The organism is Streptomyces sp. NPDC029466 (assembly GCF_055574515.1).
The window spans coordinates 56,375-110,967 of the sequence record NZ_JBVHZH010000003.1 but is presented as its reverse complement, the minus strand read 5'-3'; the positions used below and the strand labels follow the sequence as shown (position 1 = coordinate 110,967).

Sequence of the window (54,593 nt, the reverse complement as noted above, 5' to 3'; positions counted from 1 at the left end):
GCGGCCGCGTGGAACCGCAGACAGCGCACCCCGGACGCGGTGCGCGGCCCGGTGAGCCGCCCTTCCGGCACGGCGGTGATCTCGTCGCGGTGCGGCCCCCAGGCCATGTTGCGGAAGAGCCCCTGGCCCGGCCCGTCCAGGCGTACGGTCCCGGGGGTCACCTTCGGGCCCCCGGACTGTGTGCGGTCCTTCCGGTCGGCGCGCCCGGCGGCGGCCAGGGTCGCGCCGACGGCGACCGCGCCGAGGACGACGACGGTGGCGAGCAGGATGAGCAGGCGCGCGGTGCGGCTCAGCGGGATGCGGTTCACGAGGTCTGCTCCGAGGGGGAGTTCGGGCCCGCCGCCGGTCCGGCCGGGCGCAGCAGCCGGGCGCTGAGAGCCGCGGCCAGGGCCAGTCCGACGGCCGCGGCGAGGACGGCGGTGTGGGCGCCCCAGGCGGTCCAGGCGGCACCGAAGGCGAGGGAGCAGACGAAGCGCGCGGCCGTCTGGCCGGTCTGCACCACGGCCAGGCCGCTGCCACGGGCGTCCTCGGGCACCGCGTCGGCGGTCGCGGCGGCCAGCACTCCGTCGGTCGCCGCGTAGAACGCGCCGTGCAGGACGAGCACGGCACAGACCAGCGCCGCGCCGCCGCCGAGGGGCGACAGGAGCAGCCCGTAGGCGCCCAGCAGCACCAGATGCCCGGCCAGGAACAGCCGCCGCCGGCCGATGCGGTCGGCGATCGCCCCCATCGGCACCGCCAGCGACAGAAACGCCGCGGCGGTGCCCAGCGGGAGCAGCGGGAACCATCCCGCCGGGAGGTCCAGCCGCCGCTGGAGGGTCAGATACAGGAAGGAGTCACTGACGGTGGTCAGCCCGAGCAGCACGGCGCACCCGGTCAGCCGGCGTATCTCCGGCCGGCCCAGCAGCGCGCGCACCGGCGTCCGTGGAGCGGCCGGCGTCCGTGGCCCGGCAGGTGTCGGTCCGGCGGTGTCCTCCGCGGCGGGCAGCGCGCGGCCCGGGACGAACAACAGCAGTACGACGACGCCCAGTACGGCGATACAGAAGCTGACCGTGAACACCGCGTCATAGCCTTCGGCCGCCGCCCGCAGCAGCAGGAACGCCACCAGCGGGCCGCACAGGGCGCCCGCGGTGTCCATCGCCCGGTGCACCCCGAACGCCCGGCCACGGGCGGCCGGTTCGGCGGCCAGCGAGATCATCGCGTCCCGCGGCGCGGTCCGCAGCCCCTTACCGGTGCGGTCCACCGCCAGCACCGCCCCGATCAGCGGCAACGAGTGCACCAGCAGCAACAGCGGCTTGCAGAGGGCGGAGAGCCCGTACCCCACCGCGGCCACCGCCTTGTGCCCGGCGCCCCCGCCGCGGTCCGACAGCCGGCCGCCCACCAGCCGGACCAGCGCGCTCACCCCGTTGTAGACCCCGTCCAGCACCCCGAACCCCAGCGGGGACAGCCCGAGTTCGGCGACGAGGTACAGCGGGAGCACGGCCGTGACCATCTCCGAGGAGATGTCGGTGATGAGGCTGACGGTGCCCAGGACCAGCACCGTGGAGGGGACGGCGGCGCGGACGCGGCGGACGCGGCCGGTGCGCCGGCCGCCCGGCGATACGGAGGTGGCGGGAGCCGGGCGGCCGTCTGCGAGATACACGGGTCAGCCGGCCCAGATACCGCTGATGTCCTTGGCGTCGGCGGCCCGGCCCGCGTGCGAGGTGCCGTACATGTCCTCCAGGGTGCGTAGCACGTCGTAGTGGTTGTAGGTGGTGGCCGAGGTGGAGCCGGCCTGTACGGGCTGGCCGTACAGCACGGTCGGGATGCGGTTGCCGCTGAGCCGGTTGTCCTCGTCGAAGGTGACCAGCAGCAGACTGTTGTGGGTCTTGGCCCAGTCGGCGTAGCTCTTGAGGTGGTTCTTCAGCCAGGTGTCACCCGTGGACACCGAGCAGTCGTGCATGTCGCTGCACAGGTTCGGCACCACGAACGAGACGGTGGGCAGCTGCGAGAAGTCGGTCGGGAAGGCGTCGAAGGTGTGGGCCGAGCCGGTGGAGACATTGCTGAAACCGAACCACGGGTTGTGCTTCTGCGCGTAGTTGCCGCTCTTGCAGGTGGTCGAGCCCTCGGACGGCAGCGATTCGTTGTAGCTCGCCCAGGACTTGCCGGCCGCCGTCAGCTCGGAGGCGAGGTTGGGGGCGTCGCTGAAGCCCGGGTCGACGCAGCTGTCGTCGGTGACGCCCTGGGTGTCGCCGGAGAAGAGGGCGTAGTAGTTGGGCTGGCTGGGGTGGGTCTCGGCGTAGGACGCGGTCAGGTCGGCGCCGCCGGAGGCCAGGGAGTTGAGGTACGGGGCGCTGGAGCTGCCCATCACCTGGCCGTAGGCGTGGTTCTCGAAGACGACCACGACCACATGGTCGGGGGTGGGCACTGCGGCCGTGGTGGCCTCGGCGCCGAAGCCGTTGCCGGCCCAGATGCCGAGACCGGCGGCGGCCAGGGCGAACGCCCCGGCGAGCGCGGTGACTTCGCGGCGTCGTGAGCGGCGGATGCGGTGGGAGGAGGGGGCCTCGGCGGCGGAGGGCGACGCGGACGTGGCAGGCACAGGAGTCTCCGTATGGGAGTGGGGGCTGCGCGGGCGGCGTCAGAGTAGAGCTGTCAGGTAGGCATGTACATGCCTTCAAGATGACGGCCGGCCGAACGGTGCACGGCCTTATGCGCCGTCGCCCTCCGCGAACGCCGCGGCGCGCAGCCGTCCGTACTCCTCCGCCATGGCCGCCACCGTCCAATGGGCGTTCAGCCCGCTGGGGTTGGGCAGGGCCCAGATGCGGGTGTCGCCCAGTGTGCGCTGCTGGGGCCCGATCGCGGCCTTCTTGTCGTCGAAGGCGACGCGGTACGCGGTGACACCGGCGACGGCCAGCCAGCGGGGGCGCAGCCGCGCCACCTTCTCGGCCAGCAGCCGGCCGCCCTCGCGGTACTCCTGTGCGGTCAGCTCGTCGGCCTTGGCCGTCGCCCGTGCCACGACATTGGTGATGCCGAGGCCATGGGCGAGCAACTCCTCCTGCTCGGCGGGCCGGAACTGGCGCGGGGTGAAGCCGGCGGCGTGCAGCACCGGCCAGAAACGGTTGCCGGGCCGGGCGAAGTGATGACCGGTGGCGGCCGTCATCAGCCCGGGGTTGATACCGCAGAAGAGCACCCGAAGGCCGCTCGCGGCCACGTCCGGAACGACGCGGTCGCGAGCGGCTGCCAGCTCTTCGGGGGTGAAGCCCATGGCTCCTCGCGTCAGAGGATCGAGCCGGGGGTGTACGCCGCGGCCTCCGGGTGCTGCTTGGCGATTTCCCCGATCCGGGTGACGACGGCCGTCACCTGGTCGGCCGCCGCGCCGGTGAAGGAGAGCTTGTCCGCCATCAGGGCGTCCAACTGCGCCTTGTCCAGCGGGATCCGCGCATCGGCGGCGAGCTTGTCCAGCAGCTCGTTGCGCTCCGCGCCCTGCTCCCGCATGGCCAGCGCCGAGGCGACCGCGTTCTCCTTGATCGCCTCATGCGCCTCTTCGCGGCCCACACCGGCGCGCACCGCACCCATCAGCACCTTCGTCGTGGCGAGGAAGGGCAGATAGCGGTCCAGCTCGCGGCCGATGACGGCGGGGAAGGCGCCGAACTCGTCGAGCACGGTCAGGAACGTCTCCAGCAGGCCGTCCAGTGCGAAGAACGAGTCCGGCAGGGCCACCCGGCGCACCACGGAGCAGGACACATCGCCCTCGTTCCACTGGTCGCCGGAGAGCTCACCGGCCATCGAGGCATAGCCGCGCAGGATCACCATCAGGCCGTTGACGCGCTCGCAGGAGCGGGTGTTCATCTTGTGCGGCATCGCCGAGGAACCGACCTGGCCGGGCTTGAAGCCCTCGGTGACCAGCTCGTGGCCGGCCATCAGCCGGATGGTCTTGGCCAGCGAGGAGGGCGCGGCGGCCAGCTGCACCAGCGAGGTCACCACGTCGTAGTCCAGCGACCGCGGGTAGACCTGGCCGACGGAGGTGAAGGCCTGGCCGAAACCGAGGTGCGCGGCGATCCGCTGCTCCAGGTCGGCGAGCTTGGTGGCGTCGCCGCCGAGCAGGTCGAGCATGTCCTGGGCGGTGCCGACCGGGCCCTTGATGCCGCGCAGCGGGTAGCGGGAGAGCAGCTCCTCCAGCCGGGCGAACGCCACCAGCAGCTCGTCAGCGGCGGTCGCGAAACGCTTGCCGAGGGTCGTGGTCTGGGCGGCGACATTGTGCGAGCGGCCCGCCATGACCAGCTCGGCGTGCTGGGCGGCCAGCGAGCCCAGGCGCGCCAGCACGGCGACCGTACGGTCGCGCATCAGCTCCAGCGAGAGCCGCACCTGCAACTGCTCGACGTTCTCGGTCAGGTCGCGGGAGGTCATGCCCTTGTGGACCTGCTCATGGCCGGCGAGGGCGTTGAACTCCTCGATACGGGCCTTGACGTCGTGCCGGGTGACCTTCTCGCGCTCGGCGATGGAGGCCAGGTCGACGTCGTCCAGGACCCGCTCGTAGTCGGCCAGCGCCTGCTCGGGGACCTCCACCCCCAGGTCCTTCTGCGCGCGCAGTACGGCAAGCCACAGCTTCCGCTCCAGCTTGACCTTGTATTCGGGGGACCACAGCACGGCCAGCTCCGCGGAGGCGTAGCGGCCGGCCAGGACATTGGGGATGCGAGGCTTCGCAGACACAGCAGTCACGTGGTCAGAGTCTACTGGCGGTTTGCGCAGGCCAGCGCCCCGGTCCCGGCTGTATGTTCCTCCAAGCCGGGTGCGGGGGTCCGGAGCCCGGCGCCGCCCGGTGTCAGTCCCCGTACGGCAGCAGCTCGGGGCGCTTGGCCGGACGGCCGTCACCGGAGGAACGGCCGGTGAGCCGCCGGCCTATCCACGGCCCCAGATGTTCGCGCGCGAACCGCAGATCCGCGGCGCGCCGCGCACCCCAGCCCGGCGGTGCGGCGGCCGGCAGCGGCGCGTCCCACTCCGACTCGGCGGCCAGCCCGAGCGCCTGCCAGACCGCCTCCGCCACCCGGCGGTGCCCCTCGGCGTTCAGATGCAGCCGGTCGTCGGCCCACAGCCGCGGGTCGGACAGCGCCTTGGAGGCGTACAGATCCACCACGACAGCACCGTGCCGCGCGGCCACCGCGTCGATCCGCGCGAACAGCTGCTCCATGCGCGGCCGGAAACGCTCCAGTACGGGCCCCTGCCGCCCCGGGCTGCGCATCAGCACCAGCTGACCGCCGCCCCCGGCCAGCCGCCCGGCGGCGTCCTCGAACCGGGCGCACACCTGGTCCACGTCGCACCGGGGCCGCAGAACGTCATTGAGCCCGCCGACCAGCGTCACCAGATCGGCGCCCATCGCAGCCGCCGGCCCGCACTGCTCGTCGGCGATCTGCCCGATGAGCTTGCCGCGCACCGCGAGATTGGCGTAGCGGAATCCCGGTGCGGCGGCGGGTCCCCCGGCCGGCCCCCGGGCCGCGGCCGCCAGCCGGGCGGCGAGCAGATCGGCCCAGCCGCGGTACGAGCCGTCCGGCAGGGCGTCCGACATTCCCTCGGTGAAGCTGTCGCCGACCGCGACGAAACTGGTGTAGCGGGCATTCATCTCCATGGCGCGGTGATCCTACCGCCCGCCGTACCGCGCGGTATGCCCGGTCCCCGGGGGGATCCCCGCGGTATACGGTCTGGTGTCGTCCGGACGGCGAGGAAAGAGACAGGTGGCCGCGCGACGATGCAACACGTGGTGCGGTCCATGCTCGTGCCCCCTCCTCGCGTACGCATGCGATGGCGACCGGCGAGGCAGCGCCCTGACCGATCGGTCAGCAATCTGACCGATCGGTCAGGCGCGTGGTGGTTCAACCGCCCCCTTCATCAGGCCGCGGGGCGTTGCAGCACCAGCTCCCGGAGCACGTCCTCCATCGTCACCAGCCCGGCCAGCCGCCCGTCGTCGCCGATCACCGCGGCCAGATGCGTACTCGATCCGCGCATCGCCGTCAGTACGTCGTCCAGCAGCGTCGAGGCCCTCACCCGGGCGATCGGGCGCAGCGCGGAGACCGGGAAGGGCAGAGTGCGGGGGCTGGCGTCCAGGGCGTCCTTGACGTGCAGATAGCCGAGGATGCGCCGGGTGTCGTCGACCACGGGGAAGCGGGAGAAGCCGGACTCGGCGGCCAGTCGCTCCAGCCCCTCGGCGGTGATCCCCATCTGTGCGGAGACCACCTTCTCGACCGGCAGCACCACGTCCCGGACCGGCCGGCGGCCCAGCTCCAGTGCGTCACGCAGCCGCTCCTGCGCCCGCTCGTCGAGCAGACCGGCCGCCCGGGAGTCCTCGACCATCTTCGCCAGCTGATCGTCCGAGAACGTCGCGGCCACCTCGTCCTTGGTCTCCACCCGCATGAGCTTGAGCAGCCCGTTGGCGAGGGCGTTGATCGCGAAGATCGCCGGACGCAGGGCCCGGGTCAGGGCGACCAGGGGCGGCCCGAGCATCAGGGCGGTGCGCACCGGCTCGGCCAGGGCGACGTTCTTGGGCACCATCTCGCCGAAGAGCATGTGCAGATAGGTGGCCAGCGACAGCGCGATCACGAACGAGATCGGGTGGATCAGCGCGGTCGAGATGCCCACGGCATGGAACACCGGCTCCAGGAGGTGGGCGATGGCGGGCTCGGCGACGGCGCCCAGTACCAGGGTGCACAGGGTGATGCCCAACTGGGCCGCCGCCAGCAGGGCCGAGACATGCTGGAGCCCCCACAGCACGCTGGTCGCCCGGCGGTCACCGCGCTCCGCGTACGGCTCGATCTGGCTGCGGCGTACCGAGATCAGGGCGAACTCGGCGCCCACGAAGAAGGCGTTGACGACCAGCGTCAGCAGACCCACGAACAGCTGGACCGCGGTCATCGGGGGGCCTCCTGCTCCTGGTAGCCGGTGCTGCCCGGCAGCGGGGCGTGCAGCAGCACCCGCGCCGCGCGGTGGCCGGTGGCGTCCAGGACATCCATCGTCCAGCCGGCCACCTCCAGGGTGTCGCCGGCTTGCGGTATCCGGCCGAGTTCGGTGGCGATCAGACCGGCGAGGGTCTCGTACGGGCCTTCCGGGAGCCGCAGGCCGATCCGCTCCAGCTGGTCGGTGCGCGCGGCGCCGTCGGCCTGGTAGGCCTTGCGGCCCGCCGCGTCGGTTCCGGCGGGCGCCAGGTCGGGGGTCTCCAGCGGGTCGTGTTCGTCGCGGACCTCGCCGACCACTTCCTCGACGATGTCCTCCAGCGTCACCACTCCGGCCGTACCGCCGTATTCGTCGATGACCACGGCCATCGTGCGCTTGCCGGAGAGCCGGTCGAGCAGCCGGTCCACGGTCAGCGTCGTGGGGACCAGCAGCGGCTCGCGGACCAGCTCGGAGACCGGGTGGCGGGGGCGGCGCTCGGCCGGGATGGCCAGCACGTCCTTGATGTGCGCCACACCGACGACGCTGTCCAGGCTGCCGCGGTAGACGGGGAAGCGGGACAGCCCGGTCGCCCGGGTCGCATTGGCCACGTCCTCGGCGGTGGACTGCACCTCCAGCGCGATCGCCTGCACCCGCGGTGTCATCACGTTCTCCGCGGTCAGATCGGCGAGGTTGAGGGTGCGGACGAAGAGCTCGGCGGTGTCCGGCGCCAGCGCGCCCTCCCTGGCGGAGTGCCGGGCCAGCGCCACCAGCTCCTGCGGACCACGGGCCGAGGCCAGCTCCTCGGCGGGCTCCAGGCCCATCCGGTGGACCGTGCGGTTGGCGGTGTTGTTGAGATGCCGGATCAGCGGCCGGAAGGCGGCACTGAAACCGCGCTGGGCGGTGGCGACCTTCTTCGCGATGGGCAGCGGGTGGGAGATGGCCCAGTTCTTCGGGACCAGCTCGCCGACGACCATCAGGACGACGGTGGAGATCGCCGTACCGAGGACCACCGCCAACGAATCAGCCACCGAGCGCGACAGGCCCATCGCGTCCAGCGGTCCCGCCAGCAGAGTGGCGATGGCCGGTTTGGACAGCATGCCGATGACCAGGCCGGTGACGGTGATGCCCAGCTGGGCCCCGGAGAGCTGGAAGGTGAGACCGCGGGCCGCCTTCAGGGCGCTGTCCGCGCCCCGCTCGCCGCGCTCGGCGGCGCGCTCCAGTTCGCTGCGCTCGACGGTCGTCAGCGAGAACTCGGCCGCGACGAAGACACCACAGGCCAGGGTCAGGAGGAGCGCCACGCCCAGAAAGAGCAGGTCGGTCATCGAGTCACCTCCGTCCCATGATCGAACAGGATCGGGAGGTTCGCGCTCTGTCGGGAGGGTGCCCGGCAACTGGGAGGCTCGCCCATGGCTGGACGCTCACACACCTTTCACTGAGGAGGGGGAACACCATGGTAAAGGATCAGCAAAGTCACTGGTGAGCCGAAGTCGCCGGCGTGCAAAGAGCCCGCCCCGGGGCCGGGGCGGGCTCTGCGCGCTCTGGAGATGCCGGGCTCAGCTGTCGAGGTGTTTGACCCAGCGGCTCCACTGGGGTTCGGGCCCGTAACCCGCCGCGCGCCAGGCATGCTGCGCCGGCTCATTGCGGTCCAGCACCATCGCATCGCCGCGCCGGCCGCCCAGCGCGCGGAACCGCTCCTCGGCGGCCGCCAGCAGGGCGGCGCCGATGCCCTGCCTGCGGTACCCGGGGTGGACGGCCAGCCGGTAGAGATGGCAGCGCCAGCCGTCGAAGCCGGCTATCACGGTGCCGGTGAGCACGCCGTCGCGCTCGGCCAGGAGCAGGGCCGCCGGGTCCCGGGTGACGAGCCGGGCCATTCCGTCGTGGTCGTCGCTGATGCTGGTGCCTTCCGCGGCCGTGCGCCAGAACGTCAGCACGGTATCGATGTCCGACGCGGTGGCGCTGCGGATGTGGAGATCGCTCATGCGGTGAGCCAAGCAGAGCGCCCAAGTGATCGGCGACCCCTTTCCGCAGGGACGGACCCGGATCCGGAGGGCTCAGACGTAGAAGCGCGTGACGCTCTGGAGCACGGCGGCGGGTTTGCTGCCGCCCTCGATCTCTATGGTGCCGTCCACCGTCATCTGTACTCCGCCGCTGATGTCGTCGACGGAGGCGAGGACGGCGGTCAGCCGGAGGCGGCTGCCGACCGGGACGGGCGCGGGGAAACGGACCTTGTTGAGGCCGTAGTTGACCTTGGTGGTGACGCCCTCGACCTCCAGCAGGTCGGTGAAGAGCGGAATGAACAGCGCCAGGGTCAGATAGCCGTGCGCGATGGGGCCGCCGAAGGGCCCCCGCCGCGCGCGTTCGACGTCCACATGGATCCACTGGTGGTCGCCGGTGGCGTCGGCGAATTGGTTGACGCGGTCCTGGGTGAGGTCGATCCAGTCACTGGTGCCGAGCGCGCTGCCGGACAGCTTCTTGAGTTCGTCGATGCCGTGGACGGAAACAGTCACCTTGATTCTCCTCGGGGAGGGGCGGAAAGGGGGGCGCATGGAAGGGTTGGTCAGCGTGCGCCGTACCGGGCGCGGACCTGCTGCTTGAGGAGCTTTCCCGAGGCGGTGCGCGGGAGTTCAGCGGCCACGACCAGGGTCTTCGGGATCTTGTACTTGGCGAGCCGGCCGGCCAGCGAGGTGAGGATTCCGGCCGGGTCGGGCACCGCCCCTTCGCGGGGGACGACCACCGCACGGCCGACCTCGCCCCACTCGTCGTCGGGAACGCCGATGACCGCGCACTCGGCGACATCGGGGTGGGCGAGGAGGGCGTTCTCGACCTCGGCGGGGTAGATGTTCTCCCCACCCGAGATGATCATGTCCTTGAGCCGGTCGACGATGGTGACATAGCCGTCGGAGTCGATCCGCGCGGCGTCCCCGGTCCGGAACCAGCCGTCGGTGAAAGCTGCCGCACTCTCCTCGGGAAGACCCCAGTACCCGGGCATGACATGTGGCCCGCGGACGACCACCTCGCCCGTCTCTCCCACCTCCACCGGCGTCAGGTCGGGCCGGGCGACCCGTACCTCGCTGAAGAAGTGCGGGACGCCGGCGGAGCCGCCCTTGCTGACGGCGTGCTCGGCGTCGAGGAAGAGGGCCCCGGGGGCCGCCTCCGTCATCCCGTACCCCTGAAGGAACGACAGACCGCGCCGCTGGTAGGTCTCGATGAGCGAGCCGGGGACCGGTGCGCCGCCGCAGGTGAGGGTGCGCAGCGAGGAGAGGTCCGCCTGCTGCCAGCGGGGCCGGCCGGCGAGCCGGCTGTACATGGCGGGCACCCCGAACATGAACGTCACGCGGTGCTCCTCGATCAGATCGAGGGTCGCATCGGGGTCGAAGGACCCGGTCAGGACACAGGCGCCGCCCTTCAGCAGCACGGGCAGGGTGAGCATGTTCAGCGCGGCGGTATGGAACAGCGGCGCCGACACCAGCGCCACCTCGTCGGCCGTCAGATCGCTGTCCACCAGCACATTGACCGCGTTCCAGGTGAGGTTGGCGTGGGTGAGCATCGCGCCCTTGGGGCGGCCCGTCGTGCCCGAGGTGTACATGATGAGGCCCACCTCGTCGCCGCCGACGGGTTCGTCGACGGGGTCGCGCGAGGAGGCCGCGAGGAGCTCCTCGTACTCCGGGCCCACGGTGACGGTTCTCCGCAGGTCTGCGGCGCCCCGCAGCTCGTCGACGACGGCTGCCTGCGCCGGGGAGTGCACCAGCACACTCGTCCCGGAGTCCGTCAGCTGGTAGGCGATCTCGGGTGCGGCGAGGCGGGTGTTGAGCGGCACGAACACCGCGCCGAGCAGACCGGCGGCGAAGAACGTTTCCAGGAAGGACGGGTGGTTGGGGCCGAGGTAGCCGACCCGGTCGCCGCGCCGGACCCCCGCTGCGCGCAGCGCGTGGCCCAGACGGGTGGTGCGCTCGTGGAGTGCGGCATAGGAGGTCGGCGCGCCCTCATGGAGGAGGGCGGTGCGACCGGGGGTCTTACGGGCCCGGCGGGCGGGCCATGACCCCAGTCCCTCGTTGCGCATCACAATCTCCTTGTCAGGAGCGGGATTCGGGGTCCGGACCGGCGAGCCCGAGGAGCCGGGCGGCGTTGTCCTTGAGGATCTTCGGCCTGACCTCGTCCTTGAGCGGAAGCTTGGCGAAGTCGGCGAGCCAGCGGTCGGGCGTCAGGACGGGGTAGTCGGAGCCGAAGAGCACCTTGTCCTGGAGCAGCGTGTTGGCGTAGTGGACAAGCTGTTGCGGAAAGTACTTGGGCGACCATCCGGACAGGTCGATGTGCACGCCCGGTTTGTGTGTCGCGACGGCGAGCGCCTCGTCCTGCCAGGGGAACGACGGATGCGCCAGGATGATCTTCATCTGCGGGAAGTCGGCGGCGACATCATCGACGTACAGCGGATTGGAGTACTTCAGCCGGATGCCCCCGCCGCCGGGCACGCCGGCGCCGATGCCGGTCTGGCCCGTGTGGAAGAGCGCGATGGACCCGGTCTCCTCGACCACCTCGTACAGCGCGTAGGCGAGATCGCGGTCGTTGGGGAAGAAGCCCTGGATGCTGGGGTGGAACTTGAAACCCCGGACGCCGTACTCCGCCACCAGCCGCCGGGCCTGCTTGACGGCGGTCCTGCCCCGGAAGGGGTCGAGCGAGGCGAAGGGGATGAGTACGTCGGGGTGGGCGGCCGCGGCCTCCGCGACCTCCTCGTTGGGCACCGGAGGTGTGCCGGTGGCGGATTCGGCGTCGACGGTGAAGACGACGGCAGCCATCCTCCGTTCCCGGTAGTAGGCGGCCATCTCCTCCAGGGTGGGCTTGCGCGCGCCCTCGACCTTGAAATAGGCGCTGGAGGCGTCATACAGGTCGTTGTCCAGGGCATGGGCGCCCTTGGCCGACACCTCGGCATGGGTGTGAACGTCGATCGCGACGAGCTCGTCGGGGTTCATCGGATCACCGGGCCTGGGGAGCGGGGATGCCGACCGTCTGCGGGCTGCTGCCCACCGAGTGATGCCAGGTGGCGGCGATGCCCTCCGGCGTCCAGCCGCCCTCGGCGTAGGCGACCGAGACCTCCTGTGGATGCGACCAGAGCGCGAGCTTGTCACCGCCGATGCCGATGCACTGCCCGGTGACGCCCCGCGCCGCGTCGGAGGCGAGGAAGGGCAGCAGCGCGGCACAGTCCTCGGGAGTGCCGAACCCCTCGCCCTTGCGCAGGAACTGCGGCAGCGGCTCACCGCGGTGCAGGGCCTCGACGTACGGGGCGAAGGCCGGGATCGTCTCGGTCATGGCGGTCGCCGCCACCGGGACGACGGCATTGACGGTGATGCCCGCCCGGCCCAGCTCCATGGACCAGGTGCGCACCATGGCACCGATGCCGGCCTTGGCCGCGGCGTAGTTGGTCTGGCCGAAGTTGCCGCGCTGGCCGGCCGGTGAGCCGATCAGGATCAGGCTGCCGCCCTCGCCCTGTTCGCGCATCCGGACCGCGGCGGCCCGGGCACAGGTGAAGGTGCCCCGCAGATGCGTGGTGACGACGCTGTCGAAGTCGTCGTCCGTCATCTTCCACAGCACGCGGTCCCGCAGGATCCCGGCGTTGGTGACCATGATGTCGAGCCGCCCGAACTCCTGGACGGCACGGGCGACCAGGCGGTCCGCGGCCTCGGTGGTGCCGACGGCCACCACCTCGGCCACCGCCCGGCCGCCCGCATCGGTCAGGGACCGGACGGCCTGCCCGGCGATCCCGGCGTCCACGTCATTGACGACGACGGCGGCACCGGCCCTGGCCAGCGCGGTGGCGTAGGCGAGGCCGAGACCCCGGCCGGAGCCGGTGACCACGGCCACCTTGCCGCTGAGGTCGGTGGAGGAAGGGGGAGTGGGGTCTGACACGGCGATGTGCTCCTTCTCTTGGGAGGGAGGGTGCGGGAGCCCTGGGCTGCGGCTCGGCGCGGTCCGACTCTCCCGAAGGAAGCTAAGACCAATCATTGTTGTCGTCAATAGTTGCCGTGGACCTCGATATGCTCCATGCTGGGACGGCCCGCCCCGCCCCGCCCACGCTCCCGCTCCCACGGGACCTCACACCGGAGCCAGAGATCGCCGAGACCGACGCCGACGCCCCCTGGATGCGCGCCCTCCACGCCGACACCGGCTACCTCCTGTACCGCCTCGGCCTGCGGTCGGGGAGCATGTTCAACACGGCGCTCCAGGAGTACGGCCTGCGGCTGCGCCACTACGCCCTGCTCCGGTATCTGACGACCGTGGAAGGGGCCCTGCAACGGGAATTGAGCGAACGGCTGGGCTACGACCCGAGCGCGATCGTGAGCCTGGTCGACGACCTCCAGGACCTCGGTTACGTCGAACGCCGGCCCGCGCCCGGCGACCGCCGCAGCCGCATCGTGGTCCTCACGGACCAGGGCCGCAGCGCCCTGCGCGACACCGATGAGTCCAGCCGCGAGGTCACCGACGAGCTGCTCGTCCCGCTCGATGCCGGCGAACGAGAGCTGCTGCACGCACTGTTGCTCCGGGTCGCCGAGCCGGAGCAGTAGTCCCGCCGGTCCGGACCCGCGCTATCGGGCCGGGCCGGCCGCGCGCTCCTCGTCCCGGGGCCGGCTGCGCCCGCGCTGCGTCAGGTACCCGGCGACGGCGACCGCCAGCAGCAGCGCGACCGTGCCGAGGGTGAACGCCTCGAAGGTGAGCCGGGAAACGCCCCAGACCGCCCGGAAGTCGTACGGGAGGCCGAAGAGCTGCTCCAATGTGCCGGGGAACAGCGCCACCCATGAGCCGAGCACGATCCAGCCGTAGACGAGCAGCGTCGCCACGGTGAAACCGCGGGCGCCGAAGGGGACCTGGTAGGGGCGGGGCACCTCGCGGTGGCGCAGCCGCAGCGCCAGCAGCGAGGGAACCACCGCGAGATAGGACAGCAGCAGGGTGGTGATCGCGACGGTCAGCACCACGCCGAAGACCGCCGAGGCGTCCCCCTTCGCCAGGTTCATCGCGGCGGCCATGAACACGGTGGCGGTGACGCCGGAGAGCAGATTCATCCGGACCGGCGTACCCAGCCGCGGATGGAAGGCGCCCAGGCCCCGGCTGAAGAACCCGCCGTCGGCGGCCGCCATCGCCTGCATCCGGTCGGCGACGATCATCCAGGCGCTGCCCTGTGTCAGCAGCGCCACCACGAACAGCACCGCGACGAAGGTCAGCACCGGCTCGCGCCCGGCGCCGTAGATCCCGAAGACCAGCCGGGCGGCATCCATGAAGCCGCCGACGCCGGTGACCCGGCCGGGCGGCGCGGCCGAGAGAATGGCCAGCACCGGCAGCAGATAGCAGCAGGTGGCGATGGCCCCCGACACCCCGATCGCCACCGGCACATCGCGCTGCGGAGCGAGCATCTCGTCGCCCGCCGCATTGGGCGCCTCGAACCCGACGAACGCGAACAGCAGCACCGGCACCAGCGCCAGAAACCCCACCCCGGTGGGGGAGAAGCCGGCGTCCTGGAGGCCCCGGAAGCCGTGCTGGATCCCGTACGCCACCGCCGTACCGGTGAAGAAGGCCAGCGCCAGGACCTTGGCCCCGGCGCCGGCCGTGGTGATCCATTTGCCGCGGCGCAGCGAGACCACCGCGGTGAGAATCGCCGCCCAGATGAAGGCCAGCTTGAAGGCGTAGTCCGCCACCGTCCCCGAGCCGAGCGGGAGGACGAAGCCGTCCCATGCCGCGGCCGCCACGAAGACCAGTGAACCGCCGAGCCAGACGGGGTTGGTGACCCAGTAGAACATCGTGGTCAGCACGGCCGCCGGCCGCCCGAAGGCCACCTCCACCCAGACATAGGGCCCGCCTTCCTGCGGGAACGCCGCCCCGGTCTCGGCGAACACCAGGGCATAGGGCAGCAGGAACGTCACCGCGAGGACCGCGATCCAGGTGACGGCCTGCCCGCCGCCGGCGGCGATCTGCCCGATCACATCGAAGGAGATCACGGCGGCGACGCCCATCGCCATGATGTCGAAGCGCCGCAGACTGCGCTTCAGATGCGGGACGGGGGCGGGGACGGACACGGCGTGGTCCTCCTGATGGCCGGTGCGGTCGCGGTCGGTCCGGTCCGTCGCTGCCCTCCGTGGGCCGGGCCCGCGACCGTCACATCGTGCGGCATCGGCTCCGGCCGCCTCCGCAGCGGCACGCCCTGCGACGAACGGCTGCTGGAGAACCGCGCGCCGGTGCCGTGCGTCTCGCACCACATGGAGATCCCGGGGAGGACGGATCTTGGTCATTGACCTGGTGGCCCGGGTACCCGAGACTCCGTTCAGCCCCCCTCGTCGGCCGCCGCCCCACCGGTCATCCGGCAGCTCCGTGCTGCCCGTCCGCCGGTTGGCCGTCCCGTCACCCACCAGCCCGCGACCCCGCGCGGGCCAGCCACGAGGAGGCCGCCGTGATCGATCGGCACGGAGCCGCGCAGCCCGGCGCGCTCGGAACCCACACCGTCGGCGAAGGGCCGGAGCGCGCACGGCACGGGGGTGCCCGTGCACTGTTCACCCTCGGATTCGGCACCCATATCGCCCCGTTGGCCCTGGTCACCGGCGCGATGGCGGTGCAGGTGTGGCATCAGCCGCTGTGGTCGGGCGTCTTGGCGGTGCTCGTCGGGCAGCTGCTGGGCGGGGTGTGCACGGCGTCGCGGTGGGCGCCGGGCCCGCGGCCCGGTGGACCGCGCAGCCTCCGCCGCCGGGTCCGGTTCGGTTCGCCGGGCGCGCTGCCGAGCGTGGCCGTCGCGGCCGCCGTGTACGTCGCGTGCTTCGCCGCCCACCTCGTGCTCGCCGGGCGGTCGCTGCATGCCCTCGCGCCCCACCTGCCGGTCGGCGGGGGCATTCTGCTCGCCGCCGTCGGCTCCGGGCTGCTCTGCCTGACCGGCCGGCGCCTGCTCCACTTCCTCCACAAGGCGGCGCCGGTGATCCTCGGCCTCGGCTGCCTGGCCGGCCTCGCCGCCGTCGTGGCCCGCGGCCTGCCCGCGGACTTCCTCACCCGGGGCGGCTTCACCTTCGCCGGCTGGCTCACGATCGTCTCTCTCAGCGCCCTGTGGCAGCCGGCCCTCGCCCCGTACGTCGCGGACCCCGCGCGCCCGCTGCCCCGGCCCGCCCGCACCGCCGCCGCCTTCCGGGCGAGGTACGGGGGCTCCTGCCTGGGCTCCCTGCTGCCGTTCCTGGCCGGTGCGGTGGTCGCCCCCGCCTGCCCGGGCCCGGACCCGGCCGCCGGATTCGACGCCGCGGCCGGGGCGTTCGGGCCGGTGCTGCTGGCACTCTTCCTCTTGATCGTCCTTCACCACAGCGCGCTCAACCTCTACCGCGCGGTGCAGACGACGCTCACCTTCGGGCAGCCACTCCGGGCCGGTTGGGTCCGCGGCGCGGTCGGCGTTCTTGTCCTGACCTGCGGACCGGCCCTCGCCCTCGGCCTCGCCGGCGACTTCGTGCCGCGCTTCGCCGATCTGGCCCTGGCGCTGCTGGCCGTGCTGGTGCCCTGGGCGGCGATCAATCTCGTCGACGTCGCTCTCCTGCGCCGCGGCAGAGGCGGCGAGTACCCCGGGGCGGCCGACGCCCCGGACGACGAGCACCACCACCACGGGCGCTTCGACCCGGTCGCGCTCGGCTCGTACGCCCTGGGCCTCGCCGTCCAGATCCCGTTCCTCGCCACCGGCCCGTACACCGGCCCGATGGCGGCGTACTTCGGCGGCGCGGCGCTGTCCTGGCTTGTAGGGCCGGCCGTGACCGCGCCGCTGTACTTCCTGTGGGCGCGGTCCCGGCGGCAGTGTGACGGGGCAGCGGTGTTCAGTGTGCGCGAGCAGGCCGCCCGCATCCTCGATCCGCTCCGGCCGCTGTACCCCGAGGACGTACGAGGCTTCGCGGACACCCGTTAGGACACCGCGAAAGGGGCCACCCGCAGCTCGATGCGGGGCCGAAGGGCCCTTCCCTCCAGGCTCAGAAATTCTGTGCCCGGCCCGAAATTCCCTTTCCCTGCCCCGGGAGTCGAGAGGTGCTGCGGCATCGTACGGAACTCGCGGGAAATTTACCAACGGCCGCCGTATCACCGGTGCAAGTTCGTTTGTGGCGAAGGCTTTCGAGGGGGCCCACCAGCGAACTTCTCCCGATTAACAGGATCTGAAGTGCATTGGCCCGGCAATTCCTTTATGCAAGGGGGAGTTGAATGCCGGGTGGGAGGAGTACGGGATTGCCTTGTTACGGTGCCTCCTGTTCTCGGAAAGGCAGTTCGGGTGGCCGAACGAGCCTGTGGGGAGTGGGCGGTGCCGATGGGTGCCATCCGCTTTCCGTTCCGGCATTCCCCCATGGAGACGATTTAGTTGAACGTGAAATTCTCTTCGGTGCGGCGCGAGGCGCGCGGTGCTCACCGGCGCCGGGTCCGGATGATTCCGATCGGCATCCTGGCCGCGGCCGGTGTCCTCGGCGGATCGCTGGCCGTGTTCAACTCCCAGGACAACGCGACGGCGAGCGAAGCCTTCCCCCGGTCCTCGGGCAGCGCCACCCCCGACGCCACGCCGAGCGACCGGCCCTCCACGCCGGCGCCGAAGGCGACCACGTCGGGCAACGGCAAGATCGACCGCTACGAGGCGGAAATCAACCGGCTCGTCAACAAGGCACGCGTCGAGCACGGCTGTGCGCCCCTGCACCGCGATCCCCGTCTGGACAAAGCCGCCCGGCTGCACAGCCAGGACATGGCCGCACACAGCCACTACTCGCACACCTCCACCGACGGCAAGGGCCCGAAGGAGCGGATGGAAGCGCAGGGGTACGACGATGCCTCGTCGGAGAACATCGACGCCTGGCCGACGACGCCCAAGGGCGCGTTCGACGCCTGGATGCACAGCCCCGGCCACCGGGCCAACATCCTCAGCTGCCACTCCAAGGCCACCGGTATAGGCGTCGCCCTGGGCGGCAAGCACCGGGCTTACTGGACCCAGGACTTCGGCTACAAGTAAAGCCGTGGGAGCCGCCCGCCCGGTTGCCGCGCAGCGGAGCGACCGGGCGGGCGGGGCCCCGGGGGCTCCGCCGCCCCGCCGCTTGCCGCTGCTAGCGGATGCGCGCTAGCTTTAAGGGGTGGCGAAGACGCAGCTGAACGTCAGGGTGGACGAGGCCACTGCCGAAGCGGCGCGAGAGCGCGCTATGCAGCGGGGAGTGAGCATGAACCGCTATATCGAGGAGCTCGTCCTCAAGGACGCCGGCGAGGTCGGCCAGACCTTCGTCGAGGCCGCCTCCGACTTCATGAAGCAGTACGAGCGTGTCTTCGCCGAGGAATTCGGCCGGCAAGAAGGCAGTCCCCCTGCCACTCCGGGCACCACCGACCACGAAGGACTGCCGGGCACCACGTGACACTGCGCATCGACCTCGCCTGGCTCCTTCTGATCGCCGAACAGCACACCCCCGGAGACCCCCAGGTCACCGACTGGGGCGCCCTGGTGGCCGCCGTCAGCCGCCATGAAGCCGAGATATTCGGTGTGCCCGTCTACACCGATCCCCAGGACCGCGCCGCCGCGCTGCTCCAACTCCTGCTCCAGGTACCGGCGTTGGAGGAGGCGAATGCGATGTTCGCGACCGCCGTCGCCTATGGCTACCTCGTCGCCAGCGGCCTGAAGATCGCCACCTCCCCCGAGCAGGTCCGCGACCTCGCCCGCCTCGTCAAGGACGGCACGGCCGATGTCCGGGCCATCGCGGACGCGCTGCGCACCTGGACGGTCTGAACGCCACTCGCGCCCGGGCCGCTCAGTCGGCCGGCCGCCGGGCCGTGCCCAGCACCGCCGGTGAGGTCGGCAGCGTCGGCCCCCGCTCCGGCACCCGCAGCCGGCGCACCCGCAGCACCTCGAAACCGGCCGTGCGGATCTCGCCCAGCGGATCCCGGCCGGTGTGACAGCCACCCATCAGCAGCGGCCAGACGGTCCGGTCCAGCGACCACTGCACCGCCGCCAGCCCGCGCCCCGCGGCCCGCCCGTGCTCGAAGAACCGCAGCTCACCGCCCGGCCGCAGCACCCGCCGCAGCTCCAGCAGCGCCCGCTGCACCTCGTACACCGAACACAGCACCAGCGACGCCACCGCGGTGTCGAACGCTTCGCTCTTGACCGGCAGCGCCTCCGCCACCCCCGGCACCAGGTCCACCGGCACCTCCGCACGCGCCGCCGCCGACCGGGCCACCTCCCGCAGGGTGGCCTCCGGCTCGATGGCCACCACCTCCGAGACGGTTCCCGGATAGTGCGCGAAGTTCAGCCCGGTGCCCGCGCCGACCTCGATGACCCGGCCGGTGGCGCCGGTCAGCAGCTCCTTCCGGAGCGCGGCCACCCCCGCCCGGGCATCCGCGGCCGGACCGCAGCAGTTCGCATAGAAACGGGCGAACACCGGGTGGTGCACCGTGCCGTGCGGAACTCTTCTGCGCTGCCACATGACGGACCCCTTCGCCGACGATGCCCGCTCCTGGAGTCAGTTTCCCCACCGGGCGGGCAAGGAGTCTCCGGGAGCCACCCCGTCAGCGGTCCGGACATCCGTACGAGGCGGGAGCGGCCCGGCACCCGGGGCCTGGGCCGTACGTCTCCCGTCCTCGCGCACCACGCGGCGCGTACGGCGGTGTGCCGGGGCCGCACCGCCGTCACGAGGGGATGCCGAACGCGCCCGATCCGCCGAGCGCCGGAGCCAGCCAGTCCGGGGCCGCGGTGCGGAAGGCGTGCGGCGCGAGCCCGCCGGAGCCCTCCGGGACCAGGCCGAGGAGCGGGGCGCCCGCGGCGTCCGGGAGGTCCGCCAGATTGCAGCGGGACGCGAGATCGGGCTCGGCCGGCCAGCTGCCGATGACGACGCCCGGGGAGTCGAGCCCATACGAGCGCAGGGCCAGCGCGGTCAGTGCGGTGGCGTTGAGGGTGCCCAGGCCCGCCTGGGCGACCACCAGGACGGGGGCCCCGGCCAGCCGCGCGGCGTCGGCGAGCGTATGGCCGTCCGCGTCGAAGCGGACCAGCAGCCCGCCCGCGCCCTCGACCAGCACCAGGTCGTGCGACGCGGCCAGTTTGGTGGTGGCCTCGGCGATGTCCCGCGGACCGACCGGCGGCAGCCCGGACCGCAGCGCGGCCGTCGCGGGCGCCAACGGTTCCGGGTAGCGGGCGAGTTCGACGCCGGTGACCGGGCCGGCCAGCCGCTCGACCTCCGCCACATCACCCGGCTCATGGGCCGTGACGCCGGTCTGGGCCGGCTTGAGCACGGCCACCGAACGGCCCCGGGCGAGCGCCGCCGCGGCGATCGCGGCCGTGGTCACGGTCTTGCCGATCTCCGTGCCCGTGCCCGTCACGAACAGCACCGACATGGTTGTGCCTCCGACTCTGCGCGGACGGTCCCGCGCGCAATGACTGGGAATGTTGCTGTGTGCCCGGTGCTTACCGGCACCGGCACCGGCACCGGCACCGGCACCGGCACCGGCACCGGCACCGGGGCGCGGGCCGCGGCGCCGGGCGGCGGGGGCGCGGACACCCGGCCACCGCCGCCCGTACGGTCAGCCCTCGCGCGCCGCCGCGCGCACCGCGGCGCAGATGCGCGCCACATCGTCGTCGCCGGTGATGTACGGCGGCATGGTGTAGATCAGATCCCGGAACGGACGCAGCCATACGCCCTCCCGGACCGCCGCCCGGGTCGCGGCCGCCATGTCCACCTCGTGGTCGAGCTGGACGACGCCGATCGCGCCGAGTACCCGTACGTCACGCACCCCGGCGATGCTCCGGGCCGGGGCCAGACCGTTCACCAGCCCGGCCTCGATCCGCTTGACCTCCTGCGCCCAGTCCTGGGACAGCAGCAGTTCGATCGAGGCATCGGCGACGGCCGCGGCCAGCGGATTGCCCATGAACGTCGGGCCGTGCGCCAGCACCGGCAGGGCGCCGCGGGAGATCCCGTCCGCCACCGCCGCCGTGCACAGCGTCGCCGCCAGGGTGAGATATCCGCCGGTCAGCGCCTTGCCCAGGCACATCACATCGGGTGCGACGCCCGCATGGTCAGCGGCGAAGAGGGCGCCCGTACGGCCGAAGCCGGTGGCGATCTCGTCGAAGACGAGCAGCACGCCATGCGCGTCGCAGGCCTCCCGCAGCACCCGCAGATAGCCGGGGGAGTGGAACGACATCCCGCCCGCCCCCTGCACCACGGGCTCCACGATCACCGCGGCCAGCTCCTCGGCGTGCCGGGCGATCAGCTCGCGCAGCTGCGCGGCATACGCCTCGTCCGGCGCCGCGTCGAAGCCGGCCGGCGGGGCGTCCGCGAAGATCTGCCGCGGCAGCACCCCCTGCCACAGCTCATGCATTCCGCCGTCCGGATCGCACACCGACATCGGCTGCCAGGTGTCGCCGTGATAGCCGCCCCGCCAGGTCAGCAGCCGCTGTTTGCGCGGCTTCCCGAGCGAGCGCCAATACTGGAGGCACATCTTGACGGCGACCTCGACCGACACCGAACCGGAGTCGGCGAGGAAGACATGCTCCAGCGGCTCCGGGGTGATGTCGACCAGCCGCTTCGCCAGCCGGACGGCCGGCTCATGCGTCAGCCCGCCGAACATCACATGGCTCATCCGCCCCAGCTGGCCGCGCGCGGCCTCGTTGAGCACCGGGTGGTTGTAGCCGTGCACCGCCGACCACCAGGACGACATGCCGTCCACCAACTCGTCCTGCCCCTCGACCGGTTCGGCCAGCCGGAGCCGGACACCGGACGCGGACTCCACCAGCAGCGGTGCGGCCTTGCCGGGCATCGGCCCGTACGGGTGCCACACATGCTGCCGGTCGAGCGCGAGCAGTTCGCCGGGGGCGAGCGGCTCAGGCATTGGGCGGCAGGTCGGTACCGGCACCGCGGCGGCGCACCGAGACCAGATCACGGCGGGTGTCCTCGGACGGCGCCGGGACACCGGCGGTGAGTTCCTCGGCGCCGCCGTCCGCGCCGTCTGCGTCGTCCGCCTCGTCGGCCGCCGCGCCGCAGTCCTGCCTGCGGTGCTCCGGCAGCGTCGTGGTGTCCGTGCCCTCGACCTCGAACCCGGCGTCCGCGATCATCGAGAGGTCGTCCTTGCCGGCCTGGCCCTCACTGGTCAGATAGTCGCCGAGGAAGATGGAGTTGACCAGGTGCAGGGCGAGCGGCTGGAGACTGCGCAGATGGACCTCGCGGCCGCCGGCCAGCCGTACCTCGATGTCCGGGCAGACGAACCGCACCATCGCCAGGATGCGCAGCGCACGCTGCGGAGTGAGGTTCCACTCCTTGGCGAGCGGGGTGCCCTCGAAGGGGATCAGAAAGTTGACCGGGACCGAGTCCGGGTCCAGTTCGCGCAGTGCGAAGACCACATCGACGAGGTCGGCGTCGCTCTCCCCCATACCGGCGATCAGCCCGGAGCAGGCGGACATACCGGCCGCCTGGGCCTGCTGGACGGTGGACACCCGGTCCGAGAAGTCGTGCGTGGTGCAGATGTCGCCGTAGGTGGCTTCCGAGGTGTTCAGGTTGTGGTTGTACGCATCGGCGCCCGCCGCGCGCAGCCGGCCGGCCTGGCCGTCGGAGAGCAGACCGAGACAGGCGCAGACCTCCACGCCCTCGTTCTGCTCCTTGATGGCGGAGATGGTCTCCGAGACGCGGTCCACGTCCTTGTCCGTGGGGCCCCGGCCACTGGCCACCAGACAAACGCGCTTGGCGCCACCGGCCACCCCGGCGGCCGCCGCCTTGGAGGCGTCATCCGGCTTGAGCCAGGTGTACTTGAGGATCTCGGCCTTCGAGCCCAGCCGCTGGGAGCAGTACGAGCAGTCCTCGGGGCACAGGCCCGACTTGAGGTTGACGAGATAGTTGAGTTTGACCCGCCGCCCGAACCACTGGCGGCGCACCTTTCCGGCCGCGGCCACGACATCGAGCAGTTCGTCATCGGAGGTCGCCAGCACGGCCAGCGCCTCTTCGCGGGTCGGCAACTCGCGCCGCAGTCCCTTGTCCACCAGTGTGTTCAGCAGGTCCATGGCGTTGATCCTGGCGTACGCCACCGCCTCCGGCCAAGGAGGATCTCCACAACGAGCTCCGATCGAGGTGTGTGTATCACCACACCGTGAGCATGCGGAACGACCGCTAACGTCTATCGACAGCCGACAATCGAGGCCGACAGACGAAGGACGCCGATGCCGCAGGACTCCGCCCCGTCGCTGCTCCACGACACCGCGCCGGCGAGCCCCGGCGAGCCCCCCGCCGCGGCCTCCCGGCCGGTGTACGACGCGGCGTTCGACTGGATCGACACGGCCCGCGCCGCACGCCATCGTGCCGGTCTGGTCCGCACGCTGCGCCCCCGCCCCGCCGAGTCCCCGTTGCTCGATCTGGCCAGCAACGACTATCTCGGACTCGCCCGGCACCCCGAGGTCACCCGCGGTGCGGCCGCCGCCGCGCACCGCTGGGGCGCCGGCGCCACCGGTTCCCGGCTGGTCACCGGCAGCACCGAGCTGCACGCCCGGCTGGAGGCGGAACTCGCCGAGTTCTGCGGCTTCGAGGCCGCTTTGGTGCTGTCGTCCGGTTATGCCGCGAACCTCGCCGCCGTCACCGCGCTCACCGCCCCCGGCACCCTGGTCGTTTCCGACGCGGGCAACCACGCCTCCCTCATCGACGGCTGCCGGCTCTCCCGGGCCCGTACCGAAGTGGCCCCGCACGCCGACCCCGAGGCCGTGCGCGCGGCGCTGACCGGCCACGACGGCCGGGCGCTCGCCGTGACCGACGCGGTGTTCTCGGTCGACGGCGACGCCGCGCCGCTGCCCGCGCTCGCCGAGGCATGCCGGGCCGCGGGCGCCGCGCTGCTCGTCGATGACGCGCACGGCCTGGGCGTCCTGGGCGAAGGGGGCCGCGGTGCGCTGTGGGCGGCCGGGCTCGCCGGTGACGGTGATGTGGTGGCCACCGTGACGCTCTCCAAGTCCCTCGGCTCCCAGGGCGGTGCGGTGCTCGGCCCGGCCCGGGTCATCGAGCACCTGGTCAACACCGCCCGGTCGTTCATCTTCGACACCGGACTCGCCCCGGCCGCGGCCGGCGGCGCCCTGACCGCGCTCCAACTGCTGCGCCGCGAACCGCAGCGCGCCGCTCGGGCCGGCCAGGTCGCACGGGAGCTGCACGACCGGCTCACCGCGGCGGGGCTGGCCGCGGTCCGGCCGGACGCCGCGGTGGTCTCGGTCCGCGCCCCCTCGCCGGAGGCGGCGGTCCGCTGGGCCGCCGACTGCCGTGCGGCCGGACTCGCGGTCGGCTGCTTCCGGCCGCCGTCCGTGCCCGACGGCATCTCCCGGCTGCGGCTCACCGCCCGCGCGGACCTGACGGACGCTCAGCTCGACACGGCGGTCGGCACGATCGTGGCCACGGCGCCGACGGCCTGACGCGTACGACGTTCCGGGCCGGGGCCGGCCGCCCCCACCGGCCCCGCTCCGGGGCCTGCACCCGGAACCCCGCTGTGCGGCCCTGCCAAATCCGGTCTCGCGTGGCAGAGTTCACCGCAACGAGCGATAGGGCTCCGTATATGTGGGTGGATCGGGTATCTCATCGCCGGTGGGGGTGGCAGTCTGGCTGCCCAGCAGAAGCCCGAGGCCGCACCGGTGTCCGGAGCGGCATCCCGGCTCCGGTGCGCACCGGACCCGGGCCTCGGTGGGAAAGGGACGGCGCCTCGATGGCAGACCACCAAGCATCCTCACTGACTCTGCCGAGCGCCCCCGCCTCGGTCCGCACCGCCCGCACCCACGCCCTCACCGTGCTCGCCGAATGGGGCCTGCCCGCCGGCTCCGCACTCGCCGACTCCCTCCGGCTGATCGTCTCCGAGCTCGCGACCAACGCCGTCGTGCACACCTCCGGCCGGTCACCGGACTTCACCGTCGAGCTGCGGCTGGAGCGCGACGAACAGCTGCGGGTCGGCATCACCGACAGCCATCCCCGACGCCCGCGCCGGCTGCCCGCCGCCGTCCAGCAGGACAACGGCAGGGGTCTGGTCATCATCCGCTGCCTCGCCGCGGAAGCCGGCGGCCGGCTCTCGGTCGTCCCCACCGACTCCGGCGGGAAGACCGTCTGGATCACCGTGCCCTGGCAGAACGCCGTCCGCTGACCAGCTCTGCCGCATCCGGCGATACCTGGGGCTACGGCGCGGCGGCGTGGCGGGTGAAGGCCCCGCGCAACAGGGCGCGCAAGGTGTCCGCGGCCGGGGCGCCGTCGGGGCGGTAGGCCACCGAGATCCGGCGGAGCAGTTCCGGCGGGTCCAGCCGGCGGACACCCAGCGGGGTCACCGAGCCCTCCGCCATCATCTCCGGGACCACCGCCACCCCGAGCCCCGCGCTCACCAGCGCACACACCACGGCATAGCTCGGCGACTCGCAGCGCACCGCCACGCTCGCCCCGGCGGCCGCCAGCACCGCCTCCACGGCACGCCGGTTCGGGTTGGCCGGCGCCATGCTGACCAGCGGCTGACCGGCCAGCTCGGCGAGCGGCAGCCGTCCGGCGCCGGCCGCCAGGACATGGCCCGGCGCGGTGACCAGCACCAGTTCCTCGGTCAGCAGCGATTCGAGCCGCACCCCCTCCGGCGTCGGCATCGCCTCGCCCGGCACATACGCATGTGTCAGCGCCAGATCGACCTCGCCCAGCGCCACCGCCGCGGTGGCCTGCGGAGGCACGTACTCCGTGACGCTCAGCTCCACATCGGGGTGCGCTCGCCGGAACGCGCTGAGCGCGGGCGGCAGCAGATGCGTCCCGGCGGTCATGAACGTGCCGACCCGCAGCCGGCCGCCGGACAGCCCCGTCAGCCGGGACAGCTCGTGCCGCGCCTGATCCAGCTCGTCGAGCACCCGCCGGGCCCGTACGAGCAGCAGCTCACCGGCCGCCGTCAGCCGCGCCCCGCGGTGGTGGCGCACCAGCAGCGCCGTCCCGGCCTCCCGCTCCAGCTTGGCGAGCTGCTGGGAGAGCGCGGGCGCGGTGTAGCCCAGCCGGTCGGCGGCTCTGCTGATCGAACCGGCCTCCGCCACCGCCACCAGAGCGGCCAGCCGCGTGGGGTCGTACATAAGAACCTCTTTAGGCTCCCCAAGAACATTGCCACTCCCCATTAAAGGCTCTGACCAGCGAAACTGCTCCCATGGACGGACAGCTGATCGCCTTCATCCCAGTCGCCGCCGGCATGGTCGCCATGCCCGGCGCGGACTTCGCGGTCGTGGTGCGCAACGCGCTCGACTCGCGCCGGGCGGGGGTGGCGGCCGCCGTCGGAGTGGCGGGCGGGCTGCTGGTGCACACCGCACTGGCGGTGGCCGGGCTCGCGGCCGTGCTGGTCGCCGTGCCCGCGCTCTTCGGCGCCGTCCAACTCCTGGGCGGGCTATATCTGTTGTACCTGGGAGTCGGCGCGCTGCTCGGGGTCGTCCGGCATCGAAAGACGCACGAGGACACCGCGACCGGCCCGCCTGCGCCGCAGGCCGACGATCCGCCCGCGCTCCTGGGCACCGCGCGGAGCCTGCGCCAGGGTTTCCTGACCAATGCCCTCAACCCCAAGGCGCCGGTCCTCTTCCTCAGCCTGCTCCCGCAGTTCGTCCCGGCCGGCGAGCCCGCGCTGCCCCGTACGCTGCTGCTCGCGACGATGGTCGTCGCCATGGCGCTGGTGTGGTTCCCGGCCGTCGCGCTGCTGGTCGACCGCCTGGGCAGCCTGCTGCGCCGCCCACGGGTCACCCGAGCCCTGGAAGCCGTCACCGGAGCGCTGCTCACCACGCTGGGCGGCATCCTGCTCGTCGAGGTCGCACTGGCCTGAACGGCAGGCAACGGGCCCGGGGCCGACCGCGGATTCCAGGGCACGCCAAGTGTGCCGATCCCACTGTGAATTGATCACATGTGAGAAGAAATGCCGGTCAGCCCACCCGCCCGTAGGAGACCGCGCCGCTCCAGATCCGTTCCAGCCGCACCACGCTCCCAGCCTTGGGGGCGTGCCACATCTGGTCCCGGCCCGCGTAGATGCCGACGTGGTAAATGCCGCGTGCGGAACGGAAGAAGACCAGGTCACCGCGTCTGCGCAGGGAGGCCGGGAGATGCCGGGTGCGGATGTACTGCTCGGCGGCGGTACGGGGCAGGGCCCGCCCGGCGCGCTTGAACGAGTACAGCGTCAGCCCCGAACAGTCGAAGCGGTACGGCCCTTGGGCGCCGTACTGGTAGGGCGCGCCCCTCTTGGAGGCCGCGATCCGCAGCGCGTAGGCGGACACGGAGGCGGCTTCGGCGTTCCCGGTCTCTCCTGGGGCGACGGTGGTCCCGCCCAGGGTGACCAGCGTCAGAGCGGTGACGGTGCCGGCGCGCGCCAGCAGATTCGGCGTATGCATGCGCACAGTCATGCGCAAACCCTTCGTCAGCCGCCTGCGAAGGAAGACCTGTCGGGTTCGGGCAGGCGAAGATGCCCGGCCGTGCGTACGGCTTCACCCCAAGGAGCCCTCGGCCGTCAGGCCGGGACCCCGTCCTGCTCGGGTCCTCCGCTCCCGCCGATCCACAACGTCGACCGGACATCCGGTACGGCGGCGGGATTAGGCGCCCGTCCGGACCGCCCCGTCGCTGTGGCGGGGTCTTGCCGTCGAAGGGATCGTCACGCACCCGCCACCAGATTTCCGAGCTGAAAATGCCGTATGTGACATGGGTCACACTTCGTCTGAATGGTTACTTTTGTTCCGTCAAGTGCCAAGGCGCGGGGCGTCGCAGCCTCTGGACCAGGGATGAAACATCCAAGGTCCAAGGAATTGTGTCTCCCCGCGCAATTCGTCGCCTCCTCACATCGGGCCCGGACGCTACGCCGTATGCGCAGCCCTGTGTGCGTGTCGCGTCAACTCTCCGTGGCCGGCGGCACCATCACGAGCCCGGCCCGGCGCTCGCCCTCCAATACCCGGAGCGCCCGTGCCAAGGTCTCGCGGTGCAGCTCGCTCTCGCCCCGGTCATGCATCAGCGTCAGCGCGTCGCGCAGTCCGGCGGCCTTGCCGACCAGTGCCTGGGCGGCCCGCAGTCCGGTGTAGGTGTCGCCGCCCCGTGCCGGGTTGATCCTGCCCAGCAGGTCGAGCACCTCCAGGTAACGGTCGATCAGCTCACCCTCGGCCCGCGTCAGGGCGGGCAGTGGCGGCAGTTCCGGCAGCAGCATCCGGGCTCACCGCGCGCCGAGTTGGGGGACGGACTGCTTGCGCTGACGGGTGAGCCCGTCGATCAGGCCGTACTCCCGGGCGGCTTCGGCGTCGAAGATCTTGTCGCGCTCGATATCGGCGGCGATCCGCTCCCGGGGCTGTCCGGTGTGCTCCGCCAGCATCCGCTCCAGCATGTCCCGGGTGCGCAGCAACTCCTCGGCCTCGATCTGGAGATCGGTGGCCTGGCCCTGGATCGGCTCATGGAGCGCCGGCTGGTGGATCAGGATCCGGGCGCCGGGCAGGGCCAGCCGCTTACCGGGGGTGCCGGCGGCCAGCAGTACCGCGGCGGCGGAGGCGGCCTGCCCCAGGCAGATGGTCTGCACATCGCACGACACGAAGCGCATCGTGTCGTAGATGGCGGTCATCGCCGTGAAGGAGCCGCCGGGGGAGTTGATGTAGAGCGAGATGTCCTGGTCGGGCGCGGCGTGTTCGAGGTGGATGAACTGCGCCATCACATCGTTGGCGGAGGCGTCGTCGACCGGGGTGCCCAGGAAGATGATGCGCTCACTGAGCAGCTTGGAATACGGGTCCATGGTGCGCGTCCCCTGGGACGTGCGCTCGGTGAACTCGGGAAGGACATAGCGGGCCATCGGTCGCAGCATGGGTGTGCTCCTCTCTCTGTAAAAAATGTACAGGATGTACGTCCAGTTAGAATGGGAGCATGGCCTACGAAATTCCGGTGACGCAAGCCCGGGCCGAGCTGGCGGATCTGATCAACCGCGTTGTCTACGGCGGTGAGCGGGTGGTCGTCACCCGGCACGGCAAACCGCTGGTGGCGCTGGTATCCGCCGCTGACCTGGAGCTTCTTGATGAGCTCGGGCGGCGTGAGCAGGGTGCGGAGGACGAGCAGGTGATCAGCACGGTCTCCACCGTGCGACAGCTCCCGTCCGCTCCGGGCGAACGGCGGCGGTTCGGGATCGCCGCAGAACACCGCGACCCGGCTGCCGGGGACCGGCGACCGGGTCGCGAGAGCTGACGGTCAGCGGGAGCTGACCGTGCGGGGATGCGGGTGGCTCAGGAGCTGAGCTCCCACAGCGCGTGGGCGATGGCGTCGGTGTTGTTGTCCAGCGCCTTGTCGTCGATGTTCTTCGAGGTGTCGCAGGACTGGTGGTAGCAGGCGTCGAAGGCCTTGCCGGCCTCGCCGCCCCAGTTCTTCGCCTGCTCCTCGGTCTTCTTGTAGTCGGCGCCGGAGAAGAGGCCGCCGACGGCGATGCCCGCGTCCTTGAAGGAGGCGTGGTCCGAGCGGCCGTCGCCCTCGGTCTCCTTCTCGGTGGCGATGTCCTTCTTGGCGAAGAAGTCCTTGAATACCTTCTCCAGGCGGGTGTCGTCGTCGTAGACGAAGTAGCCCGGGTTCGGCGAGCCGATCATGTCGAAGTTCAGATACGAGTCGATCTTCGACTTGTCGGCGCCGAGCTTGTCGACGTAAGCCTGCGAGCCGACCATGCCGTCCTCCTCGTCGCCGAACCAGGCGAACCGGAGGTGCTTGGTGGGCTTGAGATCCGCCTTGGCGACGGCGAGCGCCACCTCGAGGATGCCGGCCGAACCCGAGCCGTTGTCGTTGATGCCGGGGCCGTCGGGGACCGAGTCCAGGTGGGCGCCGGCCATCACGGTCTTGCTCTCGTCGCCGCCCTTCCAGTCGGCGACCAGGTTGTAGCCCTTGGTGCCGCCGCCGTCGAACTCCTCGACCTTGGTGGTGAATCCGGCCTTGTCGAGCTTGCCCTTGATGTAGTCGACGGACGCCTTGTAGCCCGGCTGTCCGTGGGCGCGGTTGCCGCCGTTGGCGTCGGCGATCGACTGGAGCTGGTCCAGATCGCCCTTGACGGCCTTGACGTCGATGTCCGGGGCGGCCGCCGGCGCGCTCCCGGCGTAGGCGCCGGCCGCGGTGAAGACGGTGGCGGCAACGGCGGCGACGGCGCCCGTGGCCAGCGCGGCCCGGCGTATTCGCGTGGAACGAGTCACTGTGTTTGCTCCGATACTGGTGTGGGGGGATGGAGCTGTTTGACGCGCACATGAGAATTGCGATCACTTTGCAAACCGTCAAGAGCGCATACCGGACAGTTGTGTTCGGCGAGCGGGCCGGGTCCGGTTTACGCCGATAGTGGCGATTTATGACGCATGGCAGTCATCTGTTCCCTGCGACCGCGCGGGCTTTAAGGGGTGGAATGCGCCAGCGAATTGCCTGTGCGGCCCGGGGTGTGACGGGTCGGCAGCCGCTGTGGGAGAGGGTGCTCGCGCCGTAACGGGCGGTGATAACGCCGCGTTACGCCAGGGGAAAGAAGGGGTGTCGACAAGTCCCTGGTTGTAACGCCGCTGAAATCCCGCCGAACTAGCCTCCTGGCGTGGGGCGCTTGATGGCCAAGTGCTGAAAGTCGGTTTGCTCCTCCTTTAATTACTGCGTGGTACATCTATCGACACAGGTGTACCCACGCCTGTGACCTGGGCGAATGTGTCCGGGCGGGAAGACTGTGAGGTGGAAGGTATGCAACTGACCCCGCATGAACAGGAGCGCCTGATGATTCATGTGGCGGCAGACGTGGCTGAAAAGCGCCGCTCCCGGGGGGTGAAGCTGAACCACCCCGAGTCGATCGCGCTGCTCACCGTGCACATCCTCGAAGGCGCCCGGGACGGCCGTACCGTCGCCGAGCTGATGTCCTCCGGCCGCAAGGTGCTCACCCGCGACGAGGTCATGGACGGTGTCCCCGAGATGATCCACGACGTACAGGTCGAAGCCACCTTCCCCGACGGCACCAAGCTCGTCACCGTTCACGAACCCATCAACTGAACGGGAAGAGCGGAACATGATCCCGGGCCAGATCCTCCACGCCGACGAGCCGGTGCGCCTCAATGAAGGCATGCCCCGCACGCGGCTGACCGTCCTCAACGCCGCCGACCGCCCCGTCCAGGTCGGCTCCCACTACCACTTCGCCGAGGCCAATCCCGGCCTCGACTTCGACCGCGCGGCCGCGCACGGCAAGCGGCTGAACGTCCCGGCCGGCTCCGCCGTGCGCTTCGAGCCCGGCATCCCCACCGAGGTCGAACTCGTCCCCCTCGGGGGCAAGCGCATCGTCATGGGCCTGCGGGGCGAGACCGGAGGAACCCTCGATGGCTGAACTCACCCGCCAGGCGTACGCCGACCTCTTCGGCCCGACCGCCGGCGACCGCATCCGGCTCGCCGACACCGACCTCCTCATCGAGATCACCGAGGACCGCTCGGGCGGCCCCGGCCGGGCCGGCGACGAGGCCGTCTTCGGCGGCGGCAAGGTGATCCGTGAATCGATGGGCCAGTCCCGCGCCACCCGCGCCGAGGGCACCCCCGACACCGTGATCACCGGCGCGGTCGTGCTCGACCACTGGGGCATCATCAAGGCCGACGTCGGCATCCGTGACGGCCGGATCGCCGCCCTGGGCAAGGCCGGCAACCCCGAGACCATGGACGGCGTCCACCCCGACCTGGTCATCGGCCCGGAGACCGAGGTCATCGCGGGCAACGGCAAGATCCTCACCGCCGGTGCCATCGACACCCATGTGCACTTCATCTGCCCGCAGCAGGCGGACGAGGCGCTGGCCTCCGGCGTCACCACGATGATCGGCGGCGGCACCGGACCCGCCGAGGGCAGCAAGGCCACCACCATCACCCCCGGCGCCTGGCATATCGCCCGGCTGCTGGAGTCGATGGACTCGCTCCCGGTCAACGTCGGTCTGCTCGGCAAGGGCAACACCACCTCCCTCGCGTCGATGCGTGACCAACTGCGGGCCGGGGTCCTCGGATTCAAGATCCATGAGGACTGGGGCGCCACCCCCGCCGTCATCGACGCCTGTCTGACCGTCTGCGAGGAGAGCGGCGCACAGCTCGCGATCCACACCGACACCCTCAACGAGGCCGGCTTCCTCGGTGACACCCTCGCCGCCATCGCGGGCCGTTCGATCCACGCCTTCCATGTCGAGGGCGCCGGCGGCGGCCACGCCCCCGACATGATCGCGATGGTCTCCGAGCCGAACGTGCTGCCCGCCTCGACCAACCCCACCCGGCCGCACACCGTCAACACCGTCGAGGAGCACCTCGACATGCTGATGGTCTGTCACCACCTCAACCCCGCGGTCCCCGAGGACCTGGCGTTCGCCGAATCCCGCATCCGGCCCTCCACCATCGCCGCCGAGGACATCCTGCACGACCTCGGCGCCATCTCGATCATGGCCTCGGACGCCCAGGCCATGGGCCGGATCGGCGAGGTCGTCCTGCGCACCTGGCAGACCGCGCATGTGATGAAGCGGCGCCGCGGCGCGCTGCCCGGCGACGGCGCAGCGGACAACCACCGGGCCCGCCGCTATGTCGCGAAGTACACCCTCAACGCGGCCATCGCCCAGGGCATCGACCATCTCGTCGGCTCCGTCGAGGACGGCAAGCTCGCCGACCTCGTGCTGTGGGACCCGGCGTTCTTCGGCGTGAAACCGCAGCTGGTCATCAAGGGCGGCCAGATCGCCTATGCGCAGATGGGCGACGCCAACGCCTCCATCCCCACACCGCAGCCGGTGCTGCCCCGCCCGATGTTCGGCGCCACCGGCCGGGCGCCGGGCAGCAACTCGGTCAACTTCGTCGCCCCGCAGGCACTGGAGGACGGCCTTCCCGAGCGCCTCCCGCTGGCCAAGTCCTTCGAGGCGATCCGCAGCACCCGCGGCGTCACCAAGGCCGATATGCGTAACAACGATGCCCTGCCGCGCGTCCAGGTCGACCCGGACACCTTCACCGTGACCATCGACGACGAGGTGGTCGAACCCCGCCCCGCCGCCGAACTCCCCATGGCCCAGCGGTACTTCCTCTTCTGAGGGGACACCCATGAGCACCCCGACGAAGGACACGTACCCCCGATGAGCCGCGCAGCGCTGCTCGTCCTCGCCGACGGCCGGTTCCCCGCCGGCGGGCACGCCCACTCGGGCGGCGCCGAACCGGCCGTCGCCGCGGGACGGATCAAGGACGCCGCCACCCTGGAGGTCTTCTGCCGGGGCCGGCTGCACACCGCGGGCCTGGTCGCCGCCGGCCTCGCCGCCGCGGCCGCGGCCGGCCACGACCCGCTCCTGCTGGACGACGCCGCCGACGCCCGTACCCCCGTCCCGGCGCTACGGCAGGTCGCCCGGCGACTCGGCCGGCAGATGATGCGGGCCGCTCGCGCCACCTGGCCGAGCGCCGCCCTCGACGCGCTCGCGGCGGCCCGCCCTCGCGGCGCCCACCAGCCCGTCGTCCTCGGCCTGGCAGCGCGGTCCGCCGGTCTGCCGCCGCTCGATGCCGCGTACGCCGTCGCCTACGAGAACATCAGCGGCCCGGCCACCGCGGCGGTCCGGCTGCTGAGCCTGGACCCCTTCGACGCCACCGCCGTGCTCGCCCGCCTCACCGCCGACCTCGACCGGGTCGCGGAACAGGGAGCCGAGGCCGCGCGGCGGGTCGCAGCCGAAGGAGTCGACGCCCTGCCCGCCGCCTCCGCACCGCTGCTCGACATCACCGCCCAACAGCACGCCGCCTGGCCGGTACGCCTCTTCGCGTCCTGACCCGCCGGCCCTCCCGCCGGACCCCCCCACCGCCCGCGGCCGCACCCACCACCGGAGTGACCATGCACCTCGACCACAAGGACACCTTCCCCGAGCGCTACACCTACAGCGCGCCTGAACCCGTACGGGAGGATGGCACCCGGCGGGCCCTGCGCATCGGCCTGGGCGGACCGGTCGGCACCGGCAAGACCGCCACCGTCGCCGCGCTCTGCCGCTCCCTGCGTGACGAGCTCTCCCTCGCCGTCGTCACCAACGACATCTACACCCGCGAGGACGCCGAATTCCTGCTCCGCGAGGCGGTGCTGCCCGCCGAGCGGATCTCCGCCGTCGAGACCGGCGCCTGCCCGCACACCGCCATCCGCGACGACATCTCCGCCAACCTCGAAGCCGTCGAGGACCTGGAGGAGGCGGTCGGCCCGCTCGATCTCGTGCTGGTCGAATCCGGCGGCGACAACCTCACCGCGACCTTCTCCAAGGGCCTGGTCGACGCCCAGATCTTCGTCATCGACGTCGCCGGCGGCGATGACATCCCCCGCAAGGGCGGCCCCGGCGTCACCACCTCCGACCTCCTCGTCGTCAACAAGACCGACCTCGCTCCGTACGTGGGCGTCGATCTCGAAGGCATGGCGCGCGACGCCAAGGCCCAGCGCGGCGAGCTGCCGGTCGTCTTCACCGCGCTGAAGTCGGAGAACGGCGTCCGGCCCGTGACGGAGTGGGTCCGGGAGCGGCTGGCCGACTGGGCCGCGGGCCCGGCATGACCACCGCGCTCCGCACACCGCCGCAGACCGCCGCCTCGGCCGCCGGTCTGCGGGCCACCGCCCGTATCGTCGCGCGGGTTGACGAGCAGGGCGGCACCACCCGGCTGCCGGTCCTCGACGGCGACGGCCCGTTCGCGCTGCGCCGGGTCCGCGGGCCCGGCGGCCAGGCCCGGGTCTGTGTCGTGGGCGCCATGAGCGCTCCCCTCGGCGGGGACCGGCTGGCCATCGAAGCCACCGCCGAGGCGGGCGCCGCACTGCACCTCACGGCCGCCGCCGCGACCGTCGCGCTGCCCGGCCGCACGGCCGACCACGCCACCTACGACGTGCGGCTGAGGGTGGGCGACGGTGCCCGGCTCGACTGGCTGCCCGAACCGCTGATCTCCGCGGCCGGCAGCGCACTGCGGATGACCACCACCGTCGAACTGGCTCCCACCGCCCACCTGGTGCTGCGCGAGGAGCAGGTCCTGGGCCGCAGCGGCGAGGAGACCGGTGCGCTGCGCAGCCGGATCGTCGTCCGCCGGGGCGGCCGGACCCTGCTCGACCAGGAGACGGCGTACGGGCCCGGCGCCCCCGGCTGGGACACCTCGGCCGTGCTGGACGGCCACCGCGCCCTCGGTCAACTGCTCGTGGTGAAACCGGAGTTCGAGCGGTGTCCGGCCGAGGTGCGGCTGCTGGGCGAGGCGGCGGGGGAGCGGTCCGGCGACGGCGCGGGGCAGGGCGTACTGGCACCGCTCGCCGGTCCCGCGGCCCTGGCCACGGCCGTCGCCCCGGACGCGCTCCGGCTGCGGCGCCTCCTGGACGAGGCCGCCCGCGGTGCCGCCGCCGGGTGACGGCGGCGGGTCACGGGGCGGCCCGGCTCAGACCTCCAGGTCGGCCTCCAGCCGGGCGAGACGGTGGCGCGCCAGTGCGAGATTGGCGCGCTTGCGGTCCAGCACCAGATAAAGGAAGAGACCACCGCCGTTCTTGCCCGTCACCGGGCGGATGATGTGGTACTGGGCGGTCAGGGTGATGAGCATGTCCTCAATGGAGCCCTGGAGTTCCAGCATCTCCATGGTGCGCATCTTGGCGCGTACGACATCGGTATTGCCGGCCGCCGCGATATTGAGGTCCAGCGCCTGATTGTCGCCCAGGGTGGCCAGCGCCATACCGCTGGTGTAGTCGACCAGGGCGACGCCGACCGCGCCCTCGATGGTCGACATCGCGTCGGCGAGAGCGGATTCCATTTGAGCCATGAGGGGTCAGACCTTTCGATTTCTTGACGGTGTTTCAGCGGTTCCGGTGTTTCAGCGGTTCCGGGGTTGCGCGGTTCCGGGATTCCGGGGTGTCGAGGTGTCCGGCGTTCCGGGGGTTTCTGCGTGTGTGCGGGGACGGTGGGGGAGTTGTCGTATCGGGGGTGTGCTCTTATCGGTGGGGCGCCGCGTCCACGAGGGCGCCGATGCGTTCCGCGGCCTTCCGGGCCTGGAGATGGAGCCGCCCCACGTTGGTGTCCGTGCTGGCCACGGCCGTGAGGACCGCGCGGCGCCCGGCCGAATAGGCGGCTATGTAGCCGGTGGCACCGCGGGTCAGGGATTCCTCGAAGGCGCCCTGGCCGGTCGCCTCGGTGAGGCGTTTGGCAACGCCGATCGCGGCGGCGGTGAGCGCGGCCAGCCCGTCCGGTTCGATATCCGGCAGATCGTGGGCGATCACCATGCCGTCCACACTCGCGACCATCCCGCCCTGGAAATGGCGCACTTGATCGCGCAGCGTGTGCAATTCATCCCGTATCCGGGGTTCGATCGTCATCAGTCTCCTTTTCCGGGCGCGTTTTCCGATGACGCGCCTCATGGTGTGCACCGTCTTCGTGCGTCAGGGCTCACAGGTTTTCCTCCAGCGCCGTACGCAGTCGGACAAGGAGGGCAATATCCGGATCGGCGGTATCGAGCAGGTCCGGAACCGGTAGTTGCCAGGTCGGGGTGGGGCGGCCGTCGGAGGCGGGGGCGGCGGGCCCGTCCAGGCAGGCGCCGGGCCGGCGCCGGGGGAGCGCCGTCGGTGCCGGGGGCAGCTGGACGAGGCCGGCGGCCGCGAGACGGCGGATGTCGAGCAGGGTCGCGAACGCGGACTGGCCCAGCAGCCGGGCCAGTTCCTGCGGGGTGTGCCGGCCGTCGGCGCGGTCGAGCAGCCGCCGCTGCCGGCCCGTGGTGGGGGCGGCCGAGGTGCGCGGCCGGACGGGTATGACGGGGGAGGAGTCGACCGCCGCCCACGGGTGGAGCCGGTCGAGCAGCGCCCGGCGGCGGGCCGTCGCCTGCTGGAGTGCGCCGGCGCTGATCGGCCGTACGACACCCAGCCAGTGGGCGGTCCCGGGTGTGAAGGAGGTGGACTCGGGCGGCAGCGGCAGGGCGAAGAACGCCGCGTCGAGCAGGGCGGCGAGATGGCATATCTCCAGTTCGCTCTGGGTCAACCAGCCCTCGCTGACCAGGATTTGAGCGACCTGCTGCCGTGGTCCCGCCCGCTCGACGGCGTACTGCCAGCCCTGCGGCGGCACCTTGCCGGCCGCGATGAGGCGGATGTCGAGACCGGGGGCGGCGGTGCCCTCGACGCAGTAGACCGCGCCGTCGAGAAGGTAGAAGCAGCCGTGCGGACCACGGAGGGCGCCGGTGACCCGCTCGGCGGCGCACCGGTCGAGCAGCCCTGCCGGTGCGGGCGGGGAAGGGGATATGGGCAGGCCCATGGCTGGTTCCTTTAACGTGCGTGCGGTGTGGCGGAGCGCGTGCTCAGGACGCGACCAGCTCCGCCGCCAGATCGCGCAGCCGGAGCCGTGCGACGGCGAGATTGGCCTGGGTGCGGTCCAGCCAGAGGTAGAGGTAGGTCTGGCTGTCGAAGGCCGTGTGCACAAAACGGATGAGGTGGTAGCTGCTCTCGGCCGTGATGATCAGGTCTTCGAGCGCCGGGCCGCCGGCGCCCGAGGTGTCGAAGGTGGCGTTGCGGGCCACGGCCTGCACCACCTCGGCGGTGTCGGCGGCGGCCGCGTCATGATCGCCGTGCGGCGCCTGCCCCGCCGTGCCGAGCGTGAGACCACTGGTCCAGTCGATCAGTCCGGCACCCAGAACGCCCGGGATCCCCATTGCCTGGGACAACACCTGATCGATACCCGGCACTTCGGATCTCCTTCGCGACAACTCTGACAGCGCGAAAACGCCGAAGCCCTCCCGTGGCAGTGAGTGGGAGAGCCTTCACGGAAGGTTACTGAAGCTGTGCGGCTGGCACATGCCTGTGGGGCAGGTCTACGGCAATTGACGTATTCTCGCCCCTGCGCGCCCCCTTGGCAGGCCATCGCGCTGTACCGCACTCCGGCAGCTCGCCCACCGTGCCGCGCGCCCTGCCGAGCCGCCCGGCCTGCTGGTACGCCTTCGTCGTCGGGCAACTGTCGTAAGTCCGGACCGAATTGAGGATGCCACTGCGGGGTCCGCATGGCGGGGGAAAGTTCGTCATGGGGCGGCGGCCTTGGCCGGAATGGTGAGGTTCCCCTGCGAGGTCCGGCCGTTGGCCCGCGGCCGGCCGTTCGCCCGCAACCGGCCGGCCGGTCGCCCGGCGCCGGTGTCCGCACCGCCGGGGGAGCGGATGCGTCCGGGAGATGCGGCCGGTCCGGGCCCGGCGGGCCGCCGGCGGCGGGGCAAGAAACCTACAGGTTGGTAAAGAAAGGTGGGCGCCACCTGTTCAGGAAGGGACGGCGCACGACAGGATCCCTCTGTAAGCCTGTGATCAACGCCGCCACAAGTGGCGCACCATGCAGGGGGAATTGACCACGTGAGAAAAACAGCAGCGCTCGGCGCCGCCGGAACTCTGGTCTCCGGCGCGCTTCTCGCCGGAGCGATAACCGCCACGCCCGCCCAGGCGGGTGAGCAGCACCAGCGCGGTTCGGCCGAAGCACGCGGTGTGGCCACCGCCGCCGCGCGCGCAGCCAAGAAGGGCATCGACTGGCAGGACTGCCCCGCGGACTGGGGCCTCAAGTCGCCGGTCCAGTGCGGCTATGTCACCGTCCCGGTCGACTACGCCCGGCCGAACGGCCGCACCATCAAGATCGCCGTCGACCGTGCCCTCGGCACCGGCGGCAAGGAGCAGCGTCAGGGCTCCCTCCTCTACAACCCCGGTGGCCCCGGCGGTTCGGGCATGAAGTTCCCGACCCGCATCACCACCAAGAACCCGCTCTGGGCCAAGACCGCGAAGGCGTATGACTTCGTCGGCTTTGACCCCCGCGGCGTGGGCCACTCCGCGCCGATCTCCTGCCTGGACCCGCAGGAGTTCGTCAAGGCGCCCAAGGCCGACCCGGTGCCGGACAGCGAGGCCGACAAGCGCGCCCAGCGCAAGCTCGCCAAGCAGTACGCCGACGGCTGCGCCGAGCGCAGCGGCCGCCTGCTGCCGTACATGACGACCCCGAACACCGCCCGCGACATGGACGTGATCCGTGCCGCGCTCGGTGAGAAGAAGCTCAACTACCTGGGCGTCTCCTACGGCACCTACCTGGGCGCGGTCTACGCGACGCTCTTCCCGGGGCATGTGCGCCGGATGCTCGTCGACAGCGTCGTCGACCCCTCCCGCCAGAAGGTCTGGTACCAGGCCAACCTCGACCAGGACCTCGCGTTCGAGACCCGTTGGGGCGACTGGAAGAAGTGGGTGGCCAAGAACGACGCCACGTACCACATCGGCAACACCCCCAAGAAGGTCCAGGCGGCCTGGGAGAAGCTGCGGGCGACCGCCAAGAAGAAGCCCATCGGCGGTGTCGTCGGCCCGGCCGAGCTGACCGGGTTCTTCCAGAACGCTCCGTACTACGACTCGATGTGGGCCTCGGTCGCCGAGGTGTGGAGCGCGTACCTCACCGGTGACAGCAAGCCGCTGGTGGAGAACGCCGGTCCGAACCTCAAGGACACCGCGGGCAACATCGCCTCGGAGAACGGCAACGCCGTCTACACGGCCGTCGAGTGCACCGACGCCAAGTGGCCCACCAGCTGGAAGAAGTGGGACCGCGACAACACCCGCATCCACCAGCAGGCACCGTTCATGACCTGGTCCAACGCCTGGATGAACCTGCCCTGCGCCACCTGGCCCGTCAAGCAGCAGCGGCCGGTCGACGTCAAGACCGGCAAGGGTCTGCCGAACGTGCTGATCGTGCAGAGCGTCCGTGACGCGGCCACTCCCTACGGCGGCGCGGTCGAGCTGCACCGCCGCCTCAAGGGCTCCCGTCTGATCACCGAGCGGGACGCCGGATCGCACGGTGTCACCGGTCAGGTCAACCCCTGCATCAACGACCGGGTCGACGCCTACTTCCTGTCCGGAAAGACCGACGCCAAGGACGTGACCTGCGCCCCGCACGCCACGCCCAAGCCCAGCAAGCTGTCGGCGGCGAAGTCCCTCGTGGGGGCTTTGGACGTGCCCGCCGTGCACTGACATGACGGCATGAACGGTGCCGGCATCAACGGTGCCGGCACCACATGACGGCACGCAGGGGCGGCCGGGAACCCTCCCGGCCGCCCCTGTCGTTTCGGCCCGTCTCCCCGTCCCTCCGGACCCCCGCTCCGGCGCTCAGGCCGGAAAGACTTCGGCGAAGGCGGCCCTGGTCGGGGAGTCCTCCCGGCGGTCCAATACGGCGAACACGACCCGGTCGAACCAGCCGGCGAACCGTCCGCCGGGCAGCAGCGCCGCCGCGAACGCCCGTGCCACGTCGGCCGGTTCATTACGGAACACCCCGCAGCCCCAGGCCCCGAGCACCAGCTGACGGTGCCCGCCGGCCGCCGCGACCTCCAGCACCCGCTCCGCACGTACCGCCAGCGCCGCGGGCACCCGCCCCACATCGGCCGGGCTGCGCCGGGCGATCACCCCGGCGTTCGGTGCGGCGGCCGTCAGGAAGCCCGCCTCGTACGGCACGTCGAGCAGCCTGCCGCGGTCGTCGCGGAACACCGGGACGCCGGGGGAGAGGATCACCCGGTCGCTGTAGAACGGGCTGGGGTCGGCCCGATGGGCGGCGTAGAAGTCCGGGGCCTCGCGCACACAGGTGTAGAGCGCCGACCCACGGCACAGCGCCTCCTCCTGGGCCTGCGCGCCGTTGAGATAGCCGCCGCCGGGATTGCGCGCCGAGGCGAAATTCAGCACCGCGAGCGGGCCCGCGCCCGACTCGGCCAACCGCCGTCCCGCCGTGAGACTGCCTTCCCCCGTCACCTCGAAGACCGTGCCCACGCCCGGTGGCCGCCCCGCCACGGCGACCGGCTCCGGACCGTACAGCCGGGTGCCGGCCCGGGCCCGTCCGACCGCCGCCGCGATCTCCACCAGCCGTCCGCTCGGGGCGCGGTACGCACCCGCCGCGACGATCCGCTCCGTCTCCTGAGCCATGCCACGCAGTCGGGCGCTCATCGTCGGCACCCCCGTATCCCTTGCTTCACAGCGATCAAGGTACGGGCCGGCCGCGCGCCCCGCGAACGGATATCGCCGGCCGCCCGTCGTGGTGCTCAGCCGTTCGCGCCCCGCCCCGCCAGCCACCGGTCCTCGGCCGCATACCCGAACAGCTTCTCGTCCGGATAGACGCCGGCCATCTGTGGGAACACCTCCCGCCAGTCCCGCCCCTTGACCCGGTCGGCCAGCCAGGCCACCGTCGCGGGAAGCGACTCCTCGTAGGTCGTCACCGCGCGATAGCCCAACTCGCGCTCCGCCGCCGTCATGTCGTAGACGAGGGGATGGGCGACCGTCCACGGGGTGTCACCCACGCCGGACGACGGCGGGGCGCCCTCCACCCGCACGATCTCGCTCTCCGGCGCGCCCATCGCCGCATCCACCGCCGCCGAGATCCCGGCCACCGTCGGCGCCTGCGGATCGGCCGCGTTGAGCACCCGCGAGCCCGGCCGGCGGGCCGCCAGCCGCACCAGCTCCGCGAGATTGTCGACATGCACCGGATGGAAGCGGCTGTGGCCGCCGTACGCGAGCACCCGTACCCGGCGCCCGTCCAGCACCCGCTTGACGAAGTACAGCTCCCGGGGCAGCGAACTGTACGGGCCGTGCACGGCGACGGCACGCAGCAGCGTCACCGGCAGCCGGTCGCCCGGTGCCAGCAGCGCCCGTTCCAGGGCGGCCTTGCGGGTGCCGTAGTCCTTGTCGCCGGGCGGCACGGTCGGCTGGGACTCCTGGACTGGCAGCGGATAGGCCGGGCAGCCGTCCGGTGCGTTCATCGTCGCGAAGCTGCGCCCGCGGTCGTCCTCGTACACCGCGCAACTGGAGATCACCACGGCCGAGCCGATCCGGTCCGCCAGGGCCGTCAACTGGTCGGCATGCGCGGCGTTGTACGCCACACAGTCCAGCAGCACATCGCAGCCCTCGCCGATCAGCCCGGCCAGTGCCGCGTCGTCCTCCCGGTCCATCGCCACCGCGCGGACCTCCCCGGGCCAGGAGGCGTCGCGCCCGCCGCGCCGGGAAGCGGCCCGCACCTCCCAGTCGTCCCGCGCCAGGGCCCGCACCGCCGCGCGCCCGATCTGTCCGCTCGCTCCGATCACCACTGCGCTGCCTGAGGTCATGCCGGGACCTTATGACCCGTCAGGCGATGGCTGCCGCACGGTTCGCCGTCGGCGCAAGGCGCCCCGGGGCCGGACCCGCGCCGCCGCTCAGCGCGCGGGCCCCTTTCCGCCTCCGGGCCCCCGCCGCCCCTGGGCCCGCGCCTGGGCCTGCGCCTCGGCCTTGGCCTCGCCCGCGTAGGTGTCGACGTACTCCTGCCCGGACAGGGTGAGGATCGCGTACATGATCTCGTCGGTGACGGCACGCAGCGCGGTGCGTTCGTCCGCCAGTCCGGCATAGCGCGAGAAGTCCAGTGGCGCGCCGAAGCGGATGGTGATCCGCATCGCGCGCGGCAGCCGACGGCCCGTCGGCTGTGCCTCGAACGTGCCGATCATCGCGCACGGCACCACCGGCACCCCCGCGGTGACGGCCATCGAGGCGACGCCGGTACGCCCCTTGTAGAGCCGTCCGTCGTGCGAGCGGGTGCCCTCCGGGTAGATGCCGAGCAGCCGGCCCTTGCGCAGCACGGCGAGCCCCGAGGAGAGTGCCGCCTGCGAGGCGCGGCCGCCGGACCGGTCGACCGGAATCTGCCCGACCCCCCGGAAGAACGCCGCGGTCAGCCGCCCTTTCAGACCGGGCCCGGTGAAGTACTCCGCCTTGGCCAGAAACGTCACCCGGCGCGGCACGATCGCCGGCATCACAAAGTGATCGGCGAACGACAGATGATTGCTCGCGATGATGGCCGCGCCCTCTTCCGGCACATGCTCCAGCCCCTCGATCCGCGGCCGGAACACCAGCCGCAGCAGGGGCCCGAGAAGGAGGTACTTCAGCACCTGATAGAGCACAGCGCAGCTCCCTGATCCGTCGGGCCGCCTGGGCGGCTACCTCGTCCCAGGTGCCGAGCGGGCCCGGAGACGGCCAGTGAGTTTATGGGCAAGTGCCGCGGCGGGTAACCACCTTGGGCCGGATCGATACTGACTCCTCCCCAGCGGGCCGGGGACCTCCTGGCGGCGGGGGCCCGGCTGATCCGGCGGGGTGAGACACAGGAGCCCGATCAGTACGCGCACCCGGACAGCGTCAGACCCGCTTGTTACCTTTCGGTATCCGCTTTGGCATCCGCGGACAACTTTCTGCTCGCCCTGAAACGCGATGAGTTGGCGCGACGTACTGTCCTGCAACCGAGCCCGCCCCCACGGTCCGGGCCGAGGACAGGAGTCAGAGATGTCCCGCAAGAAGAAAGCCGGCCGGCGTCAGAAGATCATCGTCTGTGTCAGTGCCGCGGCACTGGTCGGCGGTATCGCCATCGTCACCACGGGCACCAGCCAGGCATCGGCGGCATGCGACGGGCTGGCCACCGCGCTGAGCAACAATCAGAAGTTCATCGCCGACCAGAAGGCCAAGCCGGACGCCCAGTCGGCGGCACGGATCGCCAACCGGGAAGCCGTGATCAAACAGATCCAGTTGCAGCAGCGGGAAGCGGGCTGTTCCGGGGACGGCGGTGCGGCCGCGGGAGCTCCACCGGCGGCGGACCAGCCACCCGCCGACGACGCGGCCGGGTCGCAGGAGCAGTCCGGATCGGCGCAGCCACCCGCCTCGGACGACCCGCCCGCGTCCGGTGACGCGTCCGCCTCCGCCGCCCCGCCGGCCGGCGACGGCGATGTGGTGTGCCCCGGCTCGACGGTGACCCTCTCCGGCGAGGGCGGCGCACCGGCGGCGTCCAGCGGCGAGTTCCCCACCGGGACCAAACTGAAGGTGACCAACCTGGACAACAACAAGTCGACGACCGTCTCCGTCACGTCCACGTCGGGCAGCTGTGTGCTGCTGAACAACGCGGCGTTCGAGGAGGTACGTGAAGAAGGCAAGAACCTGATCCGGCGCGCCCGCATCGAGCGCGTGGGGTAACCCCGGTCCGGTGGCCGGCAGCGGAGCCGCCTCCTCCGCTGCCGGCCACCCTGTCTCCTGGGCGGCTTCCGCAGGCCGTACGGGCGACCTCACGGCGTGGCCGCTTGTCCGCCGGGTCGCGGCGAGATGCCCTGGGGCCGCCGGGCGCCGCGTGATCCTGTCGGGCTCCGGCATGTGATCCCACCGAGCGTTCCCAGGAGACCACGATGCCCGTGAGCCGTCGACGCCGATCCGCCCGTGCCACCCTGCCCGCCACCGCGCTTGCCACCCTGTCGCTGGCCCTGCTCTGCGCCGGTCCGGCCGGCGCCGATGAGCCGCCGGCGCCGGGCGGAGACCAGGGCCTGGTGCTCACCATGTCCGGAGCGGGCAACACCTGGACCCGGGGGGTGCGCCTCAGCTGCCCGGACACCCACCGCCGGCATCCGCACGCGGGCGCTGCCTGCGACGCGCTGACCTGGGCCCGCGGGGACCTGGACGCCCTGCCCGGCGAGCCGCACACCTGCACCAGGGAGTACGACCCGGTCACCGCCACCGCGACCGGCACCTGGCGGGGTGTCCCCATCAACTGGCGCAAGGAGTTCCCCAACGCCTGCACGATGGACTCCGCCACCGGGCCCGTCTTCCGCTTCTGAACGGCGCCCCGGGCCGGTGGGCTCAGACCGGCCGGGCGGCCACCACTCCGACCGTCACCAGCGCCACCACCACCCAGGAGAACCAGAGCCACCCATTGGCGCCCAGCGCCACGGTGTAAGCGGTCGCGGCCACCAGCCCGCCCACCGTGCACACGGCCATCGTTTTCGCAGATCCGGGCATACCCGCACCCTCCTCACAGCGGCCGGGCGCCGAGGAAACGACGCGGGCCGCGGCCATGGGACCATCGTCCCCGGCCGCGGCCCGTACCGCCAGACTGGCGACCCGCCCGCCCGTCGCCCGACCTCCACCCCCAGAAGACGGCGCTACGCGCCGACCCACCGTTAGCGCCCCCGGGCGTTGAGCGAGGCGAGATAGGCGTTGTAGTCGGCCAGATCCTTGTCGCCGTTGCGGTCGGCGGCCCGGTCCGCGCGCTGCGACTGACGCTCCTCGGACTTGTACCACTGGAAGACCAGGGCGATCAGCACCACTACGGACGGGATCTCGCTGAAGGCCCAGGCGATACCGCCGGCGGCCGACTGGTCGGACAGCGCGTCGATCCCGAGCGAGGCGGGCGGGTTCAGGAAGGTGTCGACCATCGGCTCCGTGGCCATCATCAGCGCGATACCGAAGAACGCGTGGAACGGCATGCCCGCGAACAGCTCCAGCATCCGCATCACATAGCCCGGCCGGTGCGGGCCCGGGTCGACGCCCATGATCGGCCAGAAGAACACCAGGCCCACCGCGAGGAAGTGCACCATCATCCCGATGTGCCCGGCCCGGGACTCCATCAGGAAGTCGAACAGCGGCGAGAAGTAGAGCGCGTAGAGGCTCGCGATGAACAGCGGGATGGTGAACGCCGGGTGCGTGATGATCCGCATGTAGCGGCTGTGCAGCAGCGCCACCAGCAGTTCGCGCGGCCCCTTGCGGCCCCGTCCGGCGGTGGGCAGGGCGCGCAGCGCCAGCGTCACCGGCGCCCCGAGCAGCAGCAGGATCGGCGAGAGCATGCTGATGACCATGTGCTGGACCATGTGCACGCTGAACATCGCCATGCCGTAGTCATTGAGCCCGGTGCACATCACCAGGGCCACCGACACCACGCCCAGGGCCCAGGCGACGGTCCGGCCCACCGGCCAGGCGTCCCCCCGGCGCCGCAGCCGGATCACCGCCCAGCCGTACAGTCCGAGCCCCAGCAGACAGCCGACGAGAAAGACCGGATCACCACCGAACTCCAGGCCCCTCCCCAGCGTGAACGGCGGCAGATCCATGTTCATGCCGTCCATGCCGTGCCCGCTGTGATCCATCCGCTCGCTCCTGATTCGTACCAATGCTCCGGCGACAAGAGTAGAACCGCCCCCGGCCATGGCGGTGGCCGGGGGCGGTTCGTGGAGCGCTGAACTACCGCTGGATCACAGCACGCACTCGGCCTCGTCGTAGCGCTCCACGGGCACCGTCTTGAGCGTCTCCACGGCCTCGGCCAGCGGCACCAGCGTGATGTCGGTGCCGCGCAGCGCGGTCATCATCCCGAAGTCCCCGCGGTGCGCGGCCTCGACGGCGTGCCAGCCGAAGCGGGTGGCGAGCACCCGGTCGTACGCGGTCGGGGTGCCACCGCGCTGGACGTGCCCGAGGATGACCGGACGCGCCTCCTTGCCGAGCCGGTTCTCCAGCTCCACGGACAGCTGCCGGGCGACCCCCGCGAACCGCTCGTGGCCGTACATGTCCTTGCCGCCGACATCGAAGGACATGGTGCCCTCGCGCGGCTTGGCGCCCTCGGCGACGACCACGATCGCGAACTTCTTGCCGGCCTCGAACCGCTCGGAGACCCGCGCGGTCAGCTCCTCGATGTCGAAGGGCCGCTCCGGCACCACGATCGCGTGCGCACCGGCCGCCATGCCCGAGTGCAGCGCGATCCAGCCGGTGTGCCGGCCCATCACCTCGACGATCATCACCCGCTGGTGCGACTCGGCGGTGGTCTTGAGCCGGTCCAGCGCCTCGGTGGCGACGCCCACCGCGGTGTCGAAGCCGAACGTCACATCCGTGACCGCGATGTCGTTGTCGATGGTCTTCGGTACGCCCACGATCGGCAGCCCGGCGTCCGACAGCAGCCGCGCCGCCTTCAGCGTGCCCTCGCCGCCGATCGGGATGATCGCGTCGAGGCCCAGCTCGGCGACATGGCCGCGGGCCCGCTCCACACCGTCCCGCAGATGCGCGGGCTGCACCCGCGATGACCCGAGGATGGTGCCGCCGCGCGCCAGGATGCCGCCGACGGCATCGAGGTCGAGCTTGCGGTAATCGCACTCCAGCAGGCCCTTCCAGCCGTCGCGGAAGCCGATCACCTCATCGCCGTGATCAGCGGTGGCGCGGTGGACGACGGACCGGATGACGGCGTTCAGTCCGGGGCAGTCGCCGCCGGAGGTGAGGACACCAATACGCATTGCTCGAAAAACCTCTGCAACTCAACCGGGGGCCCGGACCCCGTCGTCCGGTTGGATTCCGCACACCCTACAAGCGCGGGGTCACCCGGCACACGTACGCCCGCAGTGCAAGACTGCGGGCGTACGAATGGGCGCGGTGGCGCTCAGGCGGGCGTGGTCGCCGCGGCGATCCGCTCCTGGCGCAGCGCCTCGTACCACTGGTCGTCCACCGGAGGCAGGGCGTTGACATCCAGCGCCAGCTTGATCAGCAGGTCGGCGATATGCGGATTACGCGCCATCACCGGGCCGTGCATGTACGTACCGAAGACGGTGTCGTTCCACGCGCCCTCGTAGCCGTCACCGACGCCGTTGCCCTTGCCGAAGCGCACCTTGGCGAACGGCCGGGCGGTCTTGCCCAGATGCGTCACGCCCTGGTGGTTCTCGAAGCCGGTCAGCGGCGGCAGCCCCAACTGCGGGTCGATATCGGCGAGTACGTCACCGACGCAGCGTTCGGCCTCGCCACGGGTGCTCACCACGTCCAGCAGCCCCAGGCCCTGCTGCCGCTCGCCGAGGTCATTGATGAACTCGTGGCCCAGGATCTGGTAGCCGGCGCACACCGAGAAGACGATCGCGCCGTTGGAGACCGCACGGCTCAGCCCGCCGTCGCGGATCAGCCGCTCGGAGGCCAGCCGCTGCGGCCGGTCCTCGCCGCCACCGATCAGGTAGATGTCGCCGGAGGTGGGGATCTGCTGGTCGGACCGTACGTCCAGCCGCTGGACGTCCAGACCGCGCTGGCGCGCCCGCCGCTCCACCACCAGGGCGTTCCCCTGGTCGCCGTACGTGCTCAGCAGGTCCGGGTAGATCCACACCAGCCGCAGGCTGTTGTCACTCATGCTCGCTCGTCCTTGTCCGCGCATCGTCAGTTGCCCACCCGTCGGCGCAGGTCCTGGAAGGCCGTGTAGTTGGCGATGACTTCGATCCGGCCGGGCGGTGCCAGCTGCACCGCCTCGTCGAGGCTCTCGCAGACCTGGAAGTCGAGACCCGCGACCTCCAGCCGCACCGCCAGGTCCAGCTTGCGGTCGCCGAGCACGAAGATCGGGTGCCCGGCCAGCCGGGTGTAGTCGACGTCCCACAGCCAGGAGGTGTCGGTGCCGTCCGCGCCGCGGGCGTTCACCGACATGATCACCGGGGTCGGCGGCGGGTCGATCAGCGAGAAGGTCTCCAGCCAGCCGGCCGGGTTCTTCGCCAGCAGCAGCCGCAGCTCCCGCTCCATGAAGCTGACCACGTCATAGCGCCCGGCCACGGCCTGCACCGAGAACATCCGCTCCAGGGCCACCTGCGGCGGCACCCCGAAGGCGGCGGCGACCGCGGCGGACGTGGTGGCGTTGGCCTTGTTGGCGCGCCCGGGCAGCTGGAGCTTGATGGGCCAGGCGCTGCCGTGCGGGTCGAGCACATGATCGCCGGACAGTGCCCAGCTGGGCGTCGGACGGCGGAAGCCGCACTCGGCGCAGAACCAGTCCTCGCCCGGCCGCTGCATCACACCACCGCACGAGGGGCAGGACCAGGCGTCGTCCTTCCACTCCTGCCCGGCCGCGACCCACACCACGTTCGAGGACGACGAGGCCGCCCACACGATCAGCGGGTCGTCCGCGTTGGCGATGATCAGCGCCTTGGAACCGGACAGCCCCTCCCGCCAGTGCTCGGCCAGCATCCGGGTCTCCGCGGCGCGGTCGAGCTGGTCGCGGGAGAGGTTCAGCAGCGCTATGGCCTTCGGCGTCACATCGCGGGCGACACCGGCGAGGTACTTCTCGTCCACCTCGATGACGCCGTAGCGGGCGTCCGATCCACCGGCCAGCGCGGACGTGATACCGGCCGGCATGTTGGCGCCGAGCGCGTTGGAGACCACCGGGCCGCTGGCCCGCAGCGCCTCCGCGATCAGCCGCGTCGTGGTCGTCTTGCCGTTGGTCGCCGACACCAGGATGACGTCCAGGTGCCGGGCCAGCCGCGCCAGCAGGTCGGGGTCGAGCTTCAGCGCCACCCGGCCACCGATCACCGATCCGCTGCCGCGGCCCGCCGCGCGCGATACCGCCGCCGCGGCCTTGCCTGCCGTCACGGCCAACTTGGCCCGCGGCGACAGCGGCTCCGTGTTGCCTGCCATCGTCTTTGATCCTCCTTGCATCCGGCGCCCGCCTGCCGTGGGGCTGCCGTGGAACGCTCCTCCGCAGCCGATGACCGGCCGGGGCTTCGGTCGGGGATCAGCCTATCGAGATCCGGCCGCAGCCCCGAACCCCGCCACCCGTGGGGCGACATCCGCTGTGTGCAGGACCGTACGCTTGTCCCCATGCGTCCCCGCACCATTCCCGGCAGTTCCGGCCATGTCCGCCCGCTGCGATTGCTGGGCGATCCGGCCCTGACCGAGCCCTGCCAGGAGGTCACCGTCTTCGACGACGAGCTGGCCCGGCTGGTCGAGGACATGTACGCGACGATGTACGCCGCGCACGGAGTGGGCCTCGCCGCCAACCAGATCGGTGTCCCGCTGCGGGTCTTCGTCTATGACTGCCCCGACGACGAGGACCGCCGTCATCTGGGGCATCTCGTCAACCCCCGGCTCATCGAGGCCGACGGGCCGGTCATCCGCGGACCCGAGGGCTGTCTCTCGCTGCCCGGTATCGAAGCCGGCACCCCGCGCCACGACCGTGCCGTGGTGACCGGGGTGAGCGTCACCGGCGAGCCCGCCACGGTGACCGGCACCGGCTTCTTCGCCCGCTGTCTCCAGCACGAATGTGACCATCTCGACGGCGGTCTCTACGTCGACCACCTGACCGGACTGCGCCGCCGGCGGGCGCTCCGGGCGGCGGCGAAGGCCCCGTGGGCCGCGCCGGCGGAGGCGCCCGGCCGCTGAACGACCGGCGCCGCCCGCCGTTTCACCGACCGGCGCTCAGAAGCCGGGGCCGTCCGTGCGGTCGTCGACCGCGGCCAGCTGTCCCCAGAGCAGATCGGCCAGCTGCTTGACCAACTGCTCGCGCGAGCACGGGCGTTCGCGCAGCCACCAGTCACCGGCGTGCTGCATCATGCCGACGATGCCATGGCCCCAGACGCGGGCCGTCAGCTCGCCGCCCGGACCCAGGTCGAGCCGGTCGGTGATCACCTTGGCCAGTTCCTCGCCGAGCCGGCGCAGCAGGGGGGCGGAGTGCCGTCCGACGTCGAAGCCGGACTCGGAGGCGTTGTCCTCGTCCGACGGGTGCATCAGGAAGCGGTACACCTGCGGCCGGGCCTCGATCGCCGACAGGTAGGCGTCGAGGGTGGCCTCGACCCGGTCCCGGCGCAGGACGGGGGCGTCCAGCGCGGTCGCCAGATTGGCGAGCAGGGCATCGGTGTGCCGGACGGCGAGCGCGCGGTAGAGCCCGCCCTTGTCGCCGAAGTGCCGGTAGAGGATCGGTTTGGTGATACCTGCCTCGGCGGCGATGGCGTTCATCGAGGCGTCCGGGCCGTCGCGCAGCACAATGCGCTCGGCGGCCTCCAGCAGCTCCCGCCGTCGGCGCTCGGTCGCCGTCTGCCGGCGACCGCTGTGCTCGGTGCTTTCCATGGTCGTGCTCCCCACCCTTGTGAATCCGTGGCGCTGGCGCAACGTAACACCCGTTCTCCACGGTGATTTCGTCCCCAGGGGAGTTGACAGCCTTTACTGGCGAGTAACACACTTCGGGTTACCGCTAGTAACACCGCACTGCCGCAGCAGCTGGAGGGGACATGGCCGAGTTCACCATGGAGCTCAATGACGAGCAGAAGGAAGTCCGTGACTGGATTCACGGCTTCGCCGCGGACGTCATGCGCCCCGCCGCCGCCGAGTGGGACGAGCGCGAGGAGACCCCCTGGCCCGTGATCCAGGAGGCCGCCAAGATCGGCCTGTACTCCCTCGACTTCTACGCCCAGCAGTTCTTCGACCCGACGGGCCTCGGCATCCCCATGGCCATGGAGGAGCTGTTCTGGGGCGACGCCGGTATCGGCCTGTCGATCGTGGGTACCGGCCTCGCCGCCGTCGGCGTGCTCGCGAACGGCACGCAGGAGCAGATCGGCACCTGGGTCCCGCAGATGTACGGCGATGCCGCTGACGTCAAGGTCGCCGCCTTCTGTTCGTCGGAACCGGACGCCGGCTCGGACGTGGCCGCGATGCGCACCCGCGCGGTCTACGACGAGGCCAAGGACGAGTGGGTGCTCAACGGCACCAAGACCTGGGCCACCAACGGCGGCATCGCCAACGTCCATGTCGTCGTCGCGGTCGTCGACCCGGAGGCCGGCTCCAAGGGCCATGCGTCCTTCATCGTCCCCCCGAACACCCCCGGCCTCTCCCAGGGGCAGAAGTTCAAGAAGCACGGTATCCGCGCCTCGCACACCGCCGAGGTCGTCCTGGAGAACGTCCGGGTCCCCGGTCACTGCCTGCTCGGCGGCAAGGAGAAGCTCGATGAGCGCCTCGCCCGGGCCCGCGAGAACGCCGGGAAGGACGGGCAGGAGAGGGTGAAGAACGCGGCCATGGCCACCTTCGAGGCGTCCCGGCCCGCCGTCGGCGCGATGGCGGTCGGCACCGCGCGGGCGGCCTACGAGGAGGCGCTGGAGTACGCGAAGACCCGCTCCCAGTTCGGCCGCCCGATCATCGACAACCAGGGCGTGGCCTTCCAGCTCGCCGATATGCGCACCCAGGTCGACGCCGCCCGCCTGCTGGTCTGGCGTGCCTCCTGGATGGCGGTGGCCGGCAAGCCGTTCACTTCCGCCGAGGGCTCCATGTCCAAGCTCTTCGCCAGTGAGGTCGCCAAGAAGGTCACCGCCCAGGCCGTACAGATCCTCGGCGGCAACGGCTTCACCCGCGAATACCCGGTCGAGCGGATGCATCGCGACGCCGCCATCTACACGATCTTCGAAGGCACCAGCGAGATCCAGCGCCTGGTGATCGCCCGGACGCTTTCGGGAATGCCGATCCGCTAGGTCAACTCGCGGGGAAGTGCGCCGACTTCCCGCCGATCAAGGCCCCACCCGGTCACCGGGTGGGGCCTTCGGTGTTTCCGGCCCCGCCATGACGTCACGCCGGGGCCCCGCCTCCCCTCCCCTTGACGACGGGAACGCCGCGCTCTACTTTCCTTCCATAAAGCAAAACATTAGTTCCACGATACGGAATCAATCCTCTTCGCCGCTTCGCTGGAGCTTGCCCGTGACAGGTCGACGCAGGAGTACTCGATGCCTCGAATGACAGCCGCCCGCGCCGCGGTGGAGATCCTCAAGCGGGAGGGCGTGGCCCACGCCTTCGGAGTGCCGGGTGCCGCGATCAACCCCTTCTACGCGGCGCTCAAGGGCGCGGGCGGGATCGATCACACGCTGGCGCGCCATGTCGAGGGCGCCTCGCACATGGCCGAGGGCTACACCCGGACCCACCCGGGCAACATCGGCGTCTGCATCGGGACCTCGGGACCGGCCGGCACGGACATGATCACCGGGCTCTACTCCGCGATCGGTGACTCGATCCCGATCCTGTGCATCACCGGCCAGGCACCCACCGCGGTGATCCTCAAGGAGGACTTCCAGGCCGTCGACATCGCCTCGATCGCCAAGCCGGTCACCAAGGCCGCCACCACCGTGATGGAGGCCGCCCAGGTCCCCGGCGTCTTCCAGCAGGCCTTCCACCTGATGCGCTCCGGCCGCCCCGGCCCGGTCCTCATCGACCTGCCGGTCGATGTCCAGCTGACCGAGATCGACTTCGACCCCGAGACGTACGAGCCGCTGCCCGCTTTCAAGCCGGCCGCGACCCGCGCCCAGATCGAGAAGGCCGTCACGCTCCTCAACGCGTCCGAGCGCCCGCTGATCGTCGCCGGTGGCGGCATCATCAACGCCGACGCGTCCGAGCTGCTGGTGGAGTTCGCCGAGCTGACCGGTATCCCGGTCGTGCCCACCCTGATGGGCTGGGGCATCCTCGCCGACGACCACGAGCTGAACGCCGGCATGGTCGGCCTGCAGACCTCGCACCGCTACGGCAACGCGAACTTCCTGGAGTCCGACTTCGTCCTCGGCATCGGCAACCGCTGGGCCAACCGCCACACCGGCAAGCTGGACGTCTACACCCAGGGCCGCACCTTCGTCCATGTCGACATCGAGCCGACCCAGATCGGCAAGATCTTCGCCCCGGACTACGGCATCGCCTCGGACGCCAAGGCCGCGCTGGAGCTGTTCGTCGAGGTGGCCAGGGAGCTCAAGGCCGCGGGCAAGCTGCCCGACCGCAGCGCCTGGGCCGCGTCCACCCAGGAGCGCAAGGCACAGCTCCAGCGCCGTACGCACTTCGACGACGTCCCGATGAAGCCGCAGCGCGTCTACGAGGAGATGAACAAGGCCTTCGGCCCGGAGACCCGATACGTCACCACCATCGGCCTCTCCCAGATCGCCGGCGCGCAGATGCTGCACGTCTACAAGCCGCGCCACTGGATCAACTGCGGCCAGGCCGGCCCGCTCGGCTGGACCATCCCGGCCGCGCTGGGAGTCGCCACCGCCGACCCGGAGACACCGGTCGTCGCGCTCTCCGGCGACTACGACTTCCAGTTCATGCTCGAAGAGCTGGCCGTCGGCGCCCAGCACAAGATCCCGTACATCCATGTCCTGGTGAACAACGCCTACTTGGGCCTGATCCGGCAGGCGCAGCGCAACCTCGACATCAACTTCCAGGTCAACCTGGAGTTCGAGAACATCAACGCGCCGGAGCTGGGCGTCTACGGGGTGGACCATGTGAAGGTCGCCGAGGGCCTGGGCTGCAAGGCGATCCGGGTCACCGACCCGAGTGGGCTGGGCGCCGCCTTCGAGGAAGCCAAGAAGCTGGCCGCCGAGCACCGCGTCCCGGTCGTCGTCGAGGCCATCCTCGAACGGATCACCAATATCTCGATGAGCGGCTCCGACATCGCCAGTGTCAACGAGTGGGAGGACCTCGCGACCGAGCCCGGTCACGCACCCACCGCGATCAAGCCGCTCAAGGTCTGACGCCGGACCGGCACCGGACCTGATCCGGCACCGGACCTGATCCGGACGGTGCGCCGGGCGCGGTGCGCGCCCCCGCGCCCGGCGTCACCAACCCACCCGTAAAGCCCCGGACGGCACCCCTCCGCCGCCGTCCTCCCCTTCCGTGATGTGAGAGAGGCACCGCATGAGCAATCTTCCCAAGGTCGCGTGGATCGGTCTGGGCATCATGGGCTCGCCCATGGCCGAGAACCTGATCAAGGCCGGCTACCCGGTGACCGGCTACACCCTGGAGGCCGACAAGCTGGAGCGGCTGGCCAGGAACGGCGGGAGCGTGGCCGGCTCGATCGCCGAAGCGGTCGCCGACGCCGACGTCATCATCACCATGGTCCCCGCCTCCCCCCAGGTCGAGGCCATCGCCTACGGACCCGACGGCATCCTGGCCCACGCCCGCCGCGGCGCCCTGCTGATCGACATGTCCTCGATCACCCCGCAGACCTCCATCGACCTCGCCCACGCCGCCGCCGACAAGGGCATCCGGGTCCTGGACGCCCCCGTCTCCGGCGGCGAAGCCGGCGCCATCGAAGCGGTCCTGTCCATCATGATCGGCGGCGACCAGGCCGACTTCGACGCCGCCCGCCCCCTCCTGGAAGCCCTCGGCAAGACCATCGTGCGCTGCGGCCCGCATGGCTCCGGCCAGACCGTCAAGGCCGCCAACCAGCTCATCGTCGCCGTCAACATCCAGGCCTGCGCCGAAGCCGTCGTCTTCCTGGAGAAGTCCGGCGTCGA

At 71.4% G+C, this 54,593-nt stretch carries 58 protein-coding genes and 1 riboswitch (2 of these 59 running past the window's edge); of the genes, 22 read left to right on the top strand and 36 right to left on the bottom strand.

All coding sequences use genetic code 11. The features are described from left to right. The 13 genes from ACZ4XD_RS04065 to ACZ4XD_RS04005 form a co-directional block, all read right to left on the bottom strand. A protein-coding gene (locus ACZ4XD_RS04065; RefSeq protein WP_468038346.1) for a TolB family protein crosses the window boundary here: on the bottom strand, positions 1-293 show its beginning. It extends 724 nt beyond the left edge of the window; only the first 293 of its 1,017 coding nucleotides appear in the window; its start codon is at positions 291-293; its stop codon lies beyond the left edge, outside the window. 11 nt (positions 294-304) lie between these two features. After that, the gene (locus tag ACZ4XD_RS04060; protein ID WP_468037959.1) at positions 305-1,639 is read right to left on the bottom strand and encodes an MFS transporter; all 1,335 of its coding nucleotides are present in this window, start codon (positions 1,637-1,639) and stop codon (positions 305-307) included. Between the two features lie 3 nt (positions 1,640-1,642). After that, entirely contained in the window at positions 1,643-2,521 is an 879-nt protein-coding gene (locus tag ACZ4XD_RS04055) for an alkaline phosphatase family protein (protein WP_468038344.1), read from the bottom strand. Positions 2,522-2,683: 162 nt separating this feature from the next. Next, on the bottom strand, positions 2,684-3,241 hold the full coding sequence (gene mug, locus ACZ4XD_RS04050) for a G/U mismatch-specific DNA glycosylase (protein ID WP_168482855.1): 558 nt from the start codon (positions 3,239-3,241) through the stop codon (positions 2,684-2,686). An 11-nt stretch (positions 3,242-3,252) separates the two neighbouring features. Next, entirely contained in the window at positions 3,253-4,686 is a 1,434-nt protein-coding gene (gene purB, locus ACZ4XD_RS04045) for an adenylosuccinate lyase (RefSeq protein ID WP_423611989.1), read from the bottom strand. A gap of 112 nt (positions 4,687-4,798) precedes the next feature. Continuing rightward, positions 4,799-5,599, bottom strand: coding sequence for an SGNH/GDSL hydrolase family protein (locus ACZ4XD_RS04040; protein ID WP_468037957.1), 801 nt, complete (start codon positions 5,597-5,599; stop codon positions 4,799-4,801). Positions 5,600-5,859: 260 nt separating this feature from the next. Beyond that, entirely contained in the window at positions 5,860-6,879 is a 1,020-nt protein-coding gene (locus ACZ4XD_RS04035) for a hemolysin family protein (RefSeq protein WP_468037955.1), read from the bottom strand. After that, positions 6,876-8,219: a hemolysin family protein gene (locus tag ACZ4XD_RS04030; RefSeq protein ID WP_468037953.1), complete on the bottom strand. Its 1,344-nt coding sequence runs from the start codon at positions 8,217-8,219 to the stop codon at positions 6,876-6,878. The genes ACZ4XD_RS04035 and ACZ4XD_RS04030 overlap by 4 nt, the downstream gene beginning before the upstream one ends. A gap of 231 nt (positions 8,220-8,450) precedes the next feature. Next, a complete protein-coding gene (locus tag ACZ4XD_RS04025) occupies positions 8,451-8,876 on the bottom strand; it encodes a GNAT family N-acetyltransferase (protein ID WP_468037951.1) in 426 nt (141 codons plus the stop codon). A 72-nt stretch (positions 8,877-8,948) separates the two neighbouring features. Then, complete coding sequence (locus ACZ4XD_RS04020; protein ID WP_468037949.1) at positions 8,949-9,443, bottom strand: MaoC family dehydratase; 495 nt, start codon at positions 9,441-9,443, stop codon at positions 8,949-8,951. 11 nt (positions 9,444-9,454) lie between these two features. Next, positions 9,455-10,957: an acyl-CoA synthetase gene (locus ACZ4XD_RS04015; protein ID WP_468037947.1), complete on the bottom strand. Its 1,503-nt coding sequence runs from the start codon at positions 10,955-10,957 to the stop codon at positions 9,455-9,457. Positions 10,958-10,970: 13 nt separating this feature from the next. Beyond that, on the bottom strand, positions 10,971-11,864 hold the full coding sequence (locus tag ACZ4XD_RS04010) for an amidohydrolase family protein (protein ID WP_468037945.1): 894 nt from the start codon (positions 11,862-11,864) through the stop codon (positions 10,971-10,973). Positions 11,865-11,868: 4 nt separating this feature from the next. Next, positions 11,869-12,798 (bottom strand): SDR family NAD(P)-dependent oxidoreductase, encoded by a 930-nt coding sequence (locus ACZ4XD_RS04005; protein WP_468037943.1) that lies wholly within the window; start codon positions 12,796-12,798, stop codon positions 11,869-11,871. A gap of 233 nt (positions 12,799-13,031) precedes the next feature. Here ACZ4XD_RS04005 and ACZ4XD_RS04000 point away from each other — a divergent pair, with 233 nt between their 5' ends. After that, a complete protein-coding gene (locus ACZ4XD_RS04000; RefSeq protein ID WP_468038342.1) occupies positions 13,032-13,454 on the top strand; it encodes a MarR family winged helix-turn-helix transcriptional regulator in 423 nt (140 codons plus the stop codon). A 21-nt stretch (positions 13,455-13,475) separates the two neighbouring features. Here ACZ4XD_RS04000 and ACZ4XD_RS03995 read toward each other — a convergent pair whose 3' ends face one another. Next, positions 13,476-14,957, bottom strand: coding sequence for an APC family permease (locus tag ACZ4XD_RS03995; protein WP_468037941.1), 1,482 nt, complete (start codon positions 14,955-14,957; stop codon positions 13,476-13,478). Between the two features lie 371 nt (positions 14,958-15,328). Between ACZ4XD_RS03995 and ACZ4XD_RS03990 the strand changes: the two genes are divergently transcribed. From ACZ4XD_RS03990 to ACZ4XD_RS03975, 4 genes are all read left to right on the top strand, one after another. Beyond that, on the top strand, positions 15,329-16,804 hold the full coding sequence (locus ACZ4XD_RS03990) for a purine-cytosine permease family protein (protein ID WP_468037939.1): 1,476 nt from the start codon (positions 15,329-15,331) through the stop codon (positions 16,802-16,804). Positions 16,805-17,251: 447 nt separating this feature from the next. Beyond that, complete coding sequence (locus ACZ4XD_RS03985) at positions 17,252-17,881, top strand: CAP domain-containing protein (RefSeq protein ID WP_468037937.1); 630 nt, start codon at positions 17,252-17,254, stop codon at positions 17,879-17,881. Between the two features lie 118 nt (positions 17,882-17,999). After that, positions 18,000-18,272 carry a toxin-antitoxin system HicB family antitoxin gene (locus ACZ4XD_RS03980; protein ID WP_468037935.1) on the top strand — a complete coding sequence of 91 codons (273 nt, stop codon included), beginning with the start codon at positions 18,000-18,002 and terminating at the stop codon, positions 18,270-18,272. After that, positions 18,269-18,640 (top strand): fic family toxin-antitoxin system, toxin component, encoded by a 372-nt coding sequence (locus ACZ4XD_RS03975; RefSeq protein WP_423603250.1) that lies wholly within the window; start codon positions 18,269-18,271, stop codon positions 18,638-18,640. Before ACZ4XD_RS03980 ends, ACZ4XD_RS03975 begins: the two co-directional genes overlap by 4 nt. A gap of 22 nt (positions 18,641-18,662) precedes the next feature. Here the strand turns inward: ACZ4XD_RS03975 and ACZ4XD_RS03970 are convergent, their stop codons facing one another. The 4 genes from ACZ4XD_RS03970 to bioB all read right to left on the bottom strand — a co-directional run bounded on the left by ACZ4XD_RS03970 (position 18,663) and on the right by bioB (position 22,891). Next, on the bottom strand, positions 18,663-19,334 hold the full coding sequence (locus tag ACZ4XD_RS03970; RefSeq protein ID WP_468037932.1) for a class I SAM-dependent methyltransferase: 672 nt from the start codon (positions 19,332-19,334) through the stop codon (positions 18,663-18,665). Positions 19,335-19,536: 202 nt separating this feature from the next. Beyond that, a complete protein-coding gene (gene bioD / locus ACZ4XD_RS03965) occupies positions 19,537-20,238 on the bottom strand; it encodes a dethiobiotin synthase (RefSeq protein WP_468037930.1) in 702 nt (233 codons plus the stop codon). Positions 20,239-20,424: 186 nt separating this feature from the next. Then, entirely contained in the window at positions 20,425-21,729 is a 1,305-nt protein-coding gene (locus ACZ4XD_RS03960) for an adenosylmethionine--8-amino-7-oxononanoate transaminase (RefSeq protein WP_468037928.1), read from the bottom strand. Next, positions 21,722-22,891, bottom strand: coding sequence for a biotin synthase BioB (gene bioB / locus ACZ4XD_RS03955; RefSeq protein ID WP_468037926.1), 1,170 nt, complete (start codon positions 22,889-22,891; stop codon positions 21,722-21,724). Before bioB ends, ACZ4XD_RS03960 begins: the two co-directional genes overlap by 8 nt. A gap of 156 nt (positions 22,892-23,047) precedes the next feature. Here bioB and ACZ4XD_RS03950 point away from each other — a divergent pair, with 156 nt between their 5' ends. Beyond that, positions 23,048-24,274, top strand: coding sequence for an 8-amino-7-oxononanoate synthase (locus ACZ4XD_RS03950; RefSeq protein WP_468037924.1), 1,227 nt, complete (start codon positions 23,048-23,050; stop codon positions 24,272-24,274). A 287-nt stretch (positions 24,275-24,561) separates the two neighbouring features. Then, entirely contained in the window at positions 24,562-24,990 is a 429-nt protein-coding gene (locus tag ACZ4XD_RS03945) for an ATP-binding protein (RefSeq protein WP_468037922.1), read from the top strand. Between the two features lie 31 nt (positions 24,991-25,021). Here the strand turns inward: ACZ4XD_RS03945 and ACZ4XD_RS03940 are convergent, their stop codons facing one another. Then, positions 25,022-25,936: a LysR family transcriptional regulator gene (locus tag ACZ4XD_RS03940; protein ID WP_468037921.1), complete on the bottom strand. Its 915-nt coding sequence runs from the start codon at positions 25,934-25,936 to the stop codon at positions 25,022-25,024. A 71-nt stretch (positions 25,937-26,007) separates the two neighbouring features. Here ACZ4XD_RS03940 and ACZ4XD_RS03935 point away from each other — a divergent pair, with 71 nt between their 5' ends. Then, positions 26,008-26,667 carry a LysE family translocator gene (locus ACZ4XD_RS03935; protein WP_468037920.1) on the top strand — a complete coding sequence of 220 codons (660 nt, stop codon included), beginning with the start codon at positions 26,008-26,010 and terminating at the stop codon, positions 26,665-26,667. A 97-nt stretch (positions 26,668-26,764) separates the two neighbouring features. Here ACZ4XD_RS03935 and ACZ4XD_RS03930 read toward each other — a convergent pair whose 3' ends face one another. From ACZ4XD_RS03930 to ACZ4XD_RS03920, 3 genes are all read right to left on the bottom strand, one after another. Then, on the bottom strand, positions 26,765-27,238 hold the full coding sequence (locus ACZ4XD_RS03930) for a C40 family peptidase (protein WP_468037919.1): 474 nt from the start codon (positions 27,236-27,238) through the stop codon (positions 26,765-26,767). Between the two features lie 4 nt (positions 27,239-27,242). Then, positions 27,243-27,428: riboswitch (cyclic di-AMP (ydaO/yuaA leader) on the bottom strand. Between the two features lie 289 nt (positions 27,429-27,717). Continuing rightward, a complete protein-coding gene (locus ACZ4XD_RS03925; protein ID WP_042158197.1) occupies positions 27,718-28,026 on the bottom strand; it encodes a hypothetical protein in 309 nt (102 codons plus the stop codon). A 6-nt stretch (positions 28,027-28,032) separates the two neighbouring features. Then, positions 28,033-28,668, bottom strand: a complete 636-nt coding sequence (locus tag ACZ4XD_RS03920) for an ATP-dependent Clp protease proteolytic subunit (RefSeq protein WP_468037918.1) — start codon at positions 28,666-28,668, stop codon at positions 28,033-28,035. A 59-nt stretch (positions 28,669-28,727) separates the two neighbouring features. On the opposite strand from ACZ4XD_RS03920, the gene ACZ4XD_RS03915 reads away from it, so the two are divergent. Next, positions 28,728-29,042 carry a type II toxin-antitoxin system Phd/YefM family antitoxin gene (locus tag ACZ4XD_RS03915; protein ID WP_388186701.1) on the top strand — a complete coding sequence of 105 codons (315 nt, stop codon included), beginning with the start codon at positions 28,728-28,730 and terminating at the stop codon, positions 29,040-29,042. A gap of 38 nt (positions 29,043-29,080) precedes the next feature. On the opposite strand, the gene ACZ4XD_RS03910 is transcribed toward ACZ4XD_RS03915, so the two are convergent. Continuing rightward, complete coding sequence (locus tag ACZ4XD_RS03910) at positions 29,081-30,025, bottom strand: M28 family metallopeptidase (RefSeq protein WP_468037917.1); 945 nt, start codon at positions 30,023-30,025, stop codon at positions 29,081-29,083. A 520-nt stretch (positions 30,026-30,545) separates the two neighbouring features. Here ACZ4XD_RS03910 and ACZ4XD_RS03905 point away from each other — a divergent pair. From ACZ4XD_RS03905 to ACZ4XD_RS03880, 6 genes are all read left to right on the top strand, one after another. Then, a complete protein-coding gene (locus ACZ4XD_RS03905) occupies positions 30,546-30,848 on the top strand; it encodes an urease subunit gamma (protein ID WP_026170153.1) in 303 nt (100 codons plus the stop codon). A 16-nt stretch (positions 30,849-30,864) separates the two neighbouring features. Then, positions 30,865-31,176, top strand: coding sequence for an urease subunit beta (locus ACZ4XD_RS03900; RefSeq protein WP_432144605.1), 312 nt, complete (start codon positions 30,865-30,867; stop codon positions 31,174-31,176). Next, positions 31,169-32,890 carry an urease subunit alpha gene (locus ACZ4XD_RS03895; RefSeq protein WP_468037916.1) on the top strand — a complete coding sequence of 574 codons (1,722 nt, stop codon included), beginning with the start codon at positions 31,169-31,171 and terminating at the stop codon, positions 32,888-32,890. Before ACZ4XD_RS03900 ends, ACZ4XD_RS03895 begins: the two co-directional genes overlap by 8 nt. Before the next feature lie 42 nt (positions 32,891-32,932). Then, complete coding sequence (locus tag ACZ4XD_RS03890; RefSeq protein WP_468037915.1) at positions 32,933-33,607, top strand: urease accessory protein UreF; 675 nt, start codon at positions 32,933-32,935, stop codon at positions 33,605-33,607. 62 nt (positions 33,608-33,669) lie between these two features. Then, positions 33,670-34,365, top strand: a complete 696-nt coding sequence (gene ureG / locus ACZ4XD_RS03885; protein WP_468037914.1) for an urease accessory protein UreG — start codon at positions 33,670-33,672, stop codon at positions 34,363-34,365. Further along, entirely contained in the window at positions 34,362-35,195 is an 834-nt protein-coding gene (locus tag ACZ4XD_RS03880; protein WP_468037913.1) for an urease accessory protein UreD, read from the top strand. Before ureG ends, ACZ4XD_RS03880 begins: the two co-directional genes overlap by 4 nt. A gap of 27 nt (positions 35,196-35,222) precedes the next feature. On the opposite strand, the gene ACZ4XD_RS03875 is transcribed toward ACZ4XD_RS03880, so the two are convergent. The 4 genes from ACZ4XD_RS03875 to ACZ4XD_RS03860 form a co-directional block, all read right to left on the bottom strand. After that, positions 35,223-35,597 (bottom strand): hypothetical protein, encoded by a 375-nt coding sequence (locus tag ACZ4XD_RS03875; protein ID WP_397966613.1) that lies wholly within the window; start codon positions 35,595-35,597, stop codon positions 35,223-35,225. Between the two features lie 169 nt (positions 35,598-35,766). Continuing rightward, on the bottom strand, positions 35,767-36,147 hold the full coding sequence (locus ACZ4XD_RS03870; protein WP_042158214.1) for a roadblock/LC7 domain-containing protein: 381 nt from the start codon (positions 36,145-36,147) through the stop codon (positions 35,767-35,769). A 70-nt stretch (positions 36,148-36,217) separates the two neighbouring features. Beyond that, on the bottom strand, positions 36,218-37,072 hold the full coding sequence (locus ACZ4XD_RS03865; protein ID WP_468037910.1) for a hypothetical protein: 855 nt from the start codon (positions 37,070-37,072) through the stop codon (positions 36,218-36,220). 43 nt (positions 37,073-37,115) lie between these two features. Beyond that, positions 37,116-37,499: a hypothetical protein gene (locus tag ACZ4XD_RS03860; protein ID WP_387240975.1), complete on the bottom strand. Its 384-nt coding sequence runs from the start codon at positions 37,497-37,499 to the stop codon at positions 37,116-37,118. 649 nt (positions 37,500-38,148) lie between these two features. Here ACZ4XD_RS03860 and ACZ4XD_RS03855 point away from each other — a divergent pair. Next, the gene (locus ACZ4XD_RS03855) at positions 38,149-39,786 is read left to right on the top strand and encodes an alpha/beta hydrolase (RefSeq protein ID WP_468037908.1); all 1,638 of its coding nucleotides are present in this window, start codon (positions 38,149-38,151) and stop codon (positions 39,784-39,786) included. 135 nt (positions 39,787-39,921) lie between these two features. Here ACZ4XD_RS03855 and ACZ4XD_RS03850 read toward each other — a convergent pair whose 3' ends face one another. The 3 genes from ACZ4XD_RS03850 to ACZ4XD_RS03840 form a co-directional block, all read right to left on the bottom strand. Next, the gene (locus tag ACZ4XD_RS03850) at positions 39,922-40,746 is read right to left on the bottom strand and encodes a TIGR02452 family protein (RefSeq protein ID WP_468037906.1); all 825 of its coding nucleotides are present in this window, start codon (positions 40,744-40,746) and stop codon (positions 39,922-39,924) included. Positions 40,747-40,841: 95 nt separating this feature from the next. Continuing rightward, entirely contained in the window at positions 40,842-41,897 is a 1,056-nt protein-coding gene (locus ACZ4XD_RS03845; protein WP_468037904.1) for an NAD-dependent epimerase/dehydratase family protein, read from the bottom strand. Positions 41,898-41,984: 87 nt separating this feature from the next. Further along, on the bottom strand, positions 41,985-42,719 hold the full coding sequence (locus ACZ4XD_RS03840) for a lysophospholipid acyltransferase family protein (RefSeq protein WP_468037902.1): 735 nt from the start codon (positions 42,717-42,719) through the stop codon (positions 41,985-41,987). A gap of 376 nt (positions 42,720-43,095) precedes the next feature. On the opposite strand from ACZ4XD_RS03840, the gene ACZ4XD_RS03835 reads away from it, so the two are divergent. After that, a complete protein-coding gene (locus tag ACZ4XD_RS03835) occupies positions 43,096-43,776 on the top strand; it encodes a hypothetical protein (protein WP_468037901.1) in 681 nt (226 codons plus the stop codon). A 206-nt stretch (positions 43,777-43,982) separates the two neighbouring features. Then, positions 43,983-44,408 carry an SSI family serine proteinase inhibitor gene (locus ACZ4XD_RS03830; protein WP_468037899.1) on the top strand — a complete coding sequence of 142 codons (426 nt, stop codon included), beginning with the start codon at positions 43,983-43,985 and terminating at the stop codon, positions 44,406-44,408. A gap of 22 nt (positions 44,409-44,430) precedes the next feature. Here ACZ4XD_RS03830 and ACZ4XD_RS03825 read toward each other — a convergent pair whose 3' ends face one another. The 5 genes from ACZ4XD_RS03825 to ACZ4XD_RS03805 form a co-directional block, all read right to left on the bottom strand. Continuing rightward, positions 44,431-44,589 carry a hypothetical protein gene (locus tag ACZ4XD_RS03825; RefSeq protein WP_468037897.1) on the bottom strand — a complete coding sequence of 53 codons (159 nt, stop codon included), beginning with the start codon at positions 44,587-44,589 and terminating at the stop codon, positions 44,431-44,433. Between the two features lie 161 nt (positions 44,590-44,750). Next, positions 44,751-45,710 carry a cytochrome c oxidase assembly protein gene (locus ACZ4XD_RS03820; protein ID WP_468037895.1) on the bottom strand — a complete coding sequence of 320 codons (960 nt, stop codon included), beginning with the start codon at positions 45,708-45,710 and terminating at the stop codon, positions 44,751-44,753. Between the two features lie 105 nt (positions 45,711-45,815). Further along, positions 45,816-46,841 (bottom strand): 6-phosphofructokinase, encoded by a 1,026-nt coding sequence (locus ACZ4XD_RS03815; RefSeq protein WP_042158227.1) that lies wholly within the window; start codon positions 46,839-46,841, stop codon positions 45,816-45,818. A gap of 143 nt (positions 46,842-46,984) precedes the next feature. Then, positions 46,985-47,713, bottom strand: a complete 729-nt coding sequence (locus ACZ4XD_RS03810; RefSeq protein ID WP_468037893.1) for a type 1 glutamine amidotransferase — start codon at positions 47,711-47,713, stop codon at positions 46,985-46,987. A gap of 26 nt (positions 47,714-47,739) precedes the next feature. Continuing rightward, on the bottom strand, positions 47,740-48,978 hold the full coding sequence (locus ACZ4XD_RS03805) for a MurT ligase domain-containing protein (protein WP_042158230.1): 1,239 nt from the start codon (positions 48,976-48,978) through the stop codon (positions 47,740-47,742). 183 nt (positions 48,979-49,161) lie between these two features. Between ACZ4XD_RS03805 and def the strand changes: the two genes are divergently transcribed. Next, the gene (gene def, locus ACZ4XD_RS03800; protein WP_468037890.1) at positions 49,162-49,722 is read left to right on the top strand and encodes a peptide deformylase; all 561 of its coding nucleotides are present in this window, start codon (positions 49,162-49,164) and stop codon (positions 49,720-49,722) included. A 36-nt stretch (positions 49,723-49,758) separates the two neighbouring features. Here def and ACZ4XD_RS03795 read toward each other — a convergent pair whose 3' ends face one another. After that, positions 49,759-50,406 (bottom strand): TetR/AcrR family transcriptional regulator, encoded by a 648-nt coding sequence (locus ACZ4XD_RS03795; RefSeq protein WP_042158232.1) that lies wholly within the window; start codon positions 50,404-50,406, stop codon positions 49,759-49,761. A 161-nt stretch (positions 50,407-50,567) separates the two neighbouring features. Between ACZ4XD_RS03795 and ACZ4XD_RS03790 the strand changes: the two genes are divergently transcribed. The 3 genes from ACZ4XD_RS03790 to ACZ4XD_RS03780 all read left to right on the top strand — a co-directional run. After that, a complete protein-coding gene (locus tag ACZ4XD_RS03790) occupies positions 50,568-51,797 on the top strand; it encodes an acyl-CoA dehydrogenase family protein (protein ID WP_468037888.1) in 1,230 nt (409 codons plus the stop codon). 249 nt (positions 51,798-52,046) lie between these two features. Continuing rightward, the gene (gene gcl, locus ACZ4XD_RS03785) at positions 52,047-53,828 is read left to right on the top strand and encodes a glyoxylate carboligase (protein ID WP_468037886.1); all 1,782 of its coding nucleotides are present in this window, start codon (positions 52,047-52,049) and stop codon (positions 53,826-53,828) included. A 163-nt stretch (positions 53,829-53,991) separates the two neighbouring features. Beyond that, on the top strand, positions 53,992-54,593 hold the 5' portion of the coding sequence (locus ACZ4XD_RS03780) for a 2-hydroxy-3-oxopropionate reductase (protein ID WP_468037884.1). 295 nt of this gene lie beyond the right edge of the window; 602 of the gene's 897 nt are visible here — the first part of the coding sequence; its start codon is at positions 53,992-53,994; its stop codon lies off the right edge, out of view.

Excerpts from the sequence above, each read along its gene's own strand:
- mug (WP_168482855.1), bottom strand. The coding sequence starts at position 3,241 with ATGGGCTTCACCCCCGAAGAGCTGGCAGCCGCTCGCGACCGCGTCGTT.
- ACZ4XD_RS04040 (WP_468037957.1), bottom strand. The coding sequence starts at position 5,599 with ATGGAGATGAATGCCCGCTACACCAGTTTCGTCGCGGTCGGCGACAGC.
- ACZ4XD_RS04035 (WP_468037955.1), bottom strand. The coding sequence starts at position 6,879 with ATGACCGCGGTCCAGCTGTTCGTGGGTCTGCTGACGCTGGTCGTCAAC.
- ACZ4XD_RS04030 (WP_468037953.1), bottom strand. The coding sequence starts at position 8,219 with ATGACCGACCTGCTCTTTCTGGGCGTGGCGCTCCTCCTGACCCTGGCC.
- ACZ4XD_RS04025 (WP_468037951.1), bottom strand. The coding sequence starts at position 8,876 with ATGAGCGATCTCCACATCCGCAGCGCCACCGCGTCGGACATCGATACC.
- ACZ4XD_RS04020 (WP_468037949.1), bottom strand. The coding sequence starts at position 9,443 with ATGCGCCCCCCTTTCCGCCCCTCCCCGAGGAGAATCAAGGTGACTGTT.
- ACZ4XD_RS04015 (WP_468037947.1), bottom strand. The coding sequence starts at position 10,957 with ATGCGCAACGAGGGACTGGGGTCATGGCCCGCCCGCCGGGCCCGTAAG.
- ACZ4XD_RS04010 (WP_468037945.1), bottom strand. The coding sequence starts at position 11,864 with ATGAACCCCGACGAGCTCGTCGCGATCGACGTTCACACCCATGCCGAG.
- ACZ4XD_RS04000 (WP_468038342.1), top strand. The coding sequence starts at position 13,032 with ATGCGCGCCCTCCACGCCGACACCGGCTACCTCCTGTACCGCCTCGGC.
- ACZ4XD_RS03970 (WP_468037932.1), bottom strand. The coding sequence starts at position 19,334 with ATGTGGCAGCGCAGAAGAGTTCCGCACGGCACGGTGCACCACCCGGTG.
- bioD (WP_468037930.1), bottom strand. The coding sequence starts at position 20,238 with ATGTCGGTGCTGTTCGTGACGGGCACGGGCACGGAGATCGGCAAGACC.
- ACZ4XD_RS03960 (WP_468037928.1), bottom strand. The coding sequence starts at position 21,729 with ATGCCTGAGCCGCTCGCCCCCGGCGAACTGCTCGCGCTCGACCGGCAG.
- bioB (WP_468037926.1), bottom strand. The coding sequence starts at position 22,891 with ATGGACCTGCTGAACACACTGGTGGACAAGGGACTGCGGCGCGAGTTG.
- ACZ4XD_RS03950 (WP_468037924.1), top strand. The coding sequence starts at position 23,048 with ATGCCGCAGGACTCCGCCCCGTCGCTGCTCCACGACACCGCGCCGGCG.
- ACZ4XD_RS03945 (WP_468037922.1), top strand. The coding sequence starts at position 24,562 with ATGGCAGACCACCAAGCATCCTCACTGACTCTGCCGAGCGCCCCCGCC.
- ACZ4XD_RS03940 (WP_468037921.1), bottom strand. The coding sequence starts at position 25,936 with ATGTACGACCCCACGCGGCTGGCCGCTCTGGTGGCGGTGGCGGAGGCC.
- ACZ4XD_RS03935 (WP_468037920.1), top strand. The coding sequence starts at position 26,008 with ATGGACGGACAGCTGATCGCCTTCATCCCAGTCGCCGCCGGCATGGTC.
- ACZ4XD_RS03930 (WP_468037919.1), bottom strand. The coding sequence starts at position 27,238 with ATGACTGTGCGCATGCATACGCCGAATCTGCTGGCGCGCGCCGGCACC.
- ACZ4XD_RS03925 (WP_042158197.1), bottom strand. The coding sequence starts at position 28,026 with ATGCTGCTGCCGGAACTGCCGCCACTGCCCGCCCTGACGCGGGCCGAG.
- ACZ4XD_RS03920 (WP_468037918.1), bottom strand. The coding sequence starts at position 28,668 with ATGCTGCGACCGATGGCCCGCTATGTCCTTCCCGAGTTCACCGAGCGC.
- ACZ4XD_RS03915 (WP_388186701.1), top strand. The coding sequence starts at position 28,728 with ATGGCCTACGAAATTCCGGTGACGCAAGCCCGGGCCGAGCTGGCGGAT.
- ACZ4XD_RS03905 (WP_026170153.1), top strand. The coding sequence starts at position 30,546 with ATGCAACTGACCCCGCATGAACAGGAGCGCCTGATGATTCATGTGGCG.
- ACZ4XD_RS03900 (WP_432144605.1), top strand. The coding sequence starts at position 30,865 with ATGATCCCGGGCCAGATCCTCCACGCCGACGAGCCGGTGCGCCTCAAT.
- ACZ4XD_RS03895 (WP_468037916.1), top strand. The coding sequence starts at position 31,169 with ATGGCTGAACTCACCCGCCAGGCGTACGCCGACCTCTTCGGCCCGACC.
- ACZ4XD_RS03890 (WP_468037915.1), top strand. The coding sequence starts at position 32,933 with ATGAGCCGCGCAGCGCTGCTCGTCCTCGCCGACGGCCGGTTCCCCGCC.
- ureG (WP_468037914.1), top strand. The coding sequence starts at position 33,670 with ATGCACCTCGACCACAAGGACACCTTCCCCGAGCGCTACACCTACAGC.
- ACZ4XD_RS03880 (WP_468037913.1), top strand. The coding sequence starts at position 34,362 with ATGACCACCGCGCTCCGCACACCGCCGCAGACCGCCGCCTCGGCCGCC.
- ACZ4XD_RS03875 (WP_397966613.1), bottom strand. The coding sequence starts at position 35,597 with ATGGCTCAAATGGAATCCGCTCTCGCCGACGCGATGTCGACCATCGAG.
- ACZ4XD_RS03870 (WP_042158214.1), bottom strand. The coding sequence starts at position 36,147 with ATGACGATCGAACCCCGGATACGGGATGAATTGCACACGCTGCGCGAT.
- ACZ4XD_RS03865 (WP_468037910.1), bottom strand. The coding sequence starts at position 37,072 with ATGGGCCTGCCCATATCCCCTTCCCCGCCCGCACCGGCAGGGCTGCTC.
- ACZ4XD_RS03850 (WP_468037906.1), bottom strand. The coding sequence starts at position 40,746 with ATGAGCGCCCGACTGCGTGGCATGGCTCAGGAGACGGAGCGGATCGTC.
- ACZ4XD_RS03845 (WP_468037904.1), bottom strand. The coding sequence starts at position 41,897 with ATGACCTCAGGCAGCGCAGTGGTGATCGGAGCGAGCGGACAGATCGGG.
- ACZ4XD_RS03835 (WP_468037901.1), top strand. The coding sequence starts at position 43,096 with ATGTCCCGCAAGAAGAAAGCCGGCCGGCGTCAGAAGATCATCGTCTGT.
- ACZ4XD_RS03830 (WP_468037899.1), top strand. The coding sequence starts at position 43,983 with ATGCCCGTGAGCCGTCGACGCCGATCCGCCCGTGCCACCCTGCCCGCC.
- ACZ4XD_RS03825 (WP_468037897.1), bottom strand. The coding sequence starts at position 44,589 with ATGCCCGGATCTGCGAAAACGATGGCCGTGTGCACGGTGGGCGGGCTG.
- ACZ4XD_RS03820 (WP_468037895.1), bottom strand. The coding sequence starts at position 45,710 with ATGGATCACAGCGGGCACGGCATGGACGGCATGAACATGGATCTGCCG.
- ACZ4XD_RS03815 (WP_042158227.1), bottom strand. The coding sequence starts at position 46,841 with ATGCGTATTGGTGTCCTCACCTCCGGCGGCGACTGCCCCGGACTGAAC.
- ACZ4XD_RS03810 (WP_468037893.1), bottom strand. The coding sequence starts at position 47,713 with ATGAGTGACAACAGCCTGCGGCTGGTGTGGATCTACCCGGACCTGCTG.
- ACZ4XD_RS03805 (WP_042158230.1), bottom strand. The coding sequence starts at position 48,978 with ATGGCAGGCAACACGGAGCCGCTGTCGCCGCGGGCCAAGTTGGCCGTG.
- def (WP_468037890.1), top strand. The coding sequence starts at position 49,162 with ATGCGTCCCCGCACCATTCCCGGCAGTTCCGGCCATGTCCGCCCGCTG.
- ACZ4XD_RS03795 (WP_042158232.1), bottom strand. The coding sequence starts at position 50,406 with ATGGAAAGCACCGAGCACAGCGGTCGCCGGCAGACGGCGACCGAGCGC.
- ACZ4XD_RS03790 (WP_468037888.1), top strand. The coding sequence starts at position 50,568 with ATGGCCGAGTTCACCATGGAGCTCAATGACGAGCAGAAGGAAGTCCGT.
- gcl (WP_468037886.1), top strand. The coding sequence starts at position 52,047 with ATGCCTCGAATGACAGCCGCCCGCGCCGCGGTGGAGATCCTCAAGCGG.